The sequence below is a fragment of the Herbaspirillum sp. CAH-3 genome (genome assembly GCF_009668275.1).
Taxonomy (GTDB): domain Bacteria; phylum Pseudomonadota; class Gammaproteobacteria; order Burkholderiales; family Burkholderiaceae_D; genus Herbaspirillum; species Herbaspirillum aquaticum.
Genome location: NZ_VSWE01000010.1, coordinates 111,309 through 166,759 on the forward strand (window position 1 = coordinate 111,309; position 55,451 = coordinate 166,759).

Consider the following 55,451-nt stretch of genomic DNA (forward strand, 5'->3'; position numbering starts at 1 on the left):
CGGCGCAAGCTGGAGACCTCGCGCCGCCGCGCGGACAGGAGGGCGGATTACGGATTGACCGCCTTCCAGTTGCCGTTCTGGATGGTCAGCATGATGCGCGCATCGTCACCCAGGCCGAAGTGATCCTTGGCCGAGTAGTTCAGCGTGCCCTGCGAGATCTGGATCGGGCCGGCGGTCTCCAGCGCTTCCTTCAAGGCAGTCCGGAAGGCGGGAGTGCCGGGTTTGGCTTTCTTCAGCGCCTCCGGGACTACCTTCTGCAGCACCAGTTGCGCATCGTAGGTATGGGCCGCGAAGAGGTTGCGCGTGCCTGCGCCAAACTGCTTCTCGTAGCGCGTAACGAAATCCATGGCCAGCTTCTTGGAGGGATTGCTGTCCGGCAGGGCTTCCGGCACCACGGCCGGGCCGGAGATGACGTAGGAGCCTTCCACATCCTTGCCGCCCAGGCGGATCAGGTCGCGCGAGGCGGCGCTGTGGGTCTGGAAGATCTTGCCCTTGTAGCCGCGCTCGATGAGCGCCTTGTGCGGCATGGCCGCGCCGCTGCCCGAGGCCACCACCAGGACAGCATCCGGATTGGCGCTGACCACGCGCAGTGCTTGGGCGGTCACGCTGGTGTCGGCCCGCGAGAAACGTTCCACCGTGCCCATCTTCATGCCGGCGGCGGTGGCCAGGCGCTGTACTTCCTTGAGCCAGTTTTCACCATAGGAGTCGGAGTAGCCGAGGAAGCCGATGGTCTTCACGCCCATCTTCTTCATCTGCTCCACCACGCCACCGGCCATGACGGCCGTGGATTGCGGCAGGCGGAAGGTCCAGGCGTCTTTTCCTTCAGCGGTCTCGATCGGGGAGATGGCCAGCTGCACCGTCTGTGATTCCAGCGCCACATCGGCCACGGCCAGCGTGGGCGGCACGGCGGCCGAACCGATGAGCAGGTCGACCTTGTCCTCGGCCACCAGGCGGCGCGCATTCTTGCTGGCCTGGGTGGGATCGGTGGCATCGTCCAGGATGATCATCTTGACCTTCTCGCCGCCGATAGTCTCGGGCCACAGCGCGAAGCCGTTCTTGGCCGGAATGCCCAGGCCCGAGCCGGGGCCGGTCAGTGACATCACCACGCCGATGGTCAGTTCGGCCTGTGCGGCCCCTGCACAGGCCAGCATGGTGGCCAGTACGCCTGCCTTGATTGCCAATTTCGTTTTCATCTCCGTCTCCTTTGTAATTTTCGTTCGAATGCTCGATGTGGGCGGATACGGCTTGCTGCCGCTTGTCGCCGCCTCTCGCCTGCTGCCGTATTGCTTAACTGCACATCTCCCTGATGTCTTCCGGAATCGGAATGGCCTTGATGCGCGCCGGATCTTCCGGATGGCGGATGGCGAAGACACGCACGTCGCGGCCTTCGCACAGCAGCTCGCCGTCGCGCTTGATCTCGTGCTTCATCACGAAGGTCTTGTCGTTCCATTCGACGATGGTGGAATGCACTTCGATGCGGTCGCCATAGGTGGCCGGACGCACGAAGCGCGAGCTGATGTCCACCACCGGTGTGCCGATGATGCCGCGCGTCTTTTCGGTATCGCGCCAGGGCGGCACGCCGCATTCATGGAAGAAGTTGCGCGAGGCGGCGTCATACCAGCGGAAGAAGTTGGGGAAATACACGATGCCGGCCGGATCGCAATCGCCGAATTCCACGCGCACCGGATGAATGATGGTCTTGCTCATGGATTCTCCTCGGTACTCAACGCGGTGCCAGGCGCAATGCGCCATCGAGCCGGATCACTTCGCCGTTCAGCGATAGATTGGTGGCGATATGCAAGGCCAGCTGCGCATATTCCTCGGCCTTGCCCAAGCGTTTCGGGAAGGGAATGGACGAGGCCAGCGACTGCTGCACTTCTTCCGGCAGCTTGTAGAGCAGGGGCGTGAGGAACAGGCCCGGCGCGATGGTCACCACGCGGATGCCGTGTTGCGCCAGGTCGCGTGCCAGCGGCAGGGTCATGGAGGTGATGCCTCCTTTGGAGGCCGCATAGCCGGCTTGCCCGACCTGTCCGTCGAAGGCCGCTACCGAGGCGGTCGCCACGATCACGCCGCGTTCGCCCTCGGCCAGCGGCTCGGCGGCAGCCATGCGGGCGGCCGCCAGGCGGATCACGTTGAAGGTGCCGATCAGGTTGACGTTGACGATGCGGCTGAAATCCTCCAGCGGCATCGGGCTGCCATCCTTGCCGACCATACGCTTGGCGCCACCGATGCCGGCGCAGTTGATGAGGATGCGCGGTACGCCGTTGGCTTCTTGTGCCGCATCGAGGGCGGCGGTTACCGATGCGCTGTCGGTGATATCGCAGCGCACGGCGTGGCAGCGCAGTTCATCGGCCAGGGCCTGGGCGGCTTCCATGTTGACGTCCAGGATGGAAACCCTGGCACCGGCCTGGACCAGCTGGCGCACGGTCTCGGCACCGAGTCCGGAGGCGCCGCCCGTCACCAGGGCGGCTTGTCCTTGCAGTTGCATGAAGTCTGTCCTTGTCGAATGAGCGGCTCAGTGGGAGGCCGCAGGATTTTCCAGCAGCAGGGCAATGCCCTGGCCGCCGCCAATGCAGGCTGACGCGACGCAGTAGCGCGCACCCCGGCGATGCATTTCGCGTGCGGCCGTGATCGACAGGCGCACGCCGGTTGCGGCCAGGGGATGGCCCAGGGCGATGGCGCCGCCGTTGACGTTGAGCTTGTCGCGGTCGATCCCCAGCTCTCGTTCCACCGCCACGATCTGCGCGCCTTGCGCTTCGTTGATCTCGAAGCAGCCAATGTCGGCGACGGTGAGGCCATTGCGTTCCAGCAGCGTGCGGATGGCCGGTACCGGGCCGATGCCCATGATTTCCGGCGGCACGCCGGCCACCGCGGCTGCAACGACGCGTGCCAGCGGCTGCTTGTCGTTGCGGCGCACGTAATCGCCCGAGGCGACGATGGTGGCGGCCGCCGCATCGACCAGCGCCGAGGAGTTGCCACCGGTCTGCACCCCGTCCGGATAGAGCGTGCGCAGCTTGGCCAGCACCTCCACCGGTGACGGGCGCGGATGGGTGTCGGTGGTCGCTTCGCTGACCTTGCCTTGCAGCTTGATGTGACGGTCGTTGTAGCCATCCAGGCGGAAGGTCTCGTTGACGACCGGGACGATCTCGCCTGCGTGGAAGCCGGCCGCCTGCGACTTGAGCGCGCGCTCGAAGGAATACGCGGCGTATTCGTCGACCTCGGCGCGGGTGATGCCATATTTTTTCGCCAGGTTCTCGGCGGTCTGCGGCATGGTGATGCCGGGGGCCGGATCGACCAGCGCTTCCCACATGTAGTCCTGGAATTCCACCGGTGCGCCCAGCTTGAAACCGGTGCGATGGCCGAAGGCCGCAATGGGATTGCGCGTCATCGATTCGCTGCCCACGATCAGCGCTGTCTCGGTGTAGCCACGTTCGATCTGGTCCCCTGCCTGACGGATCAGTTCGAAGCCGGTACCGCAGATGCGCTGGACCATGATGGCCGGCGTGGTGATGGGGACGCCGGCGTACAGGCCGATGTGGCGCGGCAGCATGTACTGGTAGGCATCGCCCGGCGCCATGTTGCCGGCCACCACCGAGCCGATGTCGGTCGCGGCGACGCCGGTGCGGGCCAGTACTTCGCGCGCCACCTTGATGCCCATGTCGGTGGGCGAGAGCTGGCTGAAGCTGGTGCAGTAATCCACCATCGGCGTACGTACGCCGCCGACGAGCCAGATGTCCTTGAAGCTGGAATAGAAAGCTGCTTGTGCCATGTCTGTTGCTTCCTCAGTGAGCGGGCGAGAGCGCGGGCTGCGCGGTCAGCAGGGCCGGATCGGTGCCGGCGTAGAGCGCCTCTACGAGGGCTGCGCGATGGGTCAGCACGGCGCGTTGATTGATGGACCCCTTGTCGGTGATTTCGCCCCGGTCAAACGAGGGCGGATCGATCAGCACCAGCGCCCGCGTCACCCGGTTGGAGCTGCCGGTGGCATGGGTTTGCAGGCGTTCCAGCATGCCCTGGAAGAAGTCGCGCACCGGTGCCGCATGCAGCACCTCGGCGCGCGATGCATCGGCAGGCAGCTGCGCCAGCTGGCGGCAGCGCTCGATGTTGGGCACGATCAGCATGCCGACTTCATTGCGGTCCTGGCCGGTGATGACGGCATCCTGCAGGTAGGGCGCACCCTCGTGCGCAATCAGCGCGCGCAGCGGGCCGACGCTGACCCAGGTGCCGGTGTAGAGCTTGAAGTCCTCGGCCACGCGGCCATCGAACATGAAGCCGCGATCCGGATGGGCCGGGTCCAGCCAGCGCACCGCATCGCCCGAACGGAAGTAACCCTCTTCATCGAAAGCCTCGGCCGTCTGTTCCGGTGCACGCCAGTAACCCGGTGTGACGTTGGGGCCGCGATAGCGGATCTCGATCTTGTCGCCATTGGGGACCAGCTTGATTTCCATGCCCGGCGTCGGGATACCGATCTGCCCGGCCTGCACTTCCAGGTCGGCCACGAAGAGTGCCGAAGGCGAGGTCTCGGTCATGCCCAGGCCGCAGCACATCACGATGCGCTCGCCGCAGGTGGCTTCGGCGGTGGCATGCAGCTTGTCCCACACCGGTTGCGCCAGTGCTGCACCGGCATAGAACTGCATGCGCAGCCGGCTGTAGAATTTTTCGCGCAGGGCCTGGTCCTTCTCCAGCGCGTGGGCGATGCCTTCCCAGCCGACCGGCACGTTGAAATACACGGTCGGCGAAATCTCGTGCAGGTTGGCCAGGGTGGTGGCCAGGCCTTGCGGCGTGGGTTTGCCTTCGTCGATGTACATGGTGCCGCCGTTGTAGATCACGATGCCCACGTTGTGGTTGGCGCCGAAGGTGTGGTTCCAGGGCAGCCAGTCGATCAGGATGGGCGGCTCTTCAGCCAGGAAGGGGAAGGTCTGCACGATCATCTGCAGGTTGCTGCACATCATGCGCTGGGTGTTGATGACCGCCTTGGGCATCTTGGTCGAGCCCGAGGTGAAGAGGAACTTGACGATGGTGTCCGGACCGGTGGCGGCATAGGCGCGCTCGACTTCATCGCCCGCGCGGGTGGCTTCCAGTTCCGCATACAGCGTGCATTCGCGCCCGGCAGGCGGGGCTTCGGTGACGACGAATTCGATATCGGGCGCCACCGCATTGACGGCCGCAGCAAACTTCTCGCCATGCGCGGCAAAGATCAGGCCGGGCGTGAGCAACTGCACCGCATGGCGCAGCTTGGCGTAGTCCTTGGAGAGCAGCGAATAGGCCGACGAGACCGGCGCATACGGCACGCCTGCGTAGTGGCAGCCCAGCACCAGCATGGCGTGTTCGAGGTCGTTTTCGGACAGGATCAGCAGCGGGCGCTCGGCCGACAGGCCGCGCTGCAGCAGCGCCTGGCCGATGCGGCGCGCGCTTTGCAGGGCCTCTCCATAACTGATGCGGCGCCATTGGCCATCCTTGTCGCGGCGGGCCATGTAGGTGCGCTCGGGATCAACGGTGGCCCAGTGGATGAGCTTGTCGGTCAGGCGTGGAGGATAGTCGCCCAGCGGCTGCCGGGTCTTGACGATGGAGATGCCCCCGGCACCCGGCACGACGTCAACGCCGCCGATGCCGAACCTGAAGCTGCGATAGCGAGGAGGAGTGTTCATACATGTCTCTGTTGTGTCACCCGCCTGGTCGTGGCCGGGCAGGTGTGTTGTTGTGGTCTTGCGCTGTATTACTGACTTGCTGACTTGCTGGCCGCTGTGGTGGCTCTTGTCCGGCCATGGTGGGCCGATTCTTCTGCGATGCTTTGTACGGTTTTGCGGCCGTGATCAGGCCGGCTTGACCTTGTTCTGCTTGTGATCGAGGAAGGCCGCCAGTCGGCCCTTGGTATCGGGATCACTGCCCGCTACCGCCGCCATGAGCGATTCGGTCATCAACCCATCCTGGATCGACTGGTCATGGATGCGCGGCAGCACATGCATGATCCCGTAATTGGTCATGGGCGCATTGCGGGCGATGCGTTCGGCCAGCTCGCGCGCCTTGTCCAGCCCGGTGCCGGCGGCTACGCTGTACTGCGAGATGCCGGCCTGGTGGCCTTCTTCAGCTGTCAGCACGCGGCCGGTCAGCATCATGTCGGCCATGCGGGCCACGCCGATCAGCCGCGAGATGCGTACCGAACCGCCGCCACCCACGAAGAGGCCGCGCTGTCCTTCCGGCAGGCCGTAGAAGGCGCTCGGTTCGGCCACGCGGATGTGTGCAGCGGAAGCCAGTTCCAGGCCGCCGCCGATGACTGCGCCATGCAGAACTGCAATCACCGGCACGCGGCCGAAGGCGATCTGCTCGAAGGCCGCATGCCACATGCGCGAGTGATGCAGGGATTCGGTGGTGTCGCGTTCGCGCAGTTCGGAGAGGTCGAGACCGGCGCAGAAATGTTCGCCGATGCCATGGATGATGGCGACCTTCACACCTTCGGGCAGGTCTTCAAAACAGTCGCGGATGGCACGCACCAGCGGATCGTTGAGGGCATTGCGTTTGGCGGCGCGGTTGAGCGCGATCTCGGCGATCGCGCCGTGAACTTGGATGTCGAGGAGGTCGCTGTGATGGTTCATGCTGTCTCTGGTCATGCCGTGGTCGGCGTTTGAATTAGTTATAAGTTATAACGTTTATTCAGTATAAGTAAAGTGGATGTAAACGCAAGCCCCATCAGCATTCCGGTTTGTGCGAACAAAGTAAAAGCGGGCGATAAACGAACAGAATATGCGTGATGAAGCAGTACGGGAATTGCTGCGGCGCGTCGAAAAAATGACGTCGTCGTGACCGATGGCGCGCCGGCCAGCACGGCTGCCCGCACGCCAAAGAAAAACGCCGGTGTGCACTGCATCACCGGCGTTTCCATGGCGTATCGGCAGACGATTACTTGCCGGTGTCCTTCATGTTGTCGAACTTGTCGAATTCGACGTTGTAGACCTCGTTGCCGACCTTCTCCACCTTGCGTACGTAGACCGTCTGCACGATGTCGCGTGTGGCCGGGTCGATGGCAATCGGGCCGCGCGGGCTGGTGAATTTCATGTTCTTGAGGAGGGCCATGGCACGGTCGCCATCGATCTTGCCGTTGAGTTTCCTGCTGACCTCGTAGATGGCGTTCATGCCGTCGTATGCGGCCACGGCCATGAAGTTGGGGCGGCCCGCGCCGGGATTGGCGGCGGCAAAACTTTTGAGGAAGGCCTTGTTCTCTGGCGAGTCATGCGCGGCCGAATAGTGGAAGGTGGTAATCACGCCCAGCGTGGAGTCGCCCATGGCGGGCAGCACGTGGTCGTCGGTCAGGTCACCGGTGGCGATGACCTTGATGCCGGCCTCGGCCAGTCCGCGTTCGCGATAGCCCTTCATGAAGGCAATGCCCTGCTCGCCTGCCGGCACGAAGATGAACACGGCCTCCGGCTTGGCGTCCTTGATGCGCTGGATGTAGGGCGCGAATTCAGGATTGCGCAGCGGCACCCGGATCGATTCCAGCACCTGGCCGCCACCGCCCAGGAGGTTGGTCTTGAAAGCGGTCTCGGCATCGATGCCCGGTCCGTAATCGGCCACCAGCGTGACCACGCGCTTGATGCCGTTCTTGATCGCCCAGGTCGCCATGGGGCCCGAGACCTGTGGCAGCGTCATCGAAAAGCGCGCGATGTAGCTGGACTTGGTGGTGATGACGGAGCTGGCTGCATTCATGACGATCATCGGCTTCTTCGCTTGTTCAGCGATGGGCGCGACCGCCAGCGCTTCGGGCGTGAGGCCGAAGCCGGCCAGGAAATCCACCTTGTCGCGTACCACCAGTTCCTGTGCCAGGCGCTTGGCGATCTCGGGCGAAGGACCCGTGGTGTCCTTGATGATGACCTGGATTTTCTTGCCCGCGACCGTGTCGCCGTGCTGTGCCATGTAGGCCTTGATGCCGCCTTCCATCTGCTTGCCGTAATCGGCGAAGGGGCCGGAGAAGGCGGCGATCAGGCCGACCTTGATGGTTTCCTGACCGTATGCCAGCGATGTCAGCAAGCTGGCGGAGGCCGCCATCGCGGCCAGCATTGCGCGTTTTTTCAGTGTCATTTTTTTGTCTCCTTTGTGATTGTGATGAGCGGCGATGCGCGGGCGGTTCTGCTGCCGTCCTGATTGTCGCATCGCCAGTCCGACTGTTGCGGACGGACGACGTATCGCTTTCCCTTCCTTGGCTCGCCTTGTTGACAAAGCGTCGGTGCCAACAATAGTATCGCACCATCCGTTCGGTAAACAAACTGATGTTCGCTTACCGAACGGCCAATAAAAGTTATAAAAAATAAGAAACAAGCCAGAAACGAGACGCTTCACACTGCGGTGCCCGCCTGGAGGCATCGACCAACTCGCATTTTGAAACTGACGCCGCAGGCGTCGCAGGCAAGCATGCCGATGGCGCTGACCATGGGGCGGGGGCTTTTTACGCCCGCGTTCCGGAACATTGCGTGACGGCAGCAGGAATTCGCAACAGGCAGTCGCAGTACACCCAGAGGGACTGACATTACTGGAAGTCACCCGGCCGGCGAGCGGCGAATCGTTGGCGTACGCCTGGAGGAGGGCGTGCACCGGCAGCGCACCGGCCATTCACCATTCAATGAAATCAGGAGGAGATGGCAATGACAAGAACAACCACCCTGCGTGCAGTAGCCCTGGCCGCTGCCGCATGTGCAATGACTGCGGGCGCGGCGGGCTCGGCCATGGCGCAGAGTTCCGTGACCATTTACGGCATCATCGATACCGGCGTGGTCTATACCACCAACGCCAATGCCAATGGCAATTCGGTCTTCAAGATGCCGTCGCTGACGGGCAGCTTCCCGTCGCGCATCGGCTTCCGTGGTACGGAAGACCTGGGCGGCGGACTGCAGGCGATTTTCGTGCTGGAAAGCGGCTTTGCGCCCGACACCGGCGCCATGGGCCAGGGCAACCGCATCTTCGGGCGCCAGTCGTATGTGGGCTTGAAGAGCGACTGGGGCCAGGTCACGCTGGGCCGCCAGATCAACATGACCTACCTCTCCCAGCTCAAGACGGACGTGATGGGCCCCAACATCTTCGCCATCGGCAGCATCGACCCGTACCTGCCCAATGCACGCAGCGACAACTCCATCGGCTACCTCGGCAGCTTCAGCGGCTTCACGCTGGGTGCGACCTACAGCTTTGGACGAGATACCTCGGCCACGGGCGGTCCGGCCGCCACCAACTGTGCCGGCGAAGTGGCAGGCAACAGCAAGGCCTGCCGCCAGGTCACGGGCCTGTTGGGCTATGACGGCAAAGGCTGGGGCGTGACTTCGTCCTATGACATCCTGTACGGCAACACCGGCGCGGCCGGTGGCCTGACCAGCAGCAGCAACAGCGACCAGCGCATCACGCTCAACGGCTACTTCATGATCGGTGACGTCAAGATCGGCGGCGGCGTGGTGGATCGTCGCACCCGTGCTGCGGCCAACACCAATACCGATTCCGATCTCTACTACCTGGGTGTGAGCTATCCGCTGACCACCACCCTGGTACTGGATGCGCAGGTCTCGCGCCTGAATGTGAAGAACAGCCCCAATGACGTGACGCTGTCGGTGGCCCGCCTGACCTACAACCTGTCCAAGCGCACGGCGCTCTATACCTCGCTGGGCTACATCAAGAACGGCGGCACGTCGGCCGTGGCTGTCGACGCTGGTGGGTCGGTGGGGGCGGGCAAGAACCAGCTGGGCGTGATGTCTGGCATCCGTCACACCTTCTGATTCTGATCGGTGATGGAAAAGCAGTCTTGAGGAGGATGGCGCACCAGGATTCCCGAGGGGTGCGCCGACATCCGCAGCATGGCAAAGGCAGGGTCTGCTTTTGTCTTCGGTCCGCCTCCCCGATGGGGAGCGCGGACCTGTTTTCAGGGCAGCAGCACCGACAGGTCCTGTGCGCCACGCAGCAGCACCGGCAGGATCTCTTCTTCCATCTGCGCCACCGATACGCGCGCGGCCTGCGCGCCGACGTTCAGTGCGGCCAGCACATTGCCGGAAGCACCACGCACCGGCACGGCGATGGAGCGCAAGCCGACTTCCAGTTCTTCATCGATGACCGCATAGCCCTGTTCACGCACGCCGGCCAGGATGTCGCGCAGGCGCTTCTGCGATACCACGGTCTTGTCGGTGAGGGCGCGCAGCTTGACCTTCTCGAAGTAGGCTTTGAGCTGTTCATCCGGCAGGTGCGCCAGCATGGCGCGGCCCAGGGAGGTGCAGTAGGCCGGCAGGCGGCTGCCGGTATTGAGTGCCACCGACATCACGCGCGAGGTGGCCGAGCGTGCCACGTAGAGCACTTCGTTGTCGTCCAGCACGGCCAGCGAGCAGGACTCGCCGAGCGTGCGGCTGATGTTGTTCAGGTAGGGCTGTGCAGAAACGGTCAGCGGGGTCGACGAGAGATAGGAGTAGCCCAGCGTCAGGATCTTGGGCCGCAGCGAGAAATTGTTGACGTCGGAGTCGGCATAGCCGAGTTGCTTCAAGGTATGCAGGCAGCGCCGCACGGCCGCGCGCGGGATGCCGGTCTTCTGGCTGATCTGGGCGATGGTCAGGCTGCGGCGCGAATCGCTGAAGGCGCGGATCACCGCCAAGCCCCGGGCCAGCGAAGTCATGAAGCTGGGGTCGGTGAGGGCATCGATTTCTTCGGCGATGGTCAGCTCGCGTTCCGCTCCGGGCGCGTCGGCGGCCGGTTCCTGGTCGCGCGCCTTGCTGCGCCGGGTGGTGGCCGGGGCCGATTTGAGCGACTTGGCGTCCTTGACGGCAGGAGTGCTCTTGGCGGCGGTCTTGCGGGGCTTGGCAGCAGGGGCGGTGGACATGGGCGCGAATGGACTCTCTGGTCGGGTGGTTCAGGACGATGCATCGGCGGCGCGGCTCGGATTTTCCGGCCTGCCTTGAATGCGTCAGGATTTTAACGTTTTGTGCGGCAAGCGAACACATCCTGCGGGTTTTTCTTGACGGCCGTCAAGCCGGATCGCTAAACTCTTTTTGTGCGAAAATCAAACATTAGTTCGGTGATCGAACATTCCGGTGCAGGAAACGTCACGCTGCAAATGCCGCCGGAATGCCCGTCCACACCGGCAGAGACGAGTCCCAACCGCCTGGCTGAACGGCAGAGAGTGCAAGCTCAGCGAGGCATCCCGCAGGCGCAGCTGGAAGCGCCGCATCTACAGTGAGAGCAACGTGATCAATAAAATTTCTGACTCTTTGGAGCAGGCGGTCGCTGACATCCATGATGGCGCCACCATCATGATCGGTGGCTTCGGCAATGCCGGCATGCCATCGGCCCTGATCGATGCGCTCATCGCCCAGGGCGCGCGCGACCTGACCATCGTCAACAACAACGCCGGCAACGGCGATACGGGCCTGGCCGCGCTGCTCAAGACCAAGCGCGTCAAGAAGATCATCTGTTCCTTCCCGCGCCAGACCGATTCCCACGTCTTCGATGCGCTCTACCGCGCCGGCGAAATCGAGCTGGAACTGACCCCGCAAGGCAACCTGGCCGAGCGCATCCGTGCCGCAGGTGCCGGCATCGGCGGTTTCTTCAGCCCGACCGGCTACGGCACCATGCTGGCCGAAGGCAAGGAGACACGTCTCATCGACGGCAAGCACTACGTGCTGGAGTCGCCCATCCATGCCGACTTCGCGCTCATCAAGGCGCTGCGCGGCGACCGCTGGGGCAACCTGGTGTATCGCAAGACGGCGCGCAACTTCGGTCCCATCATGGCCATGGCCGCCAAGGTCACCATCGCGCAAGTCACCGAGGTGGTGGAACTGGGCCAGCTCGATCCGGAAAACATCATCACGCCCGGCATCTTCGTGCAGCGGATCGTGCAAACCAAGGAGGCACAGCAATGAAGCGCTTTACCCGTGAAGAGATCGCCGCCCGCGTGGCGCAGGACATCCCCGAGGGCGCCTACGTGAACCTGGGCATCGGCTTGCCGACCAAGGTGGCCAACTACCTGCCGGCTGACAAGGAAATCTTCCTGCACAGCGAAAACGGCGTGCTGGGCATGGGCCCGGCCCCGGCCCCCGGCGAAGAAGACGAAGACCTCATCAATGCCGGCAAGCAGCCGGTGACGCTCTTGACCGGCGGTTCCTACTTCCACCACGCGGATTCGTTCTCGATGATGCGCGGCGGCCACCTGGACATCTGCGTGCTGGGCGCCTTCCAGGTCTCGGCCAAGGGCGACCTGGCCAACTGGCACACCGGTGCGCCGGACGCCATCCCCGCCGTGGGCGGCGCGATGGACCTGGCCATCGGCGCCAAGCAGGTGTTCGTGATGATGGACCACCAGACCAAGACCGGCGAAAGCAAGCTGGTGGAGGCCTGCTCCTATCCGCTCACCGGCATCGGCTGCGTCAACCGCATCTACACCGACCTGGCCGTCATTGACGTGACCCCGCAAGGCCTGCAGGTGCGCGAGATCGTCGAGGGCCTGTCCTTTGCGCAACTGCAGGAACTGACCGGCGCACCGCTGCGCCCGGCGGCCTGATTCCGTGACCCATCTCGTTTTCGCTGTGAGGAATGCATGAAAGACGTATTTATCTGTGACGCCATCCGTACCCCCATCGGCCGCTACGGCGGTGCGCTCAAGGACGTGCGCGCTGACGACCTCGGCGCCGTGCCGCTGCGCGCGCTCATGGAGCGCAACCCGCAGGTGGACTGGAAGGCCGTCGATGACGTGATCTTTGGCTGCGCCAACCAGGCCGGCGAAGACAACCGCAACGTCGCGCGCATGTCGCTGCTGCTGGCGGGCCTGCCGCAGGAAGTGCCGGGCAGCACCATCAACCGCCTGTGCGGCTCCGGCATGGATGCGCTGGGCACGGCCGCGCGCGCCATCAAGTCCGGTGAAACGCAGTTGATGATCGCCGGTGGCGTCGAGTCGATGACCCGTGCGCCCTTCGTGATGGGCAAGGCCGACAGCGCCTTCTCGCGCCAGGCGGCGATCCAGGACACTACCATCGGCTGGCGTTTCGTCAACGCGCTGATGAAGCAGAAGTATGGTGTGGATGCCATGCCCGAGACGGCCGAGAATGTCGCCGTCGATTTCAAGGTCAGCCGCGAAGACCAGGACCAGTTCGCCGTGCGCAGCCAGGCCAAGGCTGCCGCTGCGCAGGCCAATGGCAACCTGGCCCAGGAAATCGTACCGGTGGTGATCCCGCAGAAGAAGGGCGATCCGATCACCGTGACCCAGGATGAACATCCGCGTGCGACCAGCATGGAAGCCCTGGCCCGCCTGAAGGGCGTGGTCAAGCCGGATGGCACCGTCACTGCCGGCAATGCCTCCGGCGTCAACGACGGTGCCTGCGCCTTGCTGCTGGCCAGTGCCGACGCCGTGGAGAAATACCAGCTCAAGCCGCGCGCCCGCATCCTGGGCATGGCCACTGCCGGTGTCGCACCGCGCATCATGGGCATGGGTCCGGCCCCGGCCAGCAAGAAAGTGCTGGCGCAACTGGACATGACGATTGACCAGATGGACGTGATCGAACTCAACGAAGCCTTCGCCTCGCAAGGCCTGGCCGTGCTGCGCGAATTGGGTGTGGCCGATGATGACGCGCGCGTCAATCCGAACGGCGGCGCCATCGCCCTGGGCCATCCGCTGGGCATGAGCGGTGCGCGCCTGGTGACCACCGCCACCTACCAGCTGGAGCGCACCGGTGGCCGCTATGCGCTGTGCACCATGTGCATCGGCGTGGGGCAGGGCATCGCGATGGTGATCGAGCGCGTGTGATGCGTTCGGGATGGCGCGGCCGGGTAGCCATGCCGCGCCATCCGTGAATATCGCAAGGGTCTTCGTGAAAATTGATCAAGCATGAATTGAGGCAGGCGCAGCACAATAGAAAAATAATTTATATCGATTCCGGAGCAGCCAAAAAAACAGAGCTGCAGGACAGAAGGAGACAAACCGCATCATGCATCCGCATCATGACTGCGCGCCGCGTTCGGCTGCGCCCGCCCGTCCTTGCCGGGGAGGTGTGCCATGCTAGGCAACTTCCTTGGCGTGCTCTTCGATGGCATTGCCTATGGCAGCCTCCTGTTCCTCATCAGCGTGGGCCTGTCGGTGACGATGGGAATGATGAACTTCATCAACCTCGCCCACGGTGCCTTCGCCATGCTGGGCGGCTATGTCTGCGTGACGCTGCTCAATCGCATCGGCGTTCCCTTCCTGGCGACCCTGCCGCTGGCTTTCATCGCGGCCGCCTTAGTCGGCCTGATCCTTGAACGTTCCCTCTATCGCCGTCTCTACAAGGCCAGCCACCTGGACCAGGTGCTGTTTTCCATCGGCCTGACCTTCATGGCCGTGGCCGGGGCCACCTGGCAATGGGGGCCGACCCAGCAGCCTGTCGTGCTGCCGGATTGGCTGCGCGGACAGGTCTCGCTGCTGGGGCTGGATGTCGGGGCGTACCGCGTCTTCCTGATCGGCGTGGTGGTGATCGTCACGGTGGCGCTGGGGCTCTTGATCGAGCGCACGCGTTTCGGTGCGCAGATCCGCGCCTCGGTCGACAACCAGGTGGCGGCGGCGGGGCTGGGCATCAATGTCAGCCGCGTGTTCAGCCTGACCTTTGCGCTCGGATCGGGCCTCGCCGGCCTCGGTGGCGGCCTGGGCATTGACGTGCTCGGGCTGGACCCGACCTTCCCGGTCAAGTACATGGTCTACTTCCTGCTGGTGGTGGCCGTGGGCGGGGCCGGTACCATCAAGGGGCCGCTGCTGGCCGCGCTGATCCTGGGCGTGTTCGATGTCGCCGGAAAATATTATGTGCCGGAGATCGGCGCCTTCGTCATCTACGGCCTGATGGTGGTGTTGCTGATCCTGTTCCCGGCCGGACTGATGCGGAGGCGCGGATGAACAGCGCAAGCACTTCAACCCGATCGGCCGCACGGCCGGTACTGCGCCTGCCCAATGATCGCTGGACTCCATTGGAAATCGTCTTCTGGCTGATGCCGGTGGCGGCGTATTTCGTCTTCCCCGATTACCTGGTGCTGATCAGCCAGATCATGATCGTAGGACTGTTCGCCGTTTCGCTGGACCTGATCCTGGGCTATGCCGGCATCGTTTCGCTGGGGCATGCGGCCTTCTTCGGCCTGGGTGCCTACACGGCCGGCCTGTTGGCCGTCCATGGCTGGGGCGAGCCGATCACGGGGCTCCTGCTGGCGGGCATGGTGGCGGCCATCGCCGGTTTCCTGGTGAGCTTCCTGGTGGTGCGCGGAGCAGATCTCACGCGGCTGATGGTGACGCTGGGCATCGGCCTGATGCTGTTCGAGGCGGCCAACAAGGCGGCCTTCATTACCGGTGGCGTGGATGGTTTGTCGGGCATGGTGATGGGCAAGATCTTCGGTGTCTTCGAGTTCGATCTCAACGGGCGGGTGGCTTATGGCTACAGCTTCGCGGTGCTGTTGCTGCTGTTCGTGGTGCTGCGGCGGATGGTGAATTCACCCTTCGGCTTGGGCCTGCGCGGCATCCGCGAAGGTGGCCGCCGCATGCCGGCCATCGGTGCGGACGTCAATCGCCGGCTGGTGGTGATCTTTACCGTGGCCGCTGCGGTGGCCGGTGTGGCCGGTGCCCTGCTGGCGCAGACCACGCAGTTCGTCGGGCTGGATGTGCTGGGTTTCCCGCGGTCGGCCGAGTTGCTCATCATCCTGGTGCTGGGCGGTACCGGTCGCCTCTATGGCGGACTGGTCGGTGCACTGGTCTACATGCTGGCGCAGGATTATCTGTCCGGCCTCAATCCGGCCTACTGGCAATTCTGGATCGGCCTGCTGCTGATCGTCATCGTTCTCTTTGCGCGCGGTGGCCTGCTTGGCGGGCTGGCCGTGCTGCGTGACAAGCTCTTCAAGGGAGGCCGCGCATGAGCCTGCATCCGCATCCTGCCGATACCACCTTGCGTACCGAAGGGCTAAGCAAACGCTGGGGCAGCTTCGTGGCCAACAGCGACATCTCGCTGACCTTCACGCCCGGCGCGCGCCACGCCTTGATCGGCCCCAATGGCGCGGGCAAGACCACGTTCATCAATCTGCTCACGGGCGGCTTTGCGCCCAGCGCGGGCAAGGTATGGTTCGGTGGCGAAGACATTACCGCGCTGGCCCAGCATGAGCGCGTCAAGCGCGGTATGACGCGCACCTTCCAGATCAATACGCTCTTTGCCGGGCTCACGGTGCTGGAGTCGGTGATCCTGGCGATCCAGGAGCGGCGCGGCCTGCAATACAAGTGGTACCAGACCGTGGCCAGCCAGACCGAGGTGGTGGGCGAAGCCATGGCCTTGCTGGATTCACTCAAGCTGGCGCAGGAAGCCAACAGCATCACGCGCAGCCTGGCCTATGGCAAGCAGCGGCTGGTGGAGATTGCCTTGGCACTGGCCACGCAGCCCAAGGTGCTGTTGCTGGACGAACCGGCCGCCGGCATTCCCTCGGCGGAAAGCCGTGAACTCTTCGAAGTGATTGCGCAATTGCCACGCGAGGTGACCATCGTCTTCATCGAACATGACATGGGGCTGGTCTTCCGCTTCGCCGAGCGCATCACGGTGCTGGTCGGCGGCAAGGTGCTGGTCGAAGGTACACCGGCCGAGATCGCGGCTGACCAGCGCGTCAAGGAAGTCTACCTGGGGGAGGCCGAACATGCCTGAGCTGCTGGCATTGGACAAGGTGAGCGCCGGTTATGGCGATTCCATCGTCCTGGAGGAGCTGTCCTTCTCGATGCAGGAAGGTGAGAGCCTGGCCCTGCTGGGGCGCAATGGCGTGGGCAAGACCAGCTTGTTGATCACGCTCATGGGACTGACCCGCCTGCATGGCGGCAGCATCCACTGGCGCGGCAGCAACATCGCACGCGTGCCGACCCACAAGCGCGCGCATGCCGGGCTGGGCTGGGTACCGCAGGAGCGGTTCATGTTTCCTTCGCTGTCGGTGGAGGAACACCTGACGGTGGTCGAGCGTGGCGGCAGATGGAACTTGCAGAAGATCTATTCGATTTTTCCCCGCCTGCATGAGCGCCGCCACAACATGGGCAACCAGCTCTCCGGGGGCGAGCAGCAGATGCTGGCCATTGCGCGCGCGCTGATGGTCAGCCCCAGCCTCCTCTTGCTGGATGAACCGATGGAAGGGCTGGCGCCCATCATCGTACAGGAGCTGCTGAAGGTGATCCGCCGCCTGGTCAGTGAGGAAGGCATGTCGGTGATCGTGGTGGAGCAGCATGCACGCATGGCGCTGTCGCTGACGCAACGGGCCATCGTGCTCGATCGCGGCCGCATCGTGCATGCCTCGGATAGCCAAAGCCTGCTGGACGATGGCGAAACACTGGATCGACTGGTAGCGGTAGCCTGAGGCTCAGTCCTCCTGGCAATCCTGGTCGCGCAAGCGTGCGAGCGGTGCGCGGCTTTGTGGATTGTTCTCGTGCACCAGCTTGTCCAGCAGCCGCATGAACTGCTCCTGCTCGGCCTCATCAAGCGGCGCCAGGATGCGCTTGCGCAGGCGCTGCAGGCCGGGAATCAGTTCTTCCAGCAGGGCTTCGCCTGCCTGCGTGATGCGCAATGCGCGCTGGCGGCGGTTGTGCGGAATGACTTCCCGCACCAGCAAGCCCTTTTCTTCGAGGCGGGCACAGACCGTGGCACCGGTGGAGGTGTCGATGGCGACCAGTCCCGACAAGCTCACCTGGTCGATGCCGGGATGATTCGACAGCATGCGCAGAATCGCGTATTGCACCGGGGTAATGATGCCGCCGGTTTCGTCATGGAAGATCGACACCGAAATCTGCTGCGCGCGCCGCAGCAGGTGGCCGGGATGCTCGTAGAGATCGATGAGCTGGCTTTCGTCCTTGGGCGGCGTGGTCTCTGGCATGGCGGATAGGGTCGGATGCAATCGGGCAATGGATGAGCTGCAAGGTGAAGGCAGCGATGCGGCAGTGTAAGGTCCGCGCGGTTTTCCCTCAATCAATTGATGCAACGCGCAACGAAAAAAGTCCGCCAGCGCGTTTACTTGCGCTGCGGATTGACGGATACTTTTCTAACATTCAGTGTACTGAATATTAAAACAGAAAAATGCGAGACCCGACAGGATCTGGATCAAGCCACCTGCGGAAAAGAACAAGCTGGAGCAGTCCATCAAGAAGGGCACTGGCCATGCAAGGCCGGTGCCGGTTGAGGAATTCACCCAAGGAGACCGTCATGTTCCCCAAGAATGCCTGGTACGTCGCCTGCACGCCCGACGAAATCGAAAGCAAGCCCCTGGGCCGCCAGATCTGCGGCGAGAAGATCGTGTTCTATCGTGGTGCCGAAGGCAAGGTGGCCGCGGTCGAGGATTTCTGTCCGCATCGCGGCGCGCCGTTGTCGCTGGGTTTCGTGCGTGAAGGGCAGCTGGTGTGCGGCTATCACGGCCTGGAGATGGGCTGCGACGGGCATACGCGCAGCATGCCGGGCCAGCGCGTGCGGGGCTTTCCTTGCATCCGCAGTTTCCCGGTGGTGGAGCGCTACGGTTTCATCTGGGTATGGCCGGGTGACAAGGAGCAGGCCGATCCGGCGCAGATCCATCATCTGGAATGGGCGGACAATCCCGAGTGGGCCTATGGTGGTGGCTTGTATCACATCAATTGCGACTATCGCCTGATGATCGACAACCTCATGGACCTCACGCATGAAACTTATGTGCATGCCTCCAGCATCGGCCAGAAGGAGATCGATGAAGCCCCGGTCAATACGCGGGTGGAGGGCGAGCAGGTCATTACCAGCCGCTTCATGGAGAACATCATGCCGCCGCCGTTCTGGCGCATGGCCTTGCGAGGCAATGGATTGGCCGATGAGGTGCCGGTGGATCGCTGGCAGATCTGCCGCTTTTCGCCGCCCAGCCACGTGATGATCGAAGTGGGCGTGGCGCATGCCGGCAAGGGGGGCTACGAGGCCGGGCCGGAGCACAAGGCTTCCTCCATCGTGGTGGATTTCATCACGCCTGAGACCGAAACGTCGCACTGGTATTTCTGGGGCATGGCGCGTCACTTCCGTCCTGAGGACAAGGAGCTGACCAACACCATCCGCGAAGGGCAGGGCAAGATCTTCGGCGAGGACCGCGAGATGCTGGAGCTGCAGCAGGCCAACCTGCTGAAGTATCCCGAGCGCCGCCTGCTGGCGCTCAACATCGACGCTGGCGGTGTGCAGTCGCGCAAGGTGCTGGACAAGTGGCTGGCGCGCGAAGCCGAATCCGGCAAGGCTGCAGCGGCCTGAGGAGTGACGATGACGACATTGCAGGTCAAGGTCGCGGCGCGCCGCGAGGAAGCCGACGGCATCGTCGGGTTGGAGCTGGTTTCGGTGGATGGTACGCCCTTGCCGGGCTTTACTGCCGGTGCGCATATCGACGTGCATCTGCCGGGCGGTTTGCTGCGCCAGTATTCGCTGTGCAATGCCCCGCATGAGCAGCATCGCTACCAGATCGGTGTATTGCGCGATGCCAATTCGCGCGGTGGTTCGGTGGCGGTGCATGAGGCGCTGAAGGTCGGTGATCTGCTCACCATCGGCGTGCCGCGCAACCAGTTCGCCCTGGTGCCGGCGCAGCACAGCCTGCTGCTGGCGGGCGGCATCGGCGTGACGCCCATCCTCTGCATGGCCGAGGCGCTGGCGGCCTCCGGGGCGTCTTTCGAGATGCATTACTGTGCCCGTTCGCCTGCCCGCCAGGCATTTCGTGAGCGCATTGCCGGATCGGGATTCGCCGAGCGCGTGGTGCATCACTATGACGATGGCGATGCTGCGCAGAAGCTCGATCTGGATGCGTTGCTGTCAAAGGCTGATCCGGCCACCCATCTTTACGTCTGTGGCCCGGCGGGATTCATCGCGCATGTGGTGGAGACTGCGCGTGCGCGCGGATGGCCGGAATCGCAAGTTCATTTCGAATACTTTGGTGCTGCGCCGGTCCAGGCCGATGGCAATGGCCCGTTTGACGTGAAGCTGGCCAGCAGCGGACAGGTCTACACGATTCCGCCAGACCGGACGGTGATCCAGGTCTTGTGCGAACACGGTGTGGATGTGCCGGTGTCCTGCGAACAGGGCATCTGCGGGACCTGTCTCACGCGCGTGCTGGAGGGCGAGCCGGATCATCGCGATCAGTACCTGACCGATGAGGAAAGGGCGGCCAATGACCAGTTCACGCCTTGCTGTTCGCGGGCCCGGAGTGCTTTGCTGGTGCTGGATTTGTAATGTTCTGAAGCAGTAGTGCCTACGCCGTAAATCATTTATACAAATCAAAACATGAGGAGACATGATGAGCGAGATGATCGATACCCGGCGCCGCCACCTGGTGCTGGCCGGAACTGCACTGGCCGCGATGGGTGCGCCACTGGTCGCGCGGGCTGCTGATGCATTGAAGGTCGGGTTGATCGTGCCGATGTCGGGGCCGTTTGCTTCGACCGGACGGCAGATCGAGGCGGCGGTGAAGCTGTATCAGCAGAAGTTCGGCGACAGCGTGGCCGGGCGCAAGGTGGAGATCCTGTTGAAGGACGATGGCGGCGTTTCGCCGGATGTGACCAAGCGGCTGGCGCAGGAGCTGGTGTCGCGGGACAAGGCGCAGGTATTGATGGGTTTCGGTTTGACGCCCCTGGCGCTGGCGGCCGCGCCCATCGCGACGCAGGCCAAGGTGCCGATGATCGTGACGGCGGCGGCGACTTCGATCATTCCGCAGCGTTCGCCTTATATCGTGCGGACCGGCTTTACGCTGGCGCAGGTGACTTCGCCGCTGGCTTCCTGGGCTGCGAAGAACGGGATCAAGAGTGTGGTGACCTTTGTTTCCGATTATGGGCCGGGGCTGGATGCTGAGAAAGTGTTCGTGAAGACTTTTTCCGAGGCCGGTGGCAAGGTCATGGAGAGCGTGCGCGTACCCTTGCGCAATCCGGACTATGCACCCTTCCTGCAGCGGGTGAAGGACGCCAAGCCGCAGGCTTTGTTCGTTTTTGTTCCTTCCGGGGAAGGTGCTGCCGTGCTGAAACAGTTTACCGAGCGGGGATTGGCGGCTGCCGGGATTCGCCTCATCTGTACGGGTGATGTGCTCGATGATGATTTGATGGCGGGTATCGGTGCGGCGGCCAAGGATGTGGTGAGCAGTCATCATTATTCGGCGGCGCATCCCTCTGCTGCCAACAAGGAATATGTGGACGCCATGGCCAAGGCCAACAAGGGGATGCGCGCCAACTTTCATTCCGTCGGAGCCTATGACGGGATGCATCTGCTCTACGAATCGCTCAAGAAGACCGGCGGGGATGCGGATGGCGAGAAGCTGCTGGCTGCCATGAAGGGGATGAGCTGGGAGAGTGTGCGCGGGCCGGTTTCCATCGATGCCGCTACTCGCGATATCGTGCAGACGGTTTATATGCGCAAGGCTGAGTTGCGCGGGTCTGAGTTCTATAACGTGGAGTTTGATCAGGTGGAGAAGGTGCGGGATCCTGGGGTTTGATTGCTTTTGATTACCTTTGATTTTTTGCCTTCTTGTGTTCTGTTTGGTGACGGGGTTGGGTTTGCCGTTTGGGGTAGTCTGCACGGAAATCTTTCCTGCGCTCTAGCTTAATTGCTTTCTCTCTCCGGTCGGAAGGACGCGCCGGGGGCGGCCCGGCAGCCGCTCACTTTTCTTGTCTCGCCAAGAAAAGTAAGCAAAAGAAGGCGACCCCAAAGAGCCAGCCCTCCTTCGGAAGGTCCCCGTCGCAGCGAAGCGAAAAGTGGGAAGGATAGAGTCGCTTCGCTCCGACTATCCTTCTGATCCACTTTTCGCTCCGCTGCGACGGCTGGCTCTATGGGGACGGCAACCCCCACGGGCTCGCCTTCGGCCTCGCCGCGTCTCCGACTCGCCTTCGGCTTTGGTCGGGGTGGTACGCTTCTCGCATTGAGATGAATATCGACAGATAATCTTTCCTCCCCTCTTTTCGAAAGCCCCGATCATGACCCCGACCACCCAACGCTGGGATCTCACCTGGAAACAATTGGGTCTGGGTTGCCCCGATACGCGCTTGCTTGACTCGGTCCTCTCACACTACCGCGAACCCCATCGCCACTATCACACCCTTCAACACCTCGAAGAGTGCTTCGCAAAGTGGGACGAGTTGCGCGCCGAATCCTCCCATCCTGGCGAAGTGGAACTGGCACTCTGGTTTCATGACGTCATCTACGACGTCAAACGTCATGACAACGAAGAAAAGAGCGCAGAGTGGGCGCGGCGTTGTCTAGTGGATGCCGGCGCATCGGAAGAGATGGCACAGCGCGTGCATGCACTGGTGATGGCAACTCGGCACCATCAGCCCGGCGTCGAGGGTGACGCGTCGTTATTGGTGGATGTCGACTTGTCGATCTTGGCCGCGCCACCGAATCGTTTCGATGAATATGAACGGCAGATTCGTGCGGAGTACGACTATGTTCCGCTAGCGTTGTTCATGCAAGAACGGAAGAAGATTCTGCAAGGCTTCCTGAATCGCCCGAGGATATACAGGACAAAGATATTTTTCGAAAGATATGAGGCAACTGCGAGAAAGAATTTGGAAAGGGCGATTGAGGCCAGTGTATGAAGAAACCGCAGCAAGAACCCGATCAACCCGAAGCCGAAGGCGAGTAGTGTCTGCAGCGATGCCGAAGGCGAGCCGTCTCGGCCGTCCGCATCTGCGCCGCCGCTTCAGTACCCAATAAAACGGATCAGAAAAATAACCGGAGCGAAGCGACTTTATTTTTCCCGTTTTATTGGGTACTGAAGCGGGGACCCTCCGAAGGAGGGCGGCGCAGTTGCGGTCGCCTTCTTTTGCTTACTTTTCTTGGCGAGACAAGAAAAGTGAGCGGCTGCCGGGCCGCCCCCGGCGCGTCCTTCCGACCGGAGAGAGAAAATAATTAAGCTAGAGCGCAGGACAGAATTCCGTGCAGACTACGCCCCAAACCTAACACCATCAAAGCTCGCCAATAAACCCAGAAACAAGCTCAGCAAACACAACAGGCTGCTCCACAGCACTAACGTGGGAAGCTTCCGCAATGACCTCCAAGCGAGCATCAGCAAGACCGTCAACAAGGGTCTGAGCCATGGCAACCGGCGTCCCCTGATCCAGCTCCCCTGCGATCACCAGGCAAGGCACGCGAATGCCCCCCAACCGGGCAGAAGTATCGACCGTCCCCACAGCATGACAGCACCCCACATACCCCACCGCATCGGTAGTGACCAGCCGATGACGATAGCGCGCCACGGTAGCCGCCTGAGCAGCACGGAAGCCCTCATGGAAATACCGCCCCATGACCGCATCTGCAATGACCTCGATCCCCTGAGCCCGCACGGTAGCAATCCGCTGCTGCCAAACCTCGCGCGCCGCCTCAGGATAGGCAGAGGTGGTGTTGGCCAGCACCAGAGCACGCACCAGTGCCGGATGCCGCAAGGCCAGCTCCTGCCCCACCATGCCGCCCATGGACAAGCCCACCCACACCACCGGCCCGGTATCGAGCTCCCGCAACAACCGTGCCGCATCATCGGCCAGGTCCGCCATGCTGTAGAGCCCGTCGAGCTTCTCCGAACTGCCATGCCCGCGATGATCGTAAGCGATCACCCGGCAATCGGCTGCCAGCAGGTTGGCCAGTCCGTCCCACATCATCAGGTCGGTCCCCAGCGCATGTGACAGCACCACCGTATGCCGCGGCGCCTTGCCATTGCGCGGCTCACGTACCGTGTAATGCAGCGCCGGTGACGAAGCAGTCCGTCCCTCACGCCCGACTCCAGGATGCACGCTGGCAGCAGGCGCCTGCGGCACCACCGCATAGCCGATCTGCTCACCCACTTCACGCAGGATCTTCTGCGCATGCGTAAAGGCCGTATTGCCCGCCGGCACACCTGCATAGACCGACGCCTGGATCATCACTTCCTTCATCTCATCCGGCGTCAATCGCGTAGCCGGATCAGCCGTCAGCCCTGCTCGCACATGCAGTTCAAATTCTTCCCAGCGCCCCAACGCAATGGTGATGGCCAGCACGATGATGCGCCGACTCTTGTGGTCCAGCCCGGGACGCCCCCAGATTTCATTCCACGCGAAGCGCGTGATCAGGTTCTGGAAATCGGCATTGAAGTTGGTGGCGTTGGCCACCGAACGGTCAACCCATGCGTCGCCCAGCACACTGCGGCGATTGCGCATGCCGCGCTCGAAATCATGGTCCAGCGGATCGTAGCTCATGAGGTGTTCTCTTTTGTCTCGTGATGTGGAGTGAGGTGGAGAAATCAAGTAATTCAGCGCGCCAGCATCGCGCGCAAGTGTTCAAGCTGCCCTTCAGCAATGCGGCGCGCAGGTCGCGTCGCCTGCACCGGATCGAACAGCCCGCGCAACATGGCCAGGTCGATTTCCTTGCCCAGCTGCGCATCGGCCTGCACGGCATCGACCAGCACATCGACCAGCTGCGCGCCATCGGCCACGGCCTTGCGCGTGAGCTGCTCCAGCAGGCCGTGTGCCCGCGGACGGCCGATCACGCCCGCCAGCGCAATCGATGCGGATTCGGCAAATACCAGTCCCTGCAGCGCATCGATATTGCGCAGCATGCGGGCCTCATCGATGACCAGTGCGGCAAACGCATCATTGAGCGCACGCAAGGCACCATGCACGCCCAGGAACAAGCCCGGCCATTCGGCCAGTTCGGCCTGCCAGTTGCCCAGCCCGCGTTCGTGCTGCTGCGACATCGCTCCCAGCAACGCAGCGGCCTGGTGAGGCGCACGGGTGGCGGCTGCCAGCGCGATCATGGACGACACCGGGTTGCGCTTGTGCGGCATCGCCGACGATCCACCACGGCCATTGCCGGAAGGCTCTGCCAGTTCGGCAATTTCGCCCTGCGCCATCAACGACAGGTCGGTCGCGATCTTGCCCAGGCTGCCGGCCAGCACGGCCATCTCGCTGCCCAGGCGTATCCATTCGTCACGCTGGGTATGCCAGGCGGCATCAGGTGTCTTCAAGTCGAGGGCCGCTGCCATGCGCGCAGCCACCGCCGGGCCCTTCTCGCCCAGCACGGCCAGCGTGCCTACTGCGCCGCCCAGCTGCAGCTGCAAGGCGCGTTCGGCCAGTGCCTGCAGTTGCGCGCGCGAGCGCAACAGGGGCGCCGCCCAGTTGCAGAACTTCAAGCCCAGGCTGGTCACCTGCGCCGGTTGCATCAGTGTGCGCGCCAGCACCGGCGTATCCAGATGGGATTGCGACAGGTCCAGCAGTCGGCGCGCCAGCTGGTCCAGTTCGCCATCGACCAGCCGCAGCGCCTCGCGCGTGACCAGCACCATGGCCGTATCCAGTACGTCCTGGCTGGTGCTGCCCCAGTGCACGTGGGTAGCGGCTTCCTCACTGTAGAGGGCAACCGTGCGCTGCAATTCCTTGACCAGCGGAATGGCCAGCGCACCAGCGCGGCGGCTGGCGACGATCAGCGCATTGATGTCATAGAGCGGGGCGCGGCAGACGCTGGCGATGGCGCGCGCAGCGGCCTCGGGGATGATGCCCTCGGCGGCTTCGGCCTCGGCCAGGACTTGCTCGAAACGCAGCATGGCTTGCACCACCGCCTGGTCGTCGAACACCGCAATCATGTCGGATGTGGTGAGGAAGCTGTCGAAGATCGAAACGCTCATGAAGTCTCCATTGCTTGCCGTTGCGGCACGATCCAACGCAAACGGGATCCGGCAGGCCAAAGCCTGCGGATCCCCTGGGTCGTCACGCCGCAACAGGCGTTCAGGTGTAGTCGAAGAATACCGTCTCGCTCGCGCCCTGCATGTGGATATTCCACAGGTAACTGCCATCGGCTTGCTTGCGGGCGATCAGGGTGTGGCGGCGGTCAGCCGGGACCTGCTCCAGCAGCGCCGATTGCGCCAGCGCCGGATCATCTTCCAGGAAGACCGCCGTGAACTGGTGCTTGACCAGGCCGCGCGCAAACACGGTCACGTAAGCCACCGGCTTGCCGGCCGGCGCCTGTGGCTGCGAAATCGAAAAAGTGAACCCGCCCTCTTCATTGGTGGGCACCCGGCGATATCCGGGAATGGCATGTGAAGTTTCCGCCGCGGCGCTGCCCGGCAGCCAGGCTTCGGCCCAGGCGTCATTGATGGGGACGCCGTCGCCGTCGATGATGGCGCCCTTGATCTTGACCTGCGGCGCGCTGCTCTCCACGCGCGAAGTCAGTTCCACGGCCCAGGCCCAGGCTTCGTGCGGGAAGGGGCCGATGGTTTGCGAAGTGGTGATGTTGCTCATGTGGTCTCCTGCCTTGTGTTCAGATGCCCATGGGCGTGGCGTTGCGGCCGCGCAGGACGATGTCGAATTCATAGCCCAGCATCTTGTCATCCACCGTCTCCTCCAGCGAGAAGCGCGAGATCAGGCGCTGGCGGGCGGCTTCGTCGGGGATGCTCTGGAAGATCGGGTCATAGGCGAACAGCGGATCATTGGGGAAATACATCTGCGTCACCAGGCGCTGCGCATAGACATTGCCGAACAGCGAGAAGTGGATGTGCGCCGGACGCCAGGCCTTGTGGTGATTGCCCCAGGGATACGGGCCCGGTTTGATGGAGACGAAGCGATAGCGGCCATCATCATCGGTGAGCATCTTGCCGAAGCCGGTGAAGTTGGGATCCAGCGGGGCATCGTGCTGGTCCTTCTTGTGGAAGTAGCGGCCGGCGGCATTGCATTGCCAGACTTCCAGCAGCGAGTTGCGCACCGGTTTGCCGTCTTCATCGAGCACGCGGCCGGTAACGACGATCTTCTCGCCCAGCGGCTCGCCCTTGCCCTGCTTGGTGAGATCCATGTCGTGCGGCAGGATCAGCTTGGGCGAGGCGAACAGGTTGGTGCCGGTGGCGGTCTCGTCGCGTACGCGCAGCGGCGCCTGCGTAGGGCCGCGCTTGGCGGTGGACTTGTACGGGGGATAGATCAGTTCCGGATAGACACCGGGTTCGATGGCATCGAATTGCATGAGGTCTCCTCAGGTCGACGGGGTGGATGCGGCGTCGTCTTCGGATTCCTTGCCTGCCGGAATGGGCGAATGGCGCGCCGTGCTTGGGTGTGGACAGATAGTAGGCAAGCCGGTCCCCGCTCTCAAGGCCAACGCAGCGCAGCATATCCGCCCTGCGCCCGCTTTGTGCGATAATCGCACAAATGGCCGATTTTCTGCAGCGAACGGGAAACGGTGCGTATCAGCTTGTTTTATCCACAGGGCAGGGAAGCATGCAGCCAGAACATATCGAGGAAGTCGGAGAAGGCGGAGAGGGCGCAGATGGAGATAGCGGCCCCCTCAAGCGCGACCTGGTCGCCGGTCTGGAAAAGGGCCTGCAGGTCATCGAAGCGTTTGACCAGGAGCGCTCGCGCCTGACCATCGCCGAAGTAGCGCAGCTGACGGGCCTGACCCGTGCGGCCGCGCGCCGCTATCTCATCACGCTCACGCACCTGGGCTACATGCGGCACGACAACAAGACTTTCTCGCTCACCCCGATGGTGCTGCGGCTGGGCCAGTCCTACCTGCATTCGGCGCGGCTGCCGCGCATCGTGCAGCCGCTGCTGTACCGGCTGGCGTATTCGCTGGGGGAGGCGGCTTCCTGCGGGGTGCTCGATCACGACCAGCTGGTGTGCGTGGCGGCGGTGAGCGCAGGGCAACTGGTCTCGACCACCCTGCAGCCCGGCACGCGGGTGCCAGCCTACTGCACCGCCAATGGCCGCATCCTGCTGGCCAACCTGCCGCCGGCGCAGCTCGATGCCATCCTCGCGCGCGCCCAGCCGGAGGCCATCACCGCCCATACCATCACCGATGTCGAACGATTGGGGCTGGAAATCGCCCGTGCCCGCGCACAGGGTTATGCGCTGGTGGACCAGGAACTGGAGCTGGGCCTGCGCACCATGGCCGTGCCGGTGCGCAACTTCCGTGGCGAGGTGGTGGCCGCGATGAACATCAGCGTGCATGCGGCCCGCATGAAACTGGAAGACATGGTGGAGCGCTGCCTGCCGGCCATGTTGAAGATCCAGGTGGAGCTGGGAGCGCTGCTGTGAGGCTTGGCTGAATTTCGAAGAAAGTGCCCCGGTCTTCGTTTTTGCGCCATTGCCGGAAACGGCCGGCGAACTGCTTATTCCTCCACGTGCGTGCGCCGGTATTCCTTGGGCGTCACACCCAGGTGCCGCTTGAAGAGCCGGCTGAAATACGCCGGATCCTGGAAGCCCAGTTCATAGGCAATGGTCGAGATGCCTGAAGGCACATAGGTCAGCTTGCGGCAGGCCTCCAGGATCAATCGCTGCTGCGCCAGGTCGAAGGCCGAATGCCCGGCCAGCTTCAGGCACAGGCGATTGAGCCGGCTGGGAGTGATGCGCAGCTTGTCCGCATACACCGCCACCTGCCACTGCTCCTTGAAATGCTGCTCTACCAGTGCGCGAAAGCGGCTGAACAATTCGAAGTCGCCGCGTCCGGACAATTCCGCCGAGCGATGATCCGCCTCCAGCCGCACCAGCAACAGCATGACGCTGCGCGCCAGCCATTCGAGCATGAGCGTGTGGCCGTTGCGGGGCGCAGCCGATTCGGCGATCAACAGGCGCAGCAGCGTCTCCATGCGCTCGCGCAATTCCGGTACGCGGCCCAGTTCGATGGCCATCGGCCGCAGGAACAAGGGCGAGAACAATTCGCCATGCCCGTCGCTGCCGCCTGCCGAAAACACCACGTGGGGATCGACCGTCAGGACGAATCCCACGGCCTGTTCCGAGAAATCGAAACCATGCACCAGCGAGGGATGGATGGTGATGACGACCGGTCCATCGACTTCCCAGACTTCTTCTTCCATCAAGGCACTGACGTGCCCGGACATTAAAAAAAGTACCTGAAAAAGTCCGGCATGAGTGTGCGGTGCAATATGCCAGTCATGCACGCGGCTGCGTGTCTCGATCAGTTCGATGTGGACCGACTCCGCATCCTCCGGCCGGGAAGCCTCTCCATACAAGGAGAATTGCGGTACGTCGCTGGTGCGGGGTTTGCTGCGCGGCAAGGGCATGGTGTCTCCATCCTGGGTATTGCGATTGGGCGGCATGTTTGTGCTCTGTAAAAATAGTACAAGCAATTGGCGGAATCATCCATTTTTTATTCAGCCACCGCCGTCTAAGATTCTTCCCACACCAAGAACAAGAACAGATCACCTGCTACCCGCTTCGGGCTCGCGCCATTGCGCGCCGGGAACGAAAACGGTGCCTGACCTTTACACGGAGACCTCCACCATGCGTACCCAAGTCGCCATCATCGGCGCCGGCCCGGCCGGTTTGTTGCTGTCCCACCTGCTGCACCTGAAGGGCATCGAATCGGTCGTGCTGGAAACCCGCACCCGCGAAGAAATCGAATCCACCATCCGTGCCGGCGTGCTGGAACAAGGCACCATGGACATCCTCACCGAAACCGGCGTGGGCGAGCGCATGAAGCGCGAAGGCGCGCTGCATCACGGCATCGAGCTGGCCTTCGGTGGCCGCCGCCATCGCATCGACCTCACCGAACTGACCGGCAAGGCCATCACCGTCTATGCCCAGCACGAAGTCATCAAGGACCTGGTGGCCGCACGCCTGGCCGCGCAAGGACAGTTGCTGTTTGGCGTGAGCGGTACCACCATCGAAGGCATCGAGACCAGCAAGCCGCGCGTGCGCTTCCTGCACGAGGGCGAGCAGCATACGCTGGAGGCGGATTTCATCGCTGGTTGCGATGGTTTCCATGGCGTCTCGCGCCCGGCCATTCCGGAAAGCCACCGCCAGGATTACCAGCGCATCTATCCCTTCGGCTGGTTCGGCGTGCTGGTGGAGGCGCCGCCGTCGTCGGATGAACTGATCTATGCCCAGCATGATCGCGGCTTCGTGCTCATCAGCACCCGTTCGCCGACGGTGCAGCGCATGTATTTCCAGTGCGACCCCAAGGACAGCGTGGACAACTGGAGCGATGACCGCATCTGGAATGAATTCCATACCCGCCTGGAAAATGTCGACGGCTGGCGCGTCAAGGAAGGCAAGATCTTCCAGAAGGGCATCATCGGCATGCGCAGCTTCGTCTCTACGCCCATGCAGCACGGCCGCCTGTTCCTGGCCGGTGACGCCGCCCACATCGTGCCGCCGACCGGCGCGAAGGGCTTGAACCTGGCCGTGGGCGATGTGAAACGGCTGGCCCAGGGCATCGAGGAGTTCTATCGCAGCGCCAGCGAGGAAGGTCTCTCGACCTACACCGAGCAAGCCTTGAAGCGCATCTGGCGCGCCGAGTATTTCTCCTGGTGGATGACCAGCATGATGCATACCTTCGACGATGCTTCTCCCTTCCAGCGCCAGATCCAGCGCGCCGAACTGGAGAACGTGGTCAACTCGCGCGCCCTCTCGACCGCGCTGGCGGAGAATTACGTCGGCGCATTCTGAGCCTTTGCCTGGATGCAATCACCAACGCCCGCGCAAGCTGGCGTTTTCATTGCACGACCGTCACGTCTGCGCCCTGCGCGTGATCATTGTCCTTGCGCATGAACAGCCGCCGGCAGCGGCGTCGGGCAAGGTAGAGGTAGACCTGGCAATAGCATTGCGCGACCGCGCAGGCCGTTACCAGGCCTGCAGGATGGGCCAGGCCCAGGGAGCGTCCCAGGGCCGAGAGCAGCGCGCAGGACACGAGCGTGATCCCGGCCTGGCCATGCCGGTGCCAGCGCAGGGAGATGGCCTGCCAGCGCGCCATGCGTGATGCGCGGCCAAGGGCGGTGTGTGCGGGAAAGTGGTTGAGGGACCAGTTGCGTTTCATGCCAGGCTCCATGTTTTCCCGCCGTGGCGCGGGGAGGGCAAGGTGCTGCGGTCTGGACTTCGATGGGCAATGCGTGTTCATCATGTTTGCACATCGCTCTGACAATCCGCTGCTTACCCGGAAGGGGGCGTGCCGGTCCGACCCCGGCCTCAGGCACCACAGGGTTTTGAGACATGTAAGGTATAAAGAATTATACCCATCACTCCTGAAAATCTTGGTCAATTTTGACCAGATTTGACCACCACGCCGCAGCTATCCTGTTTTTGTCAACGCAAAAGCATAATTAGGTATAACTGTCTTTTGACACATTCTGTGCATTCACCTATTCTGGCGGCTGTTCAGGGGTCAACGTAACAGTGATTCTTGTGGGAGTGCGCTATACCAAATACGCTGTGTAGCCCCAGCGCAAACCACAGGTCTGCAAATTAAATCGAGGGATAAGTTTGCAGTGAGAGTATGGCAACGCTCGGAGAGGAGATACCTCTCCAGGGACATGGTCTAGATGTGTGCCGCGCAATTTCATCAGGCTCGCTGTCCTCAGTGCTCAAGACCCGTTGAGGGAACGCGATAAATAGGGTTCGTAAAACAGCCTGTTCCCGCTGCCCCGACAGATCGGCCCTCACAAACGCGCTACGCATTTGTGAGGCAGTCCGTGAACACCTTAGAGCTTATCCAGCAACAGTCTGGGGGCGCGATACTCGTCCCTCTCAAGAGAGCAGCTTCATTTTTGGGGCTAGAACCTCAAACTATCCGAAATCAACTATGTGAGGGGCGCTGCGCGCTGTCCCCGGTTCGCATCGGTTCCCGCATCTTTTTTAAAGCCGAAGACATCGCCAACCGAATCGACGCATTGGCGATTGATACGGACGCTCTGGGCCGCCCAAGGCCCGTTCGTGGTCGTCCCACTAAAGCCGCTGTTCTAGAACGTCAAAACAAGCGCCAAGAGTCTGTTATCGCCGATGGTCAGCCATTGGTGGCTCTCACGGCCGTTGCACCGATCTTCGGAAGAGCACCCAAATCCATACAAAATCAGATTAGCTTAGGGCGTTGGCCAATTCCGATCATTAAGATCGGAAAGCATGTGTATTTTCGTGCGGCGGATGTGGCATTAGCTATTAAGAACGGTCTCGATCTATCTGTCTCCAATGTTGCATAAACCGATTCAGTCATGACCTTGTCACCCGAATTCAGTGACGAACTCGGACTGATAAGTGACGGACTCGGATGGATTAAGTGCTGAACTCGGAGTTTGGTAAGTGTCGAACTCGGATCAATTAAGTGCTTAAGTCGCAGTATTTAAGTGCTGAACTCGGAGCAAATAAGTGCTGAACTCGGATGTTTTTGATGGGTTATCGGTCCAAGAGCCAAGCTGGCGGCCGGATGGCGGCTAGTCGTGCTTTTTGCTAATAGGTTTTTAGTAGATATTTATAAGAGATTTAGTAGAGTCTTTTAATACATGTTGGTCTTTATATGTACGCACGTGTGAAGAGATCGTCGGTCGACGCCGATCTCTCACATGCTGTTGCAGGGGTGTCCCTAACGGGCCATCCTCGCTCCTCGCCTTCGGCTGCGTCCTCGGACTCAAATCGCCCCTGCGCTATGCGCGGGAGTAAGGTTTGGCTTTTAGGGCGCACTTTTAAAGAAGTGGGGCAAGCGAAGCGCGTCAGGCGGAGCAGACATCGCGGGGAAACGGTGTGTAACTCAGGAATCGGCTTGCCGATTGTCCACAGGCCCAGAAGGGCCTGTGAGCGCAGCAGCTTTGCTGCTGAAGCGTGGCAACTGCGTTATGCACGGTTGGGCGCGGGTGCATCTACTACCGTATTTTTATTGGCACAAAGGGCCTTATAGCGTTGCTCACGCTCTTTTCATATATAGCGAAGGGGGGATGGGCACAGACGTTTAAGTTGATCCAATATGGTTGATTCCAGGCACTTTAAATTTTTTTGTTGTATATTGGAATTTAATTTCCATTTTGCAATTAATGAGGGCCATGAGCGATCAAACGGATGTAGCAATTAAGAATCTCGGGATATTTTCGACATTACAAGCGGCAACCGATCAGAAGCAGTTTCTCTTATGCGCGTCTTTCGCTTTGTTAATTGACAATGTACTGGCGTTTTTCCGTCAGCCGACGTTGATGGACATTGCACGAGATAAGAGCATGTTGGCGGAATCGAATATTACGGTTCAAGTTATCTTGATATTTGTTGCCTATTCGTTTTTGGTTTCGCTAGTTCTTCCATTGGCGGCCATGATTTACGATCAAATCTATATCCTCACGGTAGGTAGTTGGGTGTCGAGTATTGATCGCTATTTGGATCAAAAACTGGGGCGAGAGCCCAAGACTGTATCTAAAAATCCGGATTACGTTCGCCCTTGGGAACTGCGTGAAGAAGCGCATCGAAGCATGGAGAAATACTACTTAGATTTATATAAGAGCTATGAACAAGAATGGCGTGCCAACCGAGAAAATATGGTTCGTTTTGCACTTTATGCTTTTTCTTGCCTGGTGATGCTAAGCGTAAATTTTATCTTGGGTGACAACGGTCGTCATACAGCCTCGTTTGTCGTCGCGAACTACTTTGAAAGCAATGGACCCATCTGGTGTGCCTTAGTTGGTCTTGCTGTCATGAATGTCTGGCGTTTTTACTCCTCCTCTGATCCGGATTGGATATATTGCCCAAATTTGTACAGGAAGATTCACGGCCCCGATGAACCGCGTTATGCGGTTATAAAACGACGCATTGAAGAAAAGCCACCGGAGAGCTGCGAATGAAAAAAAAGCCTACTTTTTCGTGTAGGCAGTTTTGGGATAAGGCTAGAGATAATTTGATAAAAGACGATGGTAAAACTTTGCCAAGGACGCCTATTGTAAGAACAAATTTTCAATCACATTTCGTCGTCCGCTTGTCGCCCCTCTCGTTTGTAATGCAAATCGTTGATGAACATTACATTCGATAGCACAACATGGACTACCGCTTCTAGCTGAAGAAGTGTAATAAAAACCAAAGCGGAAAGTGCTACAGATTTGAATTGAAGTCTGTAGGCAATGTATATAGGGGTGATCTGCAGCAATAGCTTGGCTAGGGTTATAAACAATACACCCAGCATTACCAACGCTGACGTCATAACTGCACCAACGATGCTTTCTAGTCGCTTTGTATCAGACCGCGATTCCGAGAAGTCAGCTGCCACCAATTTTTGTGAGCTGATAATTCTGTTCATCGCATTTGGATAAAGAAAAGCTATCCAAATCCCCATAATGGTAAAGACCATACCTGAAATGGTAGAAATCAGGTTTAGGTAGTCTTTATAATCTTCATAGCGAAATGACGTCAGCCACTTCTCGAATATGAAGTAGAGAATGCCAGATGCAAGTAGATAGATAAACTTACGCCACATCGTTTCGGGCCTTTTTCGCGCGCCTTGATGTCTTTGATTTAGTCTTCTCATCGGCGATGACGCCTGCTAAGACTCTGTCCTTTACTGCAGAAATCCTGGTGTGAATATCGGCAGCACTGAAAACGGTTGATGCATTCTTGTTGAACTGGACCGTCTCATGCAGGCGATATTTGTCTACCCACACTACGCCCTTGTCGGTCTCAAAACCTACGTTGTTCCAGTCAAAACGACTTCGTTCTTCCCTGGCGAAAGTTTCAATAATCTGCTTAATTTCTGTCGCTGTAGGTTTGGCTTCCGCTCGAACTTCAATCTGCCGAGTTTTAGCTTTGGGCCTCGCTGGTAGAAGTGGAATCTTATCGAAGATCTTTACCCATTCTGGGCGTTCATCAATGCCAGCGTTAAGTTTGATCGTGTCGCGTCGAACTATATGGGTTACACGCGAGGCAAGTTCGGCTAGACGCGCGTTACCGGTTTCAACGCTGCGCAAGCGAACGCCAAATCTATAGCTGTAACGGTTTCCTGCAACGTCACTACCGTCGGTAAACTCAAATCGAACTTGTCCTGTCTCAGTCTCCGTTCGCTTTTTCTTCGGATGAGCAACACGGTTAGTAATACATTTTGCAACCCACTCTTGGAATAGACTTGAATCGCAAACTGAATGATCAAGTTTTATCGAGACAACAGTGTTCAATTGCGGAATGATCCAATAGTAACAAGGGCGTCCCCAGATAACCTTCTTGCCCTTGTAACCCTCTTTGTATTCGACAACGCTGGATTGTCCAGTTTGTGCACCCGCTTGAGCCCCCCAAAGAGTGCCCGCACTATCTGACTCTGACTTCCACAATACGAAGAGATACTCTCCCGTATCTTCACATTTATAAAAATCATGACAATAGCATTTGGGTGAACCAAGTTTCGTACTTGATGGATCCCACGGAATGGTGTCCTCCATTGGTTTCCCTTTAACCCAATCGTAAATCAGGTCAAATGTCTCCGTGACCTCAAGCCCTTTAGGAAATGAGTCCCCTTGTTTGTACAGTCCACATTCATCAATGCTGAAGAAGTTTAAATGCCCTGGAATAATCATTTTGTATCGATGTTATTTTTTTAATATCTGTGCATTTATAACAAATGCACAGCCCCCGTTCTACTGCCGAAACTAATAATCACAATTATCGATCACTGGATTTTGTTAACAGTATCACATCTTATTTTAAGATCATTGAAAGCATACGTACTTGCGGCCGAAGGCGCACGGTGTGCAGCCCCGCGACAAAGAAGAAGCGGTACCGTGCCGCCTTCACGAGCGGTCTCAACTATTCAATTGAGTTCGATGTGAACGGCAGCATCGTAGCTAACCCCTATTCCACGTCACTGACCAAACTGCTGGAAGACGATCAAGTCGCCCGTAGGTTCCGTGATCAATGTTTGGGAGAGACTATATATCGTGTGAAGAATTTCGTTTGAGTCAACCCGCGTTTATTGTTACGGCCCCGGAGGGTAATTTCCCCGGGGCTTTTGCTTCCTTCCAAGGGCTTGTTAAGCCCCAGCTGCAAGCAGCTACCGCTCGTTATCGCCAAGAGCTTGACCGCCACCGCCCAAGATATGCAGGACGTACTTGGTAAAGCGCTGCGGGAGAAGCTGGACCGGCCAATACCGTTCGCGTTTGCAATCATAGGTGACGGCAAGGCCGGCTACCTCCGTACAGATGCCTAACCGTTTTTGTATGCTTTCTCAGGAAACGACCGACTTGTCATGGTGGACATGCTGGATCATCAGCCGGAATTCGAGCGGAATAGACGCCCGATTGAATTTTCCTTTCGAGCCGCTTGAAATCCTCCGCGATGGCAGTGAACCGTCGCATCGTTGTTTCGTACGTATACTCTGACGGTAGCTGCATCGAACGCCTCATCGCCTCCGAAAAACGTCTATCTAAACAAGATTCACCATTGTTGCGAGAAGTGTGGGAAACCACATTTTCAGCGAAGGAAGGGCGTACATCTCTAACAAAAAATAATAGCACAATGCCTAACGCACCAAGCCTCTTCATTTCCCCATCTCCTGTTCCAGTCCGTCATAAATGATCCGAATGCGCTGAAGAGTTTCGTCCCAGGCCATTTTTTCCGCATTTTCTTTGGTGCGCTCTTGAGTCAACTCGGATCGTTTTTGAGCGTAGCGTGCGGCGATGAGTAGTTGTTCTTTCTGTGCCTTCGTCGCTCGTAACGCATCTTCGCTCACCTCCAAGATGACCTTTTCATAGTCTTGCATTGCTATTTCCTGAATTTGGGATAGTCGACAAAATAGGGAGTGGCCCAGCCTAGAGCGGCAGCCCCGCGGTAGAGCAGAAGAATCTGCCCAGGTTTGAGCCGTCCTAACTCGTGAGGCTCAATAACGTTGACGCGCTCGCGCGTTTGTGAATGACTCCTTCCGCCGGATGCGTCAGTGCTGACTGTCGTTTTTTTCTTTAGAGTCGTACCAATGAGCTGGCTGACGAGAGCTCTGGTGGCCTGATCGTTTAGCCTGAAAACCATCTGGACATCAGCTGATGCAAAGAAGATGTCGGTTGCGCCAGTTCCATATCGTTTTTCAATTTGCTGCGCACTTTGGAAATACATCCATGTTGGCATATGCCTAGACCGAATCGTGTTGAGCTTTTCGGCTAGGTTTGGTAACGGCGGCATGTTTCCTAGCTCATCCAAAAATAGTGCGACAGGTGCGCGGTCATTGGCAGTTCTAATTAATGTGGTCAACGAGGCGGTAGCTGCAAACGCTAAGAGCGGTCCAAGAGCTGCAATTTTTGACTCCTCGAATTGCAGAAAGAGCGCTGAGGGAACCTGAGAGTGCCCGAGATCCCTAATCGAAAAGTCAGAGTGGCCTAAGGAGTCTTGTACCCCTGGAAGGCTCAAGAATTTTAGGCTTCGCATACATCCTGTAAGTCCCTGAAGGATCAGGGGGTCGGGTTTGCTCCCTGATAAGCCCGCCGCCATTCTTCGCGCGATTTGGGCTGAAACAGGGCTTTGAGATCGACCAAGCACGCTGAGGATCTTCAGAGGATCTGATTCCGATGATAGGAGGTTGAATGCGGACGGCAAGCTACCTCCTGGTGTTGACTTGACGTGAAACATCGCCGCTTCTAGCCAATCGCGTTGCGCCTCAATGAAGGGGGCTTCTTCAGGGCTTCTAATCGGAAGCAATGCGGAACACAGTTCCGCCAATTCTGTTTCATCATTAACTTCATCCAAGGGATTCCAATGGTCCGCATCGGCATCGACGGTTGCTGGGTTTATGCGAAAAACGCGATATCCCTTGGCTTTTAGAGACGCGCCAATGATGGTGTGAAGTTCTGGCTTGATGTCCACCAATACAAACGATAGTCTGCTGGCGCTTGCCTGCAACACCTGATTAAGAAGAAACGCGGTTTTACCTGTTCCGGGTGGGCCGATAACTAAACCACGATCTTCGATGCCCACTTGCAGGCGCTTGCCTGAAAACGTACCCGCGAAAATTGATGGTTCAGCAGGAATGGTCGATTTCGAAAGAAGATTAGAAATCGCATAGGAACCTGTGAGATCTCCTGCCGAGCTACCCCAGCGCATGTCTTTTAGCGAGAGCCAAAGAAGAAAAGTGCACGCCATGAATATGGCTACAACGAGTGTGGCTGCACCACGAACATCGTGAGGCCATGTGTTTGCTGGTGCCGAAAACACGTAGCGCAAGATCACAGTCAGCGTCACTTGATAGCGCGATGCCAGCAAATGGCCAGCTGCGCAGCTAGTACATATTGCGGCCAGCGAACCGCAAAAGCTGGCCAGCAGCGCGCTTTTTATTTTGTCGAGCATATGTGCGAGACCTGTCTTCGTGTCGCTAGAGGCGACGGTTCTCATTCGCGAAGCGTCTCTACCGATAAATCGCAGATTTATGAGGTAGTGACGCTTCGCACGTCGCTAGCAATCATGAGGCTGAGCGAGCTGAATTCGAAGTGAAAATCGTGCGGCGGTACAACTCGGGAAGATTGCAAAAATGAATCTTCGCCAGAATGGATGCTCAGGAAATGGGAGGCTGCATGGGGCTATTCAAAAAGAAAGACGAAGAAGAAATTGCGGGGTATCGGCAAGAGATACAACGTCTACGAATCGACCTTAAGGCGTCGAAAAGTGATCTGGCAGCAGCGCGACAGAGCGACGCCACCATGTCTGATCAAGTGGAAAATCTTACCCAGCAGGTTCAGCAGTTGAAAGCAGCCGTAACCCAGGCACGCGTGCGACAAAAGTCGAGTGTGGAACGAGCCAACAGATTCAAAGCTCAGTTGACAGCTTTGCTGTCAACGATGCGACAACACTAAATTTTTTTTATCTTTTTTCATGAAAAAAGGTCCCGGCAGGGTGTCTCGGAGCGGATTACAGCGGTGAGGCAGTGCATCGGCAACCAACGCCGCGCAAATGTGAAATGTGGGTCAACTTGAGAGGAGAAATATGGAGAGTATGAAGAAGTACACGCAAGGAAAACTCTATCAGTTCGACGGTAGAGACTTTGTTGAGCTGGAGCCAGCAGTAGACGTCAAGGTTCCGGTGTCTGCTGAAGCACTGGAAGCGGTCAAATCGATTCGAAAAGCAGTACAGAGTCAGATGGGGCTTAGACCCGAGCTCAGTGTAGTTGTGTCAGCAATGTTGTTGTCGTCGACGTCGTTGCCAAATCTAGTTGAGGCAGTCCAGCAGTACGGACTGGCCCTTTACAGCAAGGTGAACAAGGAGGCGACAACAAGCGAGATGGGATAAAGCAACGTCGAAATCCATGACGGTGCCTACATCCTTAAACGACTATTAAATGGATGTCGCCACAGTGACGCCATTTGATTTGTTGTTTGCATCATCTTTGTGGCTCAGGCCACTGAAGTAATGAAGTGCCCCTCTGATACGACTGAGGTCGCATCAGAGTTTCAACAACACTAACCACACAATGACCAAGATCAGTACCGAGAAGGAGCTGTTGATCCTCTGTAATAGAAATAGAGATGGCTCATTCTCTACTCAGGCTGCACGCCGCAATGTTCTTTCAATGGCGGCACGGCAGCTGGTGACCTTGGGTTTTTACAATCTTCCTGCGCGCGGACTAAAGCAAAAACACATCAGCGCGTTGCTCGCATTATGGAAAGAATCCGGTTGTAGCGATGCCACGCTCAAGAATCGCATGTCTCATATGCGTTGGTGGACTGAAAAGATTGACAAGAAAAATTTGATACCACGGGCCAATTCTGATTTGGGTATTGGCCGTCGTCGATATGTAACCAATAAGAACAAAGCAGTTTCCTTTGGTGATGATGCTCTCCTGCGCATTCAGGATCCAAGAGTGCAGTTATCCCTAGAGCTGCAGCGGGCATTCGGCCTCCGTCGCGAGGAGTCCATCAAGTTTCAAGCCACGTTTGCTTACTCTCCAGGCAGCGCATACATAAAGCTGAAAGCTTCATGGTGCAAAGGTGGTAGAGAGCGCACCGTTCCGATTACGAATGAATATCAGCGAGAGATCCTTAACCGAGTCGCACTTTTTACTGGAGGCGGATCTTTGATACCGCAGAGGCAACAATATAAGGAACAGCTTAAACGCTATGAGAATGAAACGCGGAAAGCCGGTCTTCATAAGCTGCACGGATTGCGGCATGCCTACGCACAGGCCCGGTACGTCGAACTTGCAGGCTGGCAGCCACCCGTTAACGGCGGCCCAAGGCATCGGCAGCTCACGCCGGAAATGAAAAAGAAGGACCATGAAATCAGATTGCTGATATCTGAAGAGCTCGGCCACTCCCGCGAAGAAATTACCGCTGTTTACCTAGGACGATAGGAGTACATATGCACTTTACAGCTGCTCATTTCAGACATCCTCAAACTTACTTGGAGCGAGCGAGATTTCTGAGCGTGCTTTTGAAGAAATATGGTGTCGATGAAGAGTCCTGTTACCAGGCAGCGGCTCTGTCTAAACCGTACATGGCAGATCACGATGCATGCGCAAGGGTGCTCAATTTGGCATTTTCTTTAGTCACTGATCTGGAGCGGGAAGATGAAATGGAGCCCGAGGTAGACGAAATGCATCTTTCTTCCGATGCAAGAACAACGTTCCTTGCGGAGCTGACCGAGAGGTCCACGTCATATGCCTAGCGTGGGATTAACTGAAGCAGCGCGTTTAGCTGGCGTCTCGCGTCAACATCTCTACAAGCTTGCTAGTTCGGGTCAGTTGCGCGTCGCATTGGAGCTCAGGCCAGGAAGAACTGGAGAGACGTCAAGTGACTATTTGAAGTCCGTTGAAATATCCGAACTTGAAAAGGTCTTTGGTCAGTTGAAGAGCTGCTCTACAAGTGATCAGGACACTCATTGCGGGACTGTGTCATTGCTGCAAAAGAAGCTCCAGATGGCTCACCACGTAATCTCCTCAAAAGATCTGCAACTGGCCGAGGCCGTAAAGAGAGAGCAATGGCTAATGGGCAAGCTCGACGAGGTACTGGGGGCAATTGTGATTGCTGGAACCGGCGATGATTTAGTTGATCCACAGGAGGTTGTTCCCGAGACAGTGCCTAAAAGTCAATACGACGAAATGGTTGTTGAGGGACGGAAGATTATAGGAAAGCTGAAAAGCGAGATTAGGTTGCTGAAGGAGAAGCGCCAACCATTTTGGCGAAAACTATTTTCTAAGGGATTGAAAACTTGAACGACGCCGAGGTAATTGAACTGCTCGAATCACAGAAGCGAGCAGATTTGATCGAATATCTTAGGAACTCACACAGTCTTGATTTCCAGCGCTTGTGCTGCTGGTTGACCAGCTATCGGTCAGTCGAAATCTGGAATAGGGATTGGGCATTGGAGAAAACGCGTTCCTACTTCAGTGCGCAGCAAAAGGTTTTTGATCGTGCCTTATTTACCGGGGATCGAAACGTATCGTTTGACAAGGAAATGACCTGGCTACATGACTTCGTACTGCACTCGCAGAAGAATACCGCTTCGAGCATAAACGTCCAAGGGGTCGATTTCTATCCGATTATGGATGTCATGCTTTGGTTATTAGTAGAGCTCGCAACCAGCGAAGAAGGAAAAAAGACCGGATATTGCATCGAAGTTTGGATGCAGTGGTTGACGTTCATCCTTCAAACCTATCACCGGCCAGGTAAGAGGATTGCCGCTCTATGGAACTTTTGACTTGATACTATCAAGTATATGATTTTGAAAGGAAAAAAGTGAGCGCGAGATCGCAAGTTGATTTTGCTGAAGTGATTTCTGAAGATTTGATTAGGCAGGTGAATTTATCGAGGCTCTATCCCTATGAAATCTCTTCAGAGCTGCACACGAGCGGTCAATTTCGATTTGACGATTCTTTAGGTCCTCAAATTGTTCTAGATCGATATCTGCGGAGAGCAGAACACGCTAGATATGTGTATTTGCATGAGGTCGCTCATCAAATTGCGATGGAGTACGGTATGCATGATGCTCCGCACGGAGTTGCGCATAACTGCTATTTTGGCGTTCTGCTACTCACCATGTTGAAAAGGGCTGATTCCGCCCACTATTTCCAGATATACGACATTCAAGACGGTGCTCCGTCCTTCGATTCACCAGGAAAAAGTGAAGTGGTCAGATCAGAAAAAGAGCTGATATCGCGCTTCAAATTCGTATGCGAAGTGAGTGAGGAATTCGCTCGTGGCCCATGGATGATCGAAGAGATTGCCGCGCTGTTATATCGTAGTTACGTTATCGAGGAGTGGAAGGCAAAGACTAGAACATTCTATGATTTCTGCAATGTAAAAGCCCCGAAAATTCAGAGGTGGGGAGTAATTGCATTTCCGGGATTATTCTTGGCGCTCCTTGTAATGAGTATCGGAATCAGAATATTTCGCTAAATGTATATAAATATTTAGCGAAATATAGGCAGGTCAGAATATCTATAAATATTTAGCTAATTTTTTCATTCACTTACGTTTGCTTGCGGATTCCTTTGGTGTCGCATCAATGACCACGATATCCGAGGCTTGCTCTCCTGCCTCGATACGTTCTTGGCGCAATATCTGAATCGCTTCGAGTTTTGCGCCAAGATCTCCGTAATCGATGATGACAAATACACCGTAGGAAGTGCGAGCCGCATCTTTGTAAATTTCTAGCTGCTTTTGATAGCCATGTTTCACAGTTCCTTGGGAACGCTTCATTTCGACTAAAACTCTGGCCTCGTAACCTGCGCTAAATTTGAAATCGATTGGCCCTCCGCCCATATTTGCTTCCGGTGAAATATCGATGTCATTTGCCTTGCAGAAGCAATCCGCAATTGCGAAATACAGCAACTGAGCTGCTCGTTCTTTTTTGGGTCTTCCGTTCACCCATAGTGCCTCCCACAAATTTCCTTTTTCGACATGGTGTTTAAACATGTCAATGGTCTCATGGACCAATTCCAATACTTTATGGGGGCCATCGATAAGATTCACTTCACGAGAGGATTTATACGTTGCTAAATCTTTAGTAAGCATTTCTCTCAATTTCATATAACCAAGTTCGTCATCTTCTTGGCTATATGATTTGGCGAAAGATTTTACGGAAGCCAAAAAAAGATTAAAAAGATCTGCGGATTCTAAGACCGTCTTTTTTATCGCATCCTTGCGCTCTGCAATTGTAGGCCTCACGCTTTCGGCCAGAAAAGCATTTACGCGCTCACGGATTCTTCTGTTCTGAGATGCTGCCGCCCAGATTTCGGATACATCATTTGCCATCGGTAGTTGTCGAACAATGTCGCTAGGGACCAGCACAACAAACTTCCTTTGTCCATTGGCAAGATCAAAATACGGCAGACTGAATTCAGATTGCCCGTTATCGTCAGAAGTCGCGATCCCGTGTTTTTGGCAGAACCCTTCAGTGAGGGTAGATAGTTCTTTGATGATTACACGCGTTGTGAAGTCGCTAATCGTGTCGGGCCCCACGTTCTCTTCAAAGAAGCCCATCAGTGATAACATTTCCGGATCCTTCACACCAAGCGTGGCGATTTCCTTCGCTGTACGGATAATCATCTCTCGAATCTCCTCTGGCCTGGAGGTTCCCGCCCTTCGGCTGGAGCCATACCCTAAACCGTTATCCGCCGGTTCGCTTAGATCCAGCAAGCGTTGGGCCCCCTTCCAGGCAGCATCTCCTTCTCTTTCGGAAATCATGAGGAGGCGCAAAAAATTCTCGAAATGTTGACGGAAAGTTGAGAGTGCATCTTTCTTGATCAGGTCGTGAGCTGACTTCTCCAGTAAAGCGGGATCAATGAATAATTGGGTATCGACATTTAAAAATGGATCGATGAGACCGTCTGCTTCGAGAGCTCCGGGTTTAAGTCCAAAATGACTTGAAAATAAAATCGGATTTCTGACTTTTGCCATATTCTTTCCCCCTAATCATGCTTGTTATGAGGTAACAGCCACAGACAATCTGATCAGTAATATACCTAATTTCGTGCGGTAAGCTGGGCAGCACAACTATTTTTGGATAAACGGTATATTCGAAGGGCTTTTTATCGTAATGGCGCTGTGGAAATCTTTTCGTGTGAACTGTTATCTAGATTGGTGCGGGAAAGTGGTGCCTATAAAGAGGGTATTTGTCGATACCGAGTTTACGAGCTTCGAGCGCCCGCGACTCTTGAGCATTGGGATGTGCTCTGGAGACGGAGACTATTTTTATGCGGAAATATCGGTTCCAAAAGAGGAGTACAGTGAATTCGTCCGAGAGAATATCGTTCCTCAGCTCGGCAATGAGCCCGATAAAATCTGTGCAAATGGGGTTGAACTAGCCGAAAGAATTTCTGTTTGGCTGGCTTTGCAAAGAGCAGACGGCGGACTCTTAGAAGTGTGCGTGGACTACAGTACTGACTGGGATCTGCTCAAAGACGCTCTAGGCGGGAATGTTCCCGACTGGTGTTATCAAAGGATGATTGCGGACCATCTCGATGAAAGAATGAGGTTGGAGTACTACAGTCGGCATAACGTAGCGGAGCATCACGCATTGCATGATGCTCTCGCGAATCAATACGCATATCAAGACAACTTACCGCTTACAAGCGCCCTGGATTTCTTATGCCCCTAGCTAGATTAACTTCTTGGCCAAATCTTCTGCGCGAAGGTTTGTGTATCTCTTCAGCATGCCAAGAGTTTTGTGCCCTGTAACCGCAGCTACCTCCATAAGGTCAAAGCCTCGCTCGAATAATCGAGTGGTTCCCTCTCGCCGCAGATCATGGAATCTTAAATCTACCAAAAATTGCGAATCAGGCGTTACGCCCGATAGAGCGCATCGTTTTTCGTAATGTTTCCGCGCGCGATGCTGCGCCACCTCAAATGCACTGCGCACTTGATATTCTTTTATTGGAAATACGTGGTCGCAATCAGATCGAGGTAAATCCTTCAGAATAGAACGAGCTAAGGAGGAAAGAGGGATTTTTCGATCCTCTGAATTCTTGGTATCTTTAAGCAAGGCTGTTCCGGTTACCAGATCTACGTCCTTCCACTGGAGTTTCAGCAGTTCGCCCCGGCGTGCGGCAGTTTCGACTGCGACGATGAATAGGGTTGAAACATACTTGTTTCGGCAATGTTTCAGGGACTCAAGCATTGCATCGTATTCTCCCGGCAAAAGTCTTCGGCTACGGGCGATGCCGTTACTGGGTATTTCGATTGTGCCAATGGGGTTGGTAAGGGCAAGTCCCCACTTTTTGGAGGCCGCTGTAAATACGGCGGAGATAAGCATCAGATACTTGCGAGCAGTACTGCTGGACCAACCCTCTGTCTTACCTGTCGATAAGAAGGACGCGAGCGAAAAGCGGTCGATCATCTGGATGGATAGTGCTGCTATCGGGAATCTCAATAATTTATTGATGCGATGAGTCTCAGCACGCTTGTCTTTTTTTAAAGGGGTGACTTCTCTCAAGTAACGGTTCAAAAGCACTGCAAGCGTCATTTGCGAGATAGCTCGTTTAGCACTCTTGCTTTGCAATACCAATTTCATTGTCGGATCGAGGGCTAGATCTGCTCGTTTCCGGTCTCGAAATGCTCTGGCGTCATGGAGCGAGTCGAAGTTTTCGTCACTTCTGACCCCGCACACGGTCATTCTTACTCGGTAGGAATAGCCGCCGCAGCGTTGGGTTATGTTCTTTTCAATGATTCGTTCGTCTTGAGATGTTTTCTTACGCATAGTATTTTGACCAAAGTTGACCAGAAAATACCCTACGTCTCTCGAAAGGCCACGTCCACACTGGCGCTATCCCGCTTTATACCGGAGGACTGACAATGCACTGACGCTGGCCTGACATGAACATGTCGTCGCGCGATTGACGCGGGATTCGCTGCTGCAGGGCCTCGGCCGCCCGCGCCAGGCTCTACAATGCCGGCATGAACTTGCCTGAACTCCATACCCTGATCTGGGACGAACTGCAGCGCGGTGCCAGTCCCACGCGTTCGCCTTTTACCATCTGGCAACTGGCCACGCTCGGCCTGGACGGTGCGCCGCAGCTGCGTTCCATCGTCTTGCGCGAGGCCGATGCGTTAAGCGGACGCTTGGGTTTTCATACCGACTTGCGCTCTCCCAAGCTGGCCGAGATAGGTGCGGACGGCCGCGTGGCGATGCTCGCGGTGGACCTGGATCGCCATCTGCAACTGCGCCTGAACGGCGTGGCGCAGGTGGTGCAGGATGCCGCGCGCATTCATGCCATGTGGACCGGCGCCAGGCCGCATACGCTGATCCTGTACAAGACGCCGCATGCGCCAGGCACCCCCATCGCACAGCCCGAGGATGGCCACGTACCGCCGCAGGCCAGCGGTGATGGTTTCGAGAATTTTGCGCTGGTGGAAGTGCGGCTGGAACGCATCGAATGGCTGGACCTGACGCCAAACCAGCATCGCCGCGCCCGCTTCGAGCGCCTGCAGGATCAATGGCAGGGGCAGTGGATCGCGCCTTGACGGCGCGCCTGCTCAGGCCAGCGCCGGATAGGTGAATCCGAGGAAGTGCACCGCATTGAGCATGAAGTGCAGCAGGATCGCCGCTTCGATGCGCCCGCTGCGCTGGAATACCCAGCCATAGCCGGCCCCGGCGACTGTCGCCAGCGCGGCATAGGCCAGCCCGCCGCCCAGGTGTGCCGCACCGAACAGCAGGGCCGAGAGCACCAGCGCCAGCCCGGTTCCACCACGCACTGCCTGCAAGGCAGCCTGCAAGCGGTGCTGGATCACGCCATGGAAGAACGCTTCTTCGGCCACCACCGTCAGGAACAGGTTGATGGCCAGGAACTGCAGCGTGAAATCAGGCCATTTCAACGCGGGCCTGACCAGGCCTGCCAGCGCGCCCAATCCCATCACCAGGACGATCGTGACGGCACCCGGCAGCAGCGTCGCGCCAATCGTCGCGCGCCATTCCCTCCACGCATGGATGCGCGGTGCGAGCAGGGCCAGCAGCAGCAGTCCGGCGGCCCCTTTGTCCAGGTTGGCATAGAGCATGAAAGGCCGCGCATCGGCCGTGATGGCCGCTGACGGGACCACCAGCACATTGTGGAAACCAGGCCAGCGATGCAAGGCCAGCAGCAGTGCGAGCAACAGGGTGAGCACCAGCAGACTGGCACGTTGCCATGCGCGGGGCGCATGGGTCGTTCCCCATGCGGCCGCCGCCAGCAAGGCCAGGCCTGCGGTACCGATGGCGTCGACCTGTCCGGCAAGCATGCCCGCCAGGACAGCCAGCGCCAGCAAGGGGGCCCAGGGCGCAAGCGCCAGGCGACCGCCTGATGGCCAGCGGGACGGGGAAGGGAACCAGACGGTGCAGATGGCCAGCATCAGGAGCAGCGGTGCAGACATGGTCGAGAGATTCATTGAATGGCGGCAAAGGCGGTGTTTTAACATGGCGGACGTGATGGCGGCCACCCTGGGCCATCGTACGATGCGCAGTTTTGGTCAGGATTTGTGCCGTCATTTCTTGCACAGTACGTCCCGTGAACCGAGGACCCGATGAACGACGACCGTAAAAGCAGCAGCCAGGCCCGCTATCAAGCCCGATTCGAGCGCGTGCTCGACCATATCGAAGCCCATCTCCATGCGCCCTTGGAGATGGAACAGCTGGCCGCCGTCGCGCATTTCTCCCGGTTCCATTTCCAGCGGCAATTTGCCGATTTCACCGGCGTCGGGGTGGCGCGCTACATCCTGCTGATGCGCTTGAAGCACGCCAGTTTGCAACTGGCCTTCCAGTCGCAGCGGCGCATCATCGACATCGCCCTCGAAGCCGGTTTCGAAAATCCGGAATCCTTTACGCGCGCCTTCAGGAGTGCTTTCGGCCAGTCGCCTTCGCAGTTCCGGCGCGCGCCCGACTGGCCCTCTTGGAATGAGCGTTTCGTGTTCCGCATCCCTGAAAGGAAAGTGGACGTGCAAGTCGAGATCGTCAATGTCGAACCCATCCGCATCGCCATGCTCACGCATCGCGGCCCCGTCAACCAGCTCAATGCCACGGTGGCGCGCTTCATCGAATGGCGCAAGGCCACGGGCCTGTCACCCGTGGAGCGCTGCCGTACCTTTGGTTTGGCCTGGGACAATCCCGATACCACGCCGCCGGAGCAATTTCGCTTCGGCATCTGCGGCGAGGTCGATGGGGAGGTGCCGGATAATGTGCAAGGCGTGGAGCCGACCCTGATTCCCGGCGGACGCTGCGCACGCGTGCGGCATGCCGGCGCGCATGAACGGCTGGGCGAAAGCATCTATCCGCTGTATCGCCAGTGGCTGCCGCAGAGCGGCGAGGAGCTGCGTGATTTTCCGCTGTACTTCCACTATCTCAACTTGCTGCCCGATACGCCGCCGGGCGAGCTGCTCACCGATATCTACCTGCCCTTGAAATAGGGACCCTCAGGAAAAGGGAAGAAAGCTCACGCCACCAGGGCGCGCGAGAAGTGTGCCATCTGGTGTGCGGGCACCAGCAGCGGCACGAAGGAAGCATCGTTCACGGCGAGCCAATAGGGCAGGTGCGGGCTGGCATCGAAGCCGTAGTTGCTGCCCTCGAGCAGCCAGAAGCGCGGCACCGCCAGCGCGGGACGCACGCTGTGCTTGAGCTGGTCGAGGCTGGCCAGGCGCTGCGCGCACGGCCGGAATGGTGCCGGCGGGAGCGCTTCTCCGCTGGCTGCGAAACCGGCCGTGGCGAACCATTCCAGCACCTTGCGCGGACTGGCCTTGAGGCTTGCCCAGTCATGCATGGCATCAGTGCGCCCGGTGACGATGCGGGTGCAACTGCTGACATACAACTCGACCATGCCCAGCAAGGCGCTGGGAACAGGGACGCGGACTTTGGCGAATGGCGACATCGGCGAGGCTTCCTTTGGGTGCGGGGACGGGCGATCCCGGGGACCGCTGCATTGATGTTGCCACTGTAGCCATCTTCCCCGGTGCCGGCGATCGGGGAAATCCTGACGGCGCGTCAGCTTGCGGGTTGGCTGCGTTCAGGAAATTCCCGATGCCGGGCTGGCGGCGAGTCCTGTAAAACGGTTGCTGTAGCCTTGAACGGCTTGTGCATTTTTACCGGATATTTCCTCGCAGCATGAGTTTCCCCAGCATCATCATGATTGACCCCAGCCAGGAGGCCGCCGAGTTGGCGCGCTTCGCCCTGTGGCGTGCGGGCTTGCATTGCGACTTCCGCGCGTGCAGCGACTTGAGCGCGGCGCGCCGCTGCCTGCTGCAGGGGCGCCGCCAGGCCGATGGCATCGTGCCCAGCCTGATCCTGCTGGAGTCCGAGATGGAATGTGGCGAGGGACTGGAACTGCTGCGCGAGTTACGCGCCAGCAAGCATCTCTGCTGCGCGCCGGTGGTGGTGTTTCCGTCCTACGAGACCGAAGGCGAGCGCGATGCGCTGGCCGCCGGTGCCACCGAATACCTGCCCAAGCCGGTCGATGGCGAACACTATGCGCGTTGCGTGGTGGAGATGGTGGAGCGCTGGTGCGATCTCAGCGAGGCTGCAGCGCCCCTGGCCGAGGACGTAATGGCCGAGGCACTGGCCGACTTGCCCGGGCACCCGCAGCGACGCCGTGAGGATGGCCAGCCGCGCGGCAGGCGTTCGCACTGAATCCGGCGCGTTGGCGCAACAACGAACAAAGGGCCGCAAGGCCCTTTTTTTCGCCAGCATGCCGTGCGGCTCAGCCCGGCTCAGCCCGGCTCAGCGCCGCGTCTTGATCTTGGGCGTGGGCAGGGCGGTCTTGTACTTGATCTGCTTCAGCGCAAAGCTGGAGCGGATGTTCTTGATGCCGGGGATCTTGGTCAGGTGATCGACGATGAAGTGCTCCAGCGTCAGCAGGTCCGGCACCACGATGCGCAGCAGGTAATCTTCGTCGCCGGTCATCAGGTAGACTTCCATGACTTCATCGAAGGCACTGACCGCCGTCTCGAACTGGGCCAGTGCTTCGGCACCCTGGCGCTCCAGGATCACCTTGACGAACACGTTCACCTTCAGGCCCAGCAGGTGCGGATCGGCCAGCGCCACATAGCGCGAGATGATGCCTTCGGTCTCCAGTCGCTTCACACGGGCCAGGGTCGGCGAGGGCGAAAGGTTGATGCGGCTGGCCAGCTCCAGATTGCTGATCGAACTGTTCTCCTGAAGGATATTCAGGATGCGCAAATCGGTGGTGTCGAGTTCCATTATCGAAATTTAATTCTGTCAGTTTCAGTTTCGCAGCACTGGATGCTGAATATTGTACGGCAACTTCCAATTTTAAGTGACTCATGCCGGGGCATCCGGCGTATCGTAGTCCAGTGGTTCCATCACAGAAGCTAGCCCTCAACGACAACAAGACCGAAAAGGCGTCGGGCGCGGGGAGACGGATGGCGCGGCCTGTGTTTTACCGGCTTTTTGTCTCTTTGCATAGCAGCGATTGCAGTGCCGGCACGTTTTGTGCCGGGCGCTGCATGTTGCCCGGCGCGCCCAGACAGGAGAACAGGAAGTGGACATGTCCCGCCCCAGTGACAGTGATATCCCGAAGGATATCGACCTCGATGCACAGGAAACCCAGGAGTGGCTGCAGGCGCTGCAGAGCGTGCTGGCCGAAGCCGGCCCGGAACGTGCGCGCTTCCTGCTCTCGCGGCTGTCGGCGGCGGCCCAGCAATGGGGCGTGAACTGGCGCGATGCGCGCAATACGCCCTACGTCAACACCATCCGGCCTGAACAGGAACCGCCTTTTCCCGGCGGTTCCGATGCGCAGGCCATCGAGGAACGCATCGCCAGCATCATGCGCTGGAATGCACTGGCCATGGTGGTGCGCGCCAACCGCGCCTACGGCGAGCTGGGCGGGCACATCGCCAGCTTCGCCTCGGCGGCGGACCTCTTCGAGGTCGGCTTCAATCACTTCTTCCGTGCGCGCGATGCGCAGTTTGCCGGTGACGTCGTCTACTTCCAGCCGCACTCCGCCCCTGGCATCTATGCGCGCGCATTTCTCGAAGGCGCCTTGAGCGAAGAGGACCTGGCCTACTATCGCCGCGAGATCGAAGCCAAGCGCGTGGGGCGGCAGGGTTTGTCGTCCTATCCGCATCCCTGGCTGATGCCGCATTTCTGGCAGTTCCCGACCGGCTCGATGGGCATCGGTCCCATCAATGCCATCTACCAGGCGCGCTTCCTGCGCTACATGGAGCATCGCGGCCTGCTGCAGGATCAAGGGCGCAAGGTGTGGGGCGTGTTTGGCGACGGCGAGATGGATGAGCCCGAATCGCTGGCCGCGCTCTCGCTGGCCTCGCGCGAGAAGCTGGACAACCTGATCTTCGTGGTCAATTGCAACCTGCAGCGGCTCGATGGCCCGGTGCGCGGCAATGGCCACATCGTCGATGAACTGGAGACCCTCTTTGCCGGTGCCGGCTGGAACGTCATCAAACTGCTGTGGGGCTCGGACTGGGATGGCCTGTTCGCGCGCGACAAGGACGGCGAACTGGTCGATGCCTTGAACCGCACGGTGGACGGGCAATTGCAGACCTTTGCCGCCAATGATGGTGCGTTCAATCGCCAGCATTTCTTTGGCCAGACCCCGGGCACGCGTGCCATCGGCGCCACCCTCACCGATGAGGAAATCAATCGCCTGCGCCGTGGCGGCCACGACATGAAGAAGATCTTCTCGGCCTACCAGGCAGCGGCCAGCCATCGCGGCCAGCCCACGGTGATCCTGGCGCAGACCAAGAAGGGGTACGGCATGGGCGCGGCGGGCGAGGGCAAGATGACCACGCACCAGCAGAAGAAGCTCGATGAGGAAAGCCTGCTGCAATTCCGTGACCGATTCAAGCTGCCGCTGAGCGATGAGCAATGCCGTGAGCTGGCTTTCTACAAGCCGGCTGATGACAGTCCGGAGATGAAGCACCTGCATGCACGCCGTGCCGCACTGGGCGGCTACCTGCCGCGCCGCCATGCGGGTGAGGCGCGCCGCACCGTGCCATCGCTGGAGGCACACAGCAAGTTCGCGCTGCAAGCCGATGGCAAGGAAATGTCTTCCACCATGGCGCTGGTGCGCCAGCTCGGCAACCTGCTCAAGGACAAGGACTTCGGCCAGTATGTGGTGCCCATCGTGGCCGATGAGGCGCGCACCTTCGGCATGGCCAACCTGTTCCGCCAGGTCGGCATCTATTCCTCGCAGGGTCAGCTGTATGAGCCTGAGGATATCGGTTCCATCCTCTACTATCGCGAGGCCAAGGATGGCCAGATCCTGGAGGAGGGCATCACCGAGGCAGGGGCGATTTCCTCGTGGACTGCAGCGGCCACCGCCTACTCGGTGCATGGCACGCCGATGCTGCCGTTCTACATCTACTATTCGATGTTCGGTTTCCAGCGCATCGGCGACCTGATCTGGGCGGCGGCGGACCAGCGTGCGCGCGGCTTCCTGATCGGTGCCACCTCGGGCCGCACGACCTTGGGTGGCGAGGGGCTGCAGCACCAGGACGGCAACAGCTTGGTGACGGCCGCATCGATTCCCAATTGCGTGTCGTATGACCCGGCTTATGCCTATGAGCTGGCGGTGATCCTGGATGAGGGCATGCGCCGCATGATGGAGCGCGGCGATGACGTCTTCTACTACATCACCGTCACCAATGAGAACGAGGCCCAGCCCAGCCTGCCGGACGGGGTGCAGGACGGCATCCTGCGCGGCATGTACTGCCTGGGCCGCAAGCCTGGGGCGCAAGTACGGCTGCTGGGTTCCGGCCCCATCCTCAAGGAAGCCGTGGCGGCGGCGGCGCTGCTGCAACAGCACTGGCAGGTCGAGGCCGAGGTATGGAGCGTGACCAGCTATACCGAACTGGCGCGTGATGGGGTGGCGGCACAGCGCGCACAGCGTTTGTCGGGCAGCGATGGCCAGCCTTACGTGACAGCGCAATTGCGGGATAGCGCGGCACCGGTGATCGCCGTGAGCGATTACATCCGCACCTTGCCCGAGAGCATTCGCGCCTTCGTGCCCGCTCCGTATGTGACCCTGGGCACGGACGGTTTTGGCCGCAGTGATACGCGGGTGAATTTGCGGGACTTCTTCGAGATCGATGCGCGCTGGATTGCCTATACGGCCTTGTGTGAAGTATGGGTCGATGAACGTGCGCGGCTTGAAGAAGCAGCGCGTACATTGGGTATCGATACGAACAAGCCCTTGTCGTCCTCGGTATGAAGTGGAGCGATAGATGAACGGTGGCCAGCCGGATTGAAAATCTCTCATCTGGCCCGCCGCCGTGTTTGCTATAGTGAAACCGCCCGTGCATCACGGGCGGTTTTTTTATGGCCCCGTGATGCGCATCGTCCATGACCTACAGTGAGTGAGGAGTACACAAGATGGCTGCACCCAAACGTATCGCGCTGGTGACCGGCGCAGGCTCCGGCATCGGCCGGCAGATCACGCTCGCGCTGCTGCGCGAAGGCTATGGCGTGGCCCTGGCCGGACGCCGCCAGGATGCGCTGGAAGAGACCGTCAAGCTGGCCGGCGAGCACGGCGCCAACGCGCTGGTGGTGGCGGCCGACGTGACCGATCCGGCCTCGGTGAAGCAGCTCTTCGCCAAGACCCGCGAGCGTTTCGGACGCCTGGACATGCTCTTCAACAATGCCGGCATCTTTGCGCCGCCGGTGTCGCTGGAAGAACTGAGCGTGGAGCAGTGGAAGGCGGCGGTGGACATCAACCTGACCGGTGTTTTCCTCTGTACCCAGGAAGCCTTCCGCATCATGAAGGACCAGTCGCCGCGGGGCGGGCGCATCATCAACAATGGTTCGATCTCGGCGCATGCGCCGCGTCCGTTCTCGGCCTCCTATACCGCCACCAAGCACGCCATCACGGGACTGACCAAGGCCACCTCGCTCGATGGCCGCGCCTATGACATCGCCTGCGGTCAGATCGACATCGGCAATGCCTCCACCGACATGACCACGCTGATGAAGAAGGGCACGCTGCAGGCCGATGGGTCGACCAAGGTCGAACCGACCATGGATGCGGAGCACGTGGCCCGTGCCATCCTCTACATGGACAGCCTGCCGCTGGAGGCCAATGTGCAGTTCATGACGGTGATGGCGACCAAGATGCCGTATATCGGGCGGGGTTGAGCGGGCTTATATCCGCCAGATGAAGAAATGGCCGCAGTGATGAACTGCGGCCATTTTTTTGAAGCGGTGAAAAGCGCGATGCGCTAGCCGATGAACACGGCAGGACCGACGCCGAAGCGCTCGGCCAGTGCCTTGACCTGGCGCAGGTTCAAATCGCGCTTGCCGCGCAGGATCTCGGAGACCACGCCTTGTGAGCCGATCTCGGGGAGGTCGGATTGCGTCAGTTGATGCTGCTCCATCAGGAATTGCAGGACTTCAACCGGAGAAACCTGCTGCAGCGGGAAGTGCTTGTCATCGTATTCGGCAATGAGGCTGCCGAGCGTGTCGACCAGGTCGGCCAGCGGATGCCGTTCATCGCTGGCACCGGCATCGAGCAATTGATTCAGCGTGGCGACTGCGCGGTCATAGTCGTCGTCGGAACGAATCGGCCGCAGCGGGATGAGGGACGACAAGGCCGCAAAGTGCGAGGTGATGTCGTCCATCGTCCTCTCGTCCATCACTCAGTCCCGCCCTTCATGCCCTTCCACTCCGGCGTCAACTGCATGGAAATCCCGAACATGTCCAGCACGCGTCCGAGCGTGTGATCCACCATTTCTTCCATGGAAGCAGGGCGCTGGTAGAAGCCGGGCAGGGGCGGGAAGATTACGCCGCCCATTTCCGTGACGGACGTCATGTTGCGCAGATGGGCCAGGTTGAAGGGGGTCTCGCGCACCATCAGCACCAGCCGCCGGCGTTCCTTGAGTACCACATCCGCTGCGCGGGTGATGAGGTTGTCGGACAGGCCATGCGCCACGGCGGCCAGCGTCTTCATCGAACAGGGCGCCACCACCATGCCGGTGGAGGCGAAGGAACCGCTGGCGATGCATGCGCCGACATCGCGCACGTTGTGCACCACATCGGCCAGCGCTTCCACATCCTTGCGCCGCATGTCCAGTTCCTGGTGCAGGTTGAGCACGCCGGCTTCGGACACCATCAGGTGCGTTTCCACCTGGCCGTGCTTGCGCAGATGCTCCAGCAGCCGCACGCCATAGATGGCCCCGGTGGCGCCGGTGATGGCCACGATCAGGCGCTGGCGTGGCTGGTTGGGAGAACTGGTCATGCGTCAGCGAGGCAAGTAAAACTCAGCCCTTGATCAGGGTCTGCAGTTCGCCCGACTCGAACATCTCGGTCATGATGTCGGAGCCGCCGACGAATTCACCCTTCACGTACAGCTGGGGAATGGTCGGCCAGTTCGAGTATTCCTTGATGCCCTGGCGCACGTCCGGGCTTTCCAGCACGTTGACGGTGACGATGTTCTCGGCGCCGCTGGCCTTGAGCAACTGGATGGCCTTGCCGGAAAAGCCGCATTGCGGGAACTGTGCAGTGCCCTTCATGAACAGCACCACGGGGTTTTGGGTCACGGTTTCTTTGATCCAGGATTGGACGTCGCTCATGGCTATGCCTTTAAAAATGGGATTGCCGACATTATAGGGAAAAGCCGGCCGGCGCGTTGAAAACGGGTAAGGTCCGCCCGGCCGTCTGACCGGGCAGGAAATTGCATCACGGAAATGATTTATATCGTATGCAAGTTCTCGTATCGAAGATGAGGGTGACGTGAACACATTCAAGCAGCAGGCTCCTGCATCATGTTCAGCGACGGCTGTGGAAAAGTTGCCTTGCGCAATGATTTATATTTTTTCCACAGGCTTGCGCCAGTTCGGCGGCCATCAATGAAAAAGGGCGCTTGCGCGCCCCTTCCTCATGAAATTCGGCTGGCTTTCTCAGCAGCGTTGCGGCTGCGAGG

General features: G+C 59.0%; 55 protein-coding genes. 27 read left to right on the plus strand and 28 right to left on the minus strand.

The annotated features are described in order from the left end of the window. Positions 1-47: 47 nt before the first annotated feature. The 8 genes from FYB76_RS14390 to FYB76_RS14425 form a co-directional block, all read right to left on the minus strand. Positions 48-1,193 carry an ABC transporter substrate-binding protein gene (locus FYB76_RS14390; RefSeq protein ID WP_154134076.1) on the minus strand — a complete coding sequence of 382 codons (1,146 nt, stop codon included), beginning with the start codon at positions 1,191-1,193 and terminating at the stop codon, positions 48-50. A 94-nt stretch (positions 1,194-1,287) separates the two neighbouring features. Continuing rightward, on the minus strand, positions 1,288-1,707 hold the full coding sequence (locus tag FYB76_RS14395; protein ID WP_039783928.1) for a thioesterase family protein: 420 nt from the start codon (positions 1,705-1,707) through the stop codon (positions 1,288-1,290). Positions 1,708-1,723: 16 nt separating this feature from the next. Then, the gene (locus tag FYB76_RS14400; protein ID WP_154134077.1) at positions 1,724-2,488 is read right to left on the minus strand and encodes an SDR family NAD(P)-dependent oxidoreductase; all 765 of its coding nucleotides are present in this window, start codon (positions 2,486-2,488) and stop codon (positions 1,724-1,726) included. A gap of 27 nt (positions 2,489-2,515) precedes the next feature. Next, positions 2,516-3,769: a thiolase family protein gene (locus FYB76_RS14405; RefSeq protein WP_154134078.1), complete on the minus strand. Its 1,254-nt coding sequence runs from the start codon at positions 3,767-3,769 to the stop codon at positions 2,516-2,518. Positions 3,770-3,782: 13 nt separating this feature from the next. Beyond that, positions 3,783-5,645: a feruloyl-CoA synthase gene (locus FYB76_RS14410; protein ID WP_088756058.1), complete on the minus strand. Its 1,863-nt coding sequence runs from the start codon at positions 5,643-5,645 to the stop codon at positions 3,783-3,785. A gap of 165 nt (positions 5,646-5,810) precedes the next feature. Then, positions 5,811-6,590 (minus strand): crotonase/enoyl-CoA hydratase family protein, encoded by a 780-nt coding sequence (locus tag FYB76_RS14415; protein ID WP_154134079.1) that lies wholly within the window; start codon positions 6,588-6,590, stop codon positions 5,811-5,813. A 38-nt stretch (positions 6,591-6,628) separates the two neighbouring features. After that, a complete protein-coding gene (locus FYB76_RS14420) occupies positions 6,629-6,877 on the minus strand; it encodes a hypothetical protein (protein WP_154134080.1) in 249 nt (82 codons plus the stop codon). A 17-nt stretch (positions 6,878-6,894) separates the two neighbouring features. Further along, entirely contained in the window at positions 6,895-8,070 is a 1,176-nt protein-coding gene (locus FYB76_RS14425) for an ABC transporter substrate-binding protein (RefSeq protein WP_154134081.1), read from the minus strand. Positions 8,071-8,630: 560 nt separating this feature from the next. Between FYB76_RS14425 and FYB76_RS14430 the strand changes: the two genes are divergently transcribed. Further along, on the plus strand, positions 8,631-9,746 hold the full coding sequence (locus FYB76_RS14430) for a porin (protein ID WP_154134082.1): 1,116 nt from the start codon (positions 8,631-8,633) through the stop codon (positions 9,744-9,746). A 143-nt stretch (positions 9,747-9,889) separates the two neighbouring features. Here the strand turns inward: FYB76_RS14430 and FYB76_RS14435 are convergent, their stop codons facing one another. Then, positions 9,890-10,831 (minus strand): IclR family transcriptional regulator C-terminal domain-containing protein, encoded by a 942-nt coding sequence (locus FYB76_RS14435; protein WP_088756062.1) that lies wholly within the window; start codon positions 10,829-10,831, stop codon positions 9,890-9,892. A gap of 364 nt (positions 10,832-11,195) precedes the next feature. On the opposite strand from FYB76_RS14435, the gene FYB76_RS14440 reads away from it, so the two are divergent. From FYB76_RS14440 to FYB76_RS14470, 7 genes are all read left to right on the plus strand, one after another. Beyond that, on the plus strand, positions 11,196-11,870 hold the full coding sequence (locus tag FYB76_RS14440; RefSeq protein WP_034336231.1) for a 3-oxoacid CoA-transferase subunit A: 675 nt from the start codon (positions 11,196-11,198) through the stop codon (positions 11,868-11,870). Beyond that, entirely contained in the window at positions 11,867-12,508 is a 642-nt protein-coding gene (locus FYB76_RS14445) for a CoA transferase subunit B (protein WP_088756063.1), read from the plus strand. The genes FYB76_RS14440 and FYB76_RS14445 overlap by 4 nt, the downstream gene beginning before the upstream one ends. Before the next feature lie 36 nt (positions 12,509-12,544). Further along, a complete protein-coding gene (gene pcaF, locus FYB76_RS14450; RefSeq protein ID WP_154134083.1) occupies positions 12,545-13,747 on the plus strand; it encodes a 3-oxoadipyl-CoA thiolase in 1,203 nt (400 codons plus the stop codon). A gap of 249 nt (positions 13,748-13,996) precedes the next feature. Then, positions 13,997-14,863, plus strand: coding sequence for a branched-chain amino acid ABC transporter permease (locus FYB76_RS14455; RefSeq protein ID WP_088756065.1), 867 nt, complete (start codon positions 13,997-13,999; stop codon positions 14,861-14,863). Further along, positions 14,860-15,867, plus strand: a complete 1,008-nt coding sequence (locus FYB76_RS14460; protein WP_088756066.1) for a branched-chain amino acid ABC transporter permease — start codon at positions 14,860-14,862, stop codon at positions 15,865-15,867. The genes FYB76_RS14455 and FYB76_RS14460 overlap by 4 nt, the downstream gene beginning before the upstream one ends. Further along, positions 15,864-16,637 carry an ABC transporter ATP-binding protein gene (locus tag FYB76_RS14465; RefSeq protein WP_154134084.1) on the plus strand — a complete coding sequence of 258 codons (774 nt, stop codon included), beginning with the start codon at positions 15,864-15,866 and terminating at the stop codon, positions 16,635-16,637. Before FYB76_RS14460 ends, FYB76_RS14465 begins: the two co-directional genes overlap by 4 nt. Next, a complete protein-coding gene (locus tag FYB76_RS14470; RefSeq protein WP_154134085.1) occupies positions 16,630-17,331 on the plus strand; it encodes an ABC transporter ATP-binding protein in 702 nt (233 codons plus the stop codon). Before FYB76_RS14465 ends, FYB76_RS14470 begins: the two co-directional genes overlap by 8 nt. 3 nt (positions 17,332-17,334) lie before the next feature. On the opposite strand, the gene FYB76_RS14475 is transcribed toward FYB76_RS14470, so the two are convergent. Beyond that, a complete protein-coding gene (locus tag FYB76_RS14475; protein ID WP_088756069.1) occupies positions 17,335-17,844 on the minus strand; it encodes a MarR family winged helix-turn-helix transcriptional regulator in 510 nt (169 codons plus the stop codon). 326 nt (positions 17,845-18,170) lie between these two features. On the opposite strand from FYB76_RS14475, the gene FYB76_RS14480 reads away from it, so the two are divergent. The 4 genes from FYB76_RS14480 to FYB76_RS14495 all read left to right on the plus strand — a co-directional run bounded on the left by FYB76_RS14480 (position 18,171) and on the right by FYB76_RS14495 (position 22,534). After that, the gene (locus FYB76_RS14480) at positions 18,171-19,220 is read left to right on the plus strand and encodes an aromatic ring-hydroxylating dioxygenase subunit alpha (RefSeq protein WP_088756070.1); all 1,050 of its coding nucleotides are present in this window, start codon (positions 18,171-18,173) and stop codon (positions 19,218-19,220) included. Positions 19,221-19,229: 9 nt separating this feature from the next. Then, on the plus strand, positions 19,230-20,186 hold the full coding sequence (locus FYB76_RS14485; protein WP_154134086.1) for a PDR/VanB family oxidoreductase: 957 nt from the start codon (positions 19,230-19,232) through the stop codon (positions 20,184-20,186). 61 nt (positions 20,187-20,247) lie between these two features. Continuing rightward, positions 20,248-21,435: an ABC transporter substrate-binding protein gene (locus tag FYB76_RS14490; protein WP_154134087.1), complete on the plus strand. Its 1,188-nt coding sequence runs from the start codon at positions 20,248-20,250 to the stop codon at positions 21,433-21,435. Positions 21,436-21,913: 478 nt separating this feature from the next. Then, positions 21,914-22,534 (plus strand): hypothetical protein, encoded by a 621-nt coding sequence (locus tag FYB76_RS14495; RefSeq protein ID WP_154134088.1) that lies wholly within the window; start codon positions 21,914-21,916, stop codon positions 22,532-22,534. Between the two features lie 369 nt (positions 22,535-22,903). On the opposite strand, the gene FYB76_RS14500 is transcribed toward FYB76_RS14495, so the two are convergent. The 4 genes from FYB76_RS14500 to pcaH form a co-directional block, all read right to left on the minus strand. After that, positions 22,904-24,166, minus strand: a complete 1,263-nt coding sequence (locus FYB76_RS14500) for an alpha/beta fold hydrolase (protein WP_154134089.1) — start codon at positions 24,164-24,166, stop codon at positions 22,904-22,906. A 53-nt stretch (positions 24,167-24,219) separates the two neighbouring features. Beyond that, positions 24,220-25,587, minus strand: coding sequence for a 3-carboxy-cis,cis-muconate cycloisomerase (pcaB, locus tag FYB76_RS14505; RefSeq protein WP_154134090.1), 1,368 nt, complete (start codon positions 25,585-25,587; stop codon positions 24,220-24,222). Between the two features lie 100 nt (positions 25,588-25,687). Further along, positions 25,688-26,200 carry a protocatechuate 3,4-dioxygenase gene (locus FYB76_RS14510; protein ID WP_034336162.1) on the minus strand — a complete coding sequence of 171 codons (513 nt, stop codon included), beginning with the start codon at positions 26,198-26,200 and terminating at the stop codon, positions 25,688-25,690. A 19-nt stretch (positions 26,201-26,219) separates the two neighbouring features. Next, complete coding sequence (pcaH, locus tag FYB76_RS14515; protein ID WP_088756079.1) at positions 26,220-26,912, minus strand: protocatechuate 3,4-dioxygenase subunit beta; 693 nt, start codon at positions 26,910-26,912, stop codon at positions 26,220-26,222. A 251-nt stretch (positions 26,913-27,163) separates the two neighbouring features. Between pcaH and FYB76_RS14520 the strand changes: the two genes are divergently transcribed. Further along, positions 27,164-27,979 (plus strand): IclR family transcriptional regulator C-terminal domain-containing protein, encoded by an 816-nt coding sequence (locus FYB76_RS14520; protein ID WP_154134091.1) that lies wholly within the window; start codon positions 27,164-27,166, stop codon positions 27,977-27,979. Positions 27,980-28,053: 74 nt separating this feature from the next. On the opposite strand, the gene FYB76_RS14525 is transcribed toward FYB76_RS14520, so the two are convergent. After that, the gene (locus FYB76_RS14525) at positions 28,054-28,965 is read right to left on the minus strand and encodes a helix-turn-helix domain-containing protein (protein ID WP_154134169.1); all 912 of its coding nucleotides are present in this window, start codon (positions 28,963-28,965) and stop codon (positions 28,054-28,056) included. Positions 28,966-29,185: 220 nt separating this feature from the next. Between FYB76_RS14525 and FYB76_RS14530 the strand changes: the two genes are divergently transcribed. Further along, entirely contained in the window at positions 29,186-30,352 is a 1,167-nt protein-coding gene (locus tag FYB76_RS14530) for a 4-hydroxybenzoate 3-monooxygenase (RefSeq protein WP_088756081.1), read from the plus strand. A gap of 46 nt (positions 30,353-30,398) precedes the next feature. Here FYB76_RS14530 and FYB76_RS14535 read toward each other — a convergent pair whose 3' ends face one another. Then, complete coding sequence (locus FYB76_RS14535; protein WP_154134092.1) at positions 30,399-30,719, minus strand: hypothetical protein; 321 nt, start codon at positions 30,717-30,719, stop codon at positions 30,399-30,401. Between the two features lie 652 nt (positions 30,720-31,371). On the opposite strand from FYB76_RS14535, the gene FYB76_RS14540 reads away from it, so the two are divergent. Both FYB76_RS14540 and FYB76_RS14545 read left to right on the plus strand, forming a co-directional pair. Next, the gene (locus FYB76_RS14540) at positions 31,372-31,875 is read left to right on the plus strand and encodes a hypothetical protein (protein ID WP_154134093.1); all 504 of its coding nucleotides are present in this window, start codon (positions 31,372-31,374) and stop codon (positions 31,873-31,875) included. Between the two features lie 834 nt (positions 31,876-32,709). Further along, positions 32,710-33,495: a hypothetical protein gene (locus tag FYB76_RS14545; RefSeq protein ID WP_154134094.1), complete on the plus strand. Its 786-nt coding sequence runs from the start codon at positions 32,710-32,712 to the stop codon at positions 33,493-33,495. Between the two features lie 113 nt (positions 33,496-33,608). On the opposite strand, the gene FYB76_RS14550 is transcribed toward FYB76_RS14545, so the two are convergent. The 4 genes from FYB76_RS14550 to FYB76_RS14565 form a co-directional block, all read right to left on the minus strand. Then, positions 33,609-34,121, minus strand: coding sequence for a hypothetical protein (locus FYB76_RS14550; protein WP_154134095.1), 513 nt, complete (start codon positions 34,119-34,121; stop codon positions 33,609-33,611). Next, positions 34,111-35,208: a hypothetical protein gene (locus FYB76_RS14555; RefSeq protein WP_154134096.1), complete on the minus strand. Its 1,098-nt coding sequence runs from the start codon at positions 35,206-35,208 to the stop codon at positions 34,111-34,113. Before FYB76_RS14555 ends, FYB76_RS14550 begins: the two co-directional genes overlap by 11 nt. A gap of 959 nt (positions 35,209-36,167) precedes the next feature. Then, positions 36,168-36,389, minus strand: coding sequence for a hypothetical protein (locus tag FYB76_RS14560; protein ID WP_154134097.1), 222 nt, complete (start codon positions 36,387-36,389; stop codon positions 36,168-36,170). Between the two features lie 2 nt (positions 36,390-36,391). Next, the gene (locus FYB76_RS14565; RefSeq protein ID WP_195724643.1) at positions 36,392-37,960 is read right to left on the minus strand and encodes a type IV secretory system conjugative DNA transfer family protein; all 1,569 of its coding nucleotides are present in this window, start codon (positions 37,958-37,960) and stop codon (positions 36,392-36,394) included. Between the two features lie 197 nt (positions 37,961-38,157). Between FYB76_RS14565 and FYB76_RS14570 the strand changes: the two genes are divergently transcribed. The 6 genes from FYB76_RS14570 (at position 38,158) to FYB76_RS14595 (ending at position 42,000) form a co-directional block, all read left to right on the plus strand. Beyond that, complete coding sequence (locus FYB76_RS14570) at positions 38,158-38,463, plus strand: hypothetical protein (RefSeq protein ID WP_154134099.1); 306 nt, start codon at positions 38,158-38,160, stop codon at positions 38,461-38,463. 139 nt (positions 38,464-38,602) lie between these two features. Further along, positions 38,603-38,896 carry a hypothetical protein gene (locus FYB76_RS14575; protein WP_154134100.1) on the plus strand — a complete coding sequence of 98 codons (294 nt, stop codon included), beginning with the start codon at positions 38,603-38,605 and terminating at the stop codon, positions 38,894-38,896. A gap of 181 nt (positions 38,897-39,077) precedes the next feature. Then, entirely contained in the window at positions 39,078-39,956 is an 879-nt protein-coding gene (locus FYB76_RS14580) for an integrase domain-containing protein (RefSeq protein ID WP_154134101.1), read from the plus strand. Positions 39,957-40,271: 315 nt separating this feature from the next. Then, entirely contained in the window at positions 40,272-40,817 is a 546-nt protein-coding gene (locus tag FYB76_RS14585) for a hypothetical protein (RefSeq protein WP_195724644.1), read from the plus strand. After that, complete coding sequence (locus tag FYB76_RS14590; protein ID WP_154134103.1) at positions 40,814-41,302, plus strand: hypothetical protein; 489 nt, start codon at positions 40,814-40,816, stop codon at positions 41,300-41,302. Before FYB76_RS14585 ends, FYB76_RS14590 begins: the two co-directional genes overlap by 4 nt. Positions 41,303-41,340: 38 nt before the next feature. After that, complete coding sequence (locus FYB76_RS14595; protein ID WP_154134104.1) at positions 41,341-42,000, plus strand: hypothetical protein; 660 nt, start codon at positions 41,341-41,343, stop codon at positions 41,998-42,000. 69 nt (positions 42,001-42,069) lie between these two features. Here the strand turns inward: FYB76_RS14595 and FYB76_RS14600 are convergent, their stop codons facing one another. Then, the gene (locus FYB76_RS14600; protein WP_154134105.1) at positions 42,070-43,503 is read right to left on the minus strand and encodes a hypothetical protein; all 1,434 of its coding nucleotides are present in this window, start codon (positions 43,501-43,503) and stop codon (positions 42,070-42,072) included. Positions 43,504-44,203: 700 nt separating this feature from the next. Next, the gene (locus FYB76_RS14610; RefSeq protein WP_195724645.1) at positions 44,204-45,115 is read right to left on the minus strand and encodes a site-specific integrase; all 912 of its coding nucleotides are present in this window, start codon (positions 45,113-45,115) and stop codon (positions 44,204-44,206) included. 383 nt (positions 45,116-45,498) lie between these two features. Between FYB76_RS14610 and FYB76_RS14615 the strand changes: the two genes are divergently transcribed. Continuing rightward, complete coding sequence (locus tag FYB76_RS14615) at positions 45,499-46,065, plus strand: pyridoxamine 5'-phosphate oxidase family protein (RefSeq protein WP_154134108.1); 567 nt, start codon at positions 45,499-45,501, stop codon at positions 46,063-46,065. A gap of 12 nt (positions 46,066-46,077) precedes the next feature. Here FYB76_RS14615 and FYB76_RS14620 read toward each other — a convergent pair whose 3' ends face one another. Then, positions 46,078-46,947: a CPBP family intramembrane glutamic endopeptidase gene (locus FYB76_RS14620; protein ID WP_229296973.1), complete on the minus strand. Its 870-nt coding sequence runs from the start codon at positions 46,945-46,947 to the stop codon at positions 46,078-46,080. A gap of 150 nt (positions 46,948-47,097) precedes the next feature. On the opposite strand from FYB76_RS14620, the gene FYB76_RS14625 reads away from it, so the two are divergent. Continuing rightward, the gene (locus tag FYB76_RS14625) at positions 47,098-47,976 is read left to right on the plus strand and encodes a GyrI-like domain-containing protein (protein WP_154134109.1); all 879 of its coding nucleotides are present in this window, start codon (positions 47,098-47,100) and stop codon (positions 47,974-47,976) included. Between the two features lie 26 nt (positions 47,977-48,002). Here the strand turns inward: FYB76_RS14625 and FYB76_RS14630 are convergent, their stop codons facing one another. Next, a complete protein-coding gene (locus FYB76_RS14630; RefSeq protein WP_154134110.1) occupies positions 48,003-48,434 on the minus strand; it encodes a hypothetical protein in 432 nt (143 codons plus the stop codon). A 233-nt stretch (positions 48,435-48,667) separates the two neighbouring features. On the opposite strand from FYB76_RS14630, the gene FYB76_RS14635 reads away from it, so the two are divergent. Further along, positions 48,668-49,189: a response regulator gene (locus FYB76_RS14635; RefSeq protein ID WP_154134111.1), complete on the plus strand. Its 522-nt coding sequence runs from the start codon at positions 48,668-48,670 to the stop codon at positions 49,187-49,189. A 90-nt stretch (positions 49,190-49,279) separates the two neighbouring features. Here the strand turns inward: FYB76_RS14635 and FYB76_RS14640 are convergent, their stop codons facing one another. Continuing rightward, complete coding sequence (locus tag FYB76_RS14640) at positions 49,280-49,759, minus strand: Lrp/AsnC family transcriptional regulator (protein ID WP_006461679.1); 480 nt, start codon at positions 49,757-49,759, stop codon at positions 49,280-49,282. Between the two features lie 307 nt (positions 49,760-50,066). On the opposite strand from FYB76_RS14640, the gene mdeB reads away from it, so the two are divergent. Then, on the plus strand, positions 50,067-52,748 hold the full coding sequence (gene mdeB / locus FYB76_RS14645; RefSeq protein ID WP_154134112.1) for an alpha-ketoglutarate dehydrogenase: 2,682 nt from the start codon (positions 50,067-50,069) through the stop codon (positions 52,746-52,748). Positions 52,749-52,909: 161 nt separating this feature from the next. Continuing rightward, positions 52,910-53,668, plus strand: coding sequence for an SDR family oxidoreductase (locus tag FYB76_RS14650; protein ID WP_088756088.1), 759 nt, complete (start codon positions 52,910-52,912; stop codon positions 53,666-53,668). An 83-nt stretch (positions 53,669-53,751) separates the two neighbouring features. On the opposite strand, the gene FYB76_RS14655 is transcribed toward FYB76_RS14650, so the two are convergent. From FYB76_RS14655 to grxD, 3 genes are read right to left on the minus strand one after another with little or no spacing between them, the layout of a single operon-like run. Continuing rightward, positions 53,752-54,150, minus strand: coding sequence for a type II toxin-antitoxin system HigA family antitoxin (locus FYB76_RS14655; RefSeq protein ID WP_154134113.1), 399 nt, complete (start codon positions 54,148-54,150; stop codon positions 53,752-53,754). 14 nt (positions 54,151-54,164) lie between these two features. Then, entirely contained in the window at positions 54,165-54,767 is a 603-nt protein-coding gene (locus tag FYB76_RS14660) for a UbiX family flavin prenyltransferase (RefSeq protein WP_154134114.1), read from the minus strand. A 22-nt stretch (positions 54,768-54,789) separates the two neighbouring features. Continuing rightward, entirely contained in the window at positions 54,790-55,101 is a 312-nt protein-coding gene (gene grxD / locus FYB76_RS14665) for a Grx4 family monothiol glutaredoxin (protein ID WP_088756090.1), read from the minus strand. Between the last annotated feature and the right edge of the window lie 350 nt (positions 55,102-55,451).

What these genes read in the sequence shown, in the direction of transcription:
- FYB76_RS14390 (WP_154134076.1), bottom strand. Translation starts at nt 1,193, where the DNA reads ATGAAAACGAAATTGGCAATCAAGGCAGGCGTACTGGCCACCATGCTG.
- FYB76_RS14395 (WP_039783928.1), bottom strand. Translation starts at nt 1,707, where the DNA reads ATGAGCAAGACCATCATTCATCCGGTGCGCGTGGAATTCGGCGATTGC.
- FYB76_RS14400 (WP_154134077.1), bottom strand. Translation starts at nt 2,488, where the DNA reads ATGCAACTGCAAGGACAAGCCGCCCTGGTGACGGGCGGCGCCTCCGGA.
- FYB76_RS14405 (WP_154134078.1), bottom strand. Translation starts at nt 3,769, where the DNA reads ATGGCACAAGCAGCTTTCTATTCCAGCTTCAAGGACATCTGGCTCGTC.
- FYB76_RS14410 (WP_088756058.1), bottom strand. Translation starts at nt 5,645, where the DNA reads ATGAACACTCCTCCTCGCTATCGCAGCTTCAGGTTCGGCATCGGCGGC.
- FYB76_RS14415 (WP_154134079.1), bottom strand. Translation starts at nt 6,590, where the DNA reads ATGAACCATCACAGCGACCTCCTCGACATCCAAGTTCACGGCGCGATC.
- FYB76_RS14420 (WP_154134080.1), bottom strand. Translation starts at nt 6,877, where the DNA reads ATGGAAACGCCGGTGATGCAGTGCACACCGGCGTTTTTCTTTGGCGTG.
- FYB76_RS14425 (WP_154134081.1), bottom strand. Translation starts at nt 8,070, where the DNA reads ATGACACTGAAAAAACGCGCAATGCTGGCCGCGATGGCGGCCTCCGCC.
- FYB76_RS14430 (WP_154134082.1), top strand. Translation starts at nt 8,631, where the DNA reads ATGACAAGAACAACCACCCTGCGTGCAGTAGCCCTGGCCGCTGCCGCA.
- FYB76_RS14435 (WP_088756062.1), bottom strand. Translation starts at nt 10,831, where the DNA reads ATGTCCACCGCCCCTGCTGCCAAGCCCCGCAAGACCGCCGCCAAGAGC.
- FYB76_RS14445 (WP_088756063.1), top strand. Translation starts at nt 11,867, where the DNA reads ATGAAGCGCTTTACCCGTGAAGAGATCGCCGCCCGCGTGGCGCAGGAC.
- pcaF (WP_154134083.1), top strand. Translation starts at nt 12,545, where the DNA reads ATGAAAGACGTATTTATCTGTGACGCCATCCGTACCCCCATCGGCCGC.
- FYB76_RS14455 (WP_088756065.1), top strand. Translation starts at nt 13,997, where the DNA reads ATGCTAGGCAACTTCCTTGGCGTGCTCTTCGATGGCATTGCCTATGGC.
- FYB76_RS14460 (WP_088756066.1), top strand. Translation starts at nt 14,860, where the DNA reads ATGAACAGCGCAAGCACTTCAACCCGATCGGCCGCACGGCCGGTACTG.
- FYB76_RS14465 (WP_154134084.1), top strand. Translation starts at nt 15,864, where the DNA reads ATGAGCCTGCATCCGCATCCTGCCGATACCACCTTGCGTACCGAAGGG.
- FYB76_RS14470 (WP_154134085.1), top strand. Translation starts at nt 16,630, where the DNA reads ATGCCTGAGCTGCTGGCATTGGACAAGGTGAGCGCCGGTTATGGCGAT.
- FYB76_RS14475 (WP_088756069.1), bottom strand. Translation starts at nt 17,844, where the DNA reads ATGCCAGAGACCACGCCGCCCAAGGACGAAAGCCAGCTCATCGATCTC.
- FYB76_RS14480 (WP_088756070.1), top strand. Translation starts at nt 18,171, where the DNA reads ATGTTCCCCAAGAATGCCTGGTACGTCGCCTGCACGCCCGACGAAATC.
- FYB76_RS14485 (WP_154134086.1), top strand. Translation starts at nt 19,230, where the DNA reads ATGACGACATTGCAGGTCAAGGTCGCGGCGCGCCGCGAGGAAGCCGAC.
- FYB76_RS14490 (WP_154134087.1), top strand. Translation starts at nt 20,248, where the DNA reads ATGATGAGCGAGATGATCGATACCCGGCGCCGCCACCTGGTGCTGGCC.
- FYB76_RS14495 (WP_154134088.1), top strand. Translation starts at nt 21,914, where the DNA reads ATGACCCCGACCACCCAACGCTGGGATCTCACCTGGAAACAATTGGGT.
- FYB76_RS14500 (WP_154134089.1), bottom strand. Translation starts at nt 24,166, where the DNA reads ATGAGCTACGATCCGCTGGACCATGATTTCGAGCGCGGCATGCGCAAT.
- pcaB (WP_154134090.1), bottom strand. Translation starts at nt 25,587, where the DNA reads ATGAGCGTTTCGATCTTCGACAGCTTCCTCACCACATCCGACATGATT.
- FYB76_RS14510 (WP_034336162.1), bottom strand. Translation starts at nt 26,200, where the DNA reads ATGAGCAACATCACCACTTCGCAAACCATCGGCCCCTTCCCGCACGAA.
- pcaH (WP_088756079.1), bottom strand. Translation starts at nt 26,912, where the DNA reads ATGCAATTCGATGCCATCGAACCCGGTGTCTATCCGGAACTGATCTAT.
- FYB76_RS14520 (WP_154134091.1), top strand. Translation starts at nt 27,164, where the DNA reads ATGCAGCCAGAACATATCGAGGAAGTCGGAGAAGGCGGAGAGGGCGCA.
- FYB76_RS14525 (WP_154134169.1), bottom strand. Translation starts at nt 28,965, where the DNA reads ATGCCCTTGCCGCGCAGCAAACCCCGCACCAGCGACGTACCGCAATTC.
- FYB76_RS14530 (WP_088756081.1), top strand. Translation starts at nt 29,186, where the DNA reads ATGCGTACCCAAGTCGCCATCATCGGCGCCGGCCCGGCCGGTTTGTTG.
- FYB76_RS14535 (WP_154134092.1), bottom strand. Translation starts at nt 30,719, where the DNA reads ATGAAACGCAACTGGTCCCTCAACCACTTTCCCGCACACACCGCCCTT.
- FYB76_RS14545 (WP_154134094.1), top strand. Translation starts at nt 32,710, where the DNA reads ATGAGCGATCAAACGGATGTAGCAATTAAGAATCTCGGGATATTTTCG.
- FYB76_RS14550 (WP_154134095.1), bottom strand. Translation starts at nt 34,121, where the DNA reads ATGTGGCGTAAGTTTATCTATCTACTTGCATCTGGCATTCTCTACTTC.
- FYB76_RS14555 (WP_154134096.1), bottom strand. Translation starts at nt 35,208, where the DNA reads ATGATTATTCCAGGGCATTTAAACTTCTTCAGCATTGATGAATGTGGA.
- FYB76_RS14560 (WP_154134097.1), bottom strand. Translation starts at nt 36,389, where the DNA reads ATGCAAGACTATGAAAAGGTCATCTTGGAGGTGAGCGAAGATGCGTTA.
- FYB76_RS14565 (WP_195724643.1), bottom strand. Translation starts at nt 37,960, where the DNA reads ATGCTCGACAAAATAAAAAGCGCGCTGCTGGCCAGCTTTTGCGGTTCG.
- FYB76_RS14570 (WP_154134099.1), top strand. Translation starts at nt 38,158, where the DNA reads ATGGATGCTCAGGAAATGGGAGGCTGCATGGGGCTATTCAAAAAGAAA.
- FYB76_RS14575 (WP_154134100.1), top strand. Translation starts at nt 38,603, where the DNA reads ATGAAGAAGTACACGCAAGGAAAACTCTATCAGTTCGACGGTAGAGAC.
- FYB76_RS14580 (WP_154134101.1), top strand. Translation starts at nt 39,078, where the DNA reads ATGACCAAGATCAGTACCGAGAAGGAGCTGTTGATCCTCTGTAATAGA.
- FYB76_RS14600 (WP_154134105.1), bottom strand. Translation starts at nt 43,503, where the DNA reads ATGGCAAAAGTCAGAAATCCGATTTTATTTTCAAGTCATTTTGGACTT.
- FYB76_RS14610 (WP_195724645.1), bottom strand. Translation starts at nt 45,115, where the DNA reads ATGAAATTGGTATTGCAAAGCAAGAGTGCTAAACGAGCTATCTCGCAA.
- FYB76_RS14615 (WP_154134108.1), top strand. Translation starts at nt 45,499, where the DNA reads ATGAACTTGCCTGAACTCCATACCCTGATCTGGGACGAACTGCAGCGC.
- FYB76_RS14620 (WP_229296973.1), bottom strand. Translation starts at nt 46,947, where the DNA reads ATGTCTGCACCGCTGCTCCTGATGCTGGCCATCTGCACCGTCTGGTTC.
- FYB76_RS14625 (WP_154134109.1), top strand. Translation starts at nt 47,098, where the DNA reads ATGAACGACGACCGTAAAAGCAGCAGCCAGGCCCGCTATCAAGCCCGA.
- FYB76_RS14630 (WP_154134110.1), bottom strand. Translation starts at nt 48,434, where the DNA reads ATGTCGCCATTCGCCAAAGTCCGCGTCCCTGTTCCCAGCGCCTTGCTG.
- FYB76_RS14635 (WP_154134111.1), top strand. Translation starts at nt 48,668, where the DNA reads ATGAGTTTCCCCAGCATCATCATGATTGACCCCAGCCAGGAGGCCGCC.
- FYB76_RS14640 (WP_006461679.1), bottom strand. Translation starts at nt 49,759, where the DNA reads ATGGAACTCGACACCACCGATTTGCGCATCCTGAATATCCTTCAGGAG.
- mdeB (WP_154134112.1), top strand. Translation starts at nt 50,067, where the DNA reads ATGTCCCGCCCCAGTGACAGTGATATCCCGAAGGATATCGACCTCGAT.
- FYB76_RS14650 (WP_088756088.1), top strand. Translation starts at nt 52,910, where the DNA reads ATGGCTGCACCCAAACGTATCGCGCTGGTGACCGGCGCAGGCTCCGGC.
- FYB76_RS14655 (WP_154134113.1), bottom strand. Translation starts at nt 54,150, where the DNA reads ATGGACGACATCACCTCGCACTTTGCGGCCTTGTCGTCCCTCATCCCG.
- FYB76_RS14660 (WP_154134114.1), bottom strand. Translation starts at nt 54,767, where the DNA reads ATGACCAGTTCTCCCAACCAGCCACGCCAGCGCCTGATCGTGGCCATC.
- grxD (WP_088756090.1), bottom strand. Translation starts at nt 55,101, where the DNA reads ATGAGCGACGTCCAATCCTGGATCAAAGAAACCGTGACCCAAAACCCC.